The sequence below is a fragment of the Vibrio inusitatus genome, from assembly GCA_024346935.1.
Taxonomy (GTDB): Bacteria; Pseudomonadota; Gammaproteobacteria; order Enterobacterales; family Vibrionaceae; genus Vibrio; species Vibrio inusitatus.
This window is the reverse complement of the sequence record AP024878.1, coordinates 2,421,885-2,479,555: the sequence shown is the minus strand read 5'-3', so window position 1 is coordinate 2,479,555 and position 57,671 is coordinate 2,421,885. Positions and strand designations below refer to the sequence as shown.

The following is a 57,671-nucleotide window of genomic DNA, read 5'->3' as shown; positions in this document are numbered from 1 at the left end:
GAGCGTTGATAAAGCTCTTGGCTTAAGCCAATACCTGCAGTAAACGCATTATCTTCTGCACCGAAGTAGCTTTCACCGTAGTTGTAACCGGCAGTTAGGTTAATTTGAGGTAGCAAGGTACTGCGTGATGAAGTGACGGACTCGAAAGCCTCATCACGTTGAGCTGCAGAGCGTAAAAGCGTTGGATCGCTATTTTTGGCTTGATTGTAAACGTCAGCTAGATTCTCCGCCATGGCTGGTAAAGACAAGCCAGCTAGCGTAGCTGATACTAAAATGGACAGCGCTTTCTTCATTGTCGTAACTCTTCCTGCTACTTAAATTCGTGTTTAATAACTAGATTATAGTTCTGTGCTTTAATGTGATTTGATTTCACACAGTTCTGTATAGAGTACTACAAAAACGAGCAAAAACCCTATTGTTAGATGCCTTAGTTCAAAACTTTCATGTTCTTACATAAGCTTGCAGTAATCTTTCCAAAAACGAAGAAGTAATTTGATGGTCAACGCTGTCTACACTTGATAGGTTTGTTCAATCACTTACTACAGAGAACCTTTATGTCTAACGATGGCTCCTATCCCACTTTTCACAATGATGATGTTGAAATATTAACAACGGATACCTTGTTTAAAGGTTTTTTTAGCTTAGTTAAAGTGAAGTTTCGCCATCGGTTGTTTGCCGGTGGGTGGAGCGAAGAGATAGAGCGTGAGCTCTTTGAACGTGGACATGCGGTTGCTATGTTGCCCTACGACCCAGTGAGTGATCAGGTGGTAATGGTAGAGCAAATACGAGTTGGTGCATTGGGCGAGACAAGGCCTTGGCAGTTAGAGATCGTCGCAGGGATGTTAGACAAAGAGGGCGAAGACCCTATAGATGTAGCAAAACGCGAAGCGGTGGAAGAGGCCGGACTAGACGTGACTCAAATCGAACACATTAGTGGTTATTATCCATCGGCTGGCGGATGCTCGGAGCGATTGGAGTTGTTTGTTGGGCAAATTAAAGCGCCGACATCGGCAGGTTTGTTTGGTTTAGCGTCGGAAGGTGAAGATATTTGTGTTCACATTTTGACCAGAGAAGAAGCTTATGAGATGGTTGAGAGTGGTACAATTGAGAACGCAGCATCAATTATTGCTATTCAATGGCTGATGCTGAATCACCAACAATTGAGGACACAATGGGTAGTTCAAGGCTAGTGGGTTCAAATTATCATGTTGATTTTGCAGGACTCATGCGACTGTACGAGACTAATTATGCCAAATTAAACGCACTGCTTCCTCGTCAACCTGAAGTCGGAGACAAGAGAACCTATCAAGTTCAATTTCAGGTTTATCAGATAAATGTGTTAGAGATAACTCGCTACACGACCTTAGTTGACGTGTTTCAGTGTGATGAAGCTCCCACTTTTCCACTTCCGCACATGACTGTGCGCTTATATCACGATGCAAGGGTTGCAGAAGTGTGTGCAAGTGAAAAAATGAGGGTAACTCATGCAAGATATGATTACCCCAACAAAAGAATGATGCAGAAGGATGAAAAGCACCAGCTCAATCAATTTCTTGGAGACTGGCTGACATTCTGCCTAAAAATGGGTATCAGTAGAGAGCCCTTACTGTGAGCTCAGGCAAAAATAATATTGGAAAGACAGATTGTGGAACCACAGATAGTTGCGGCGGAAGAGACCGTCCAATTAGTACAGATTACAGATACGCATTTATTCGCTGATGACGAAGGATGTCTGCTAAGTGTTAATACAGGCCAGAGCTTCATTGCTGTGGTCAACGATATCGTTGAACGCAAAGTCGAGTTTGACGCTATTGTGGCGACTGGGGATATTTCCCAAGATCACTCAACTGCTTCCTATTCACGCTTTGCTGATGGGGTCAAACCTCTTGAAAAGCAATGCTATTGGTTGCCAGGAAATCACGATCAAAAGTCGAATATGATCAGTGTATTACCTTCACCTCAAATCCAAGAAGTCGGGCATGTATTAGCTGGAGAATACTGGCAAATAATCATGCTAGATAGCCAAGTTGAAGGTCTGCCACACGGCTACCTTGAGGCAAATCAACTAGAGTTACTCGATAATAAGCTGACTGAATTTCCAGAGCGGCATACCCTAGTATTGTTGCACCACAATACATTGCCTATTGGTAGTGCTTGGTTAGATCAGCACAAACTGCAACGTGCTCATCAATTTTGGGAAGTGCTAGGGCGACACCAAAATGTTCGTGCAGTATTGGGCGGACATGTGCATCAAGACTTTGAAAAAGAGCATCACGGTGTACAGGTTTTGGCCACGCCTTCAACATGTATCCAATTCAAAGCTAACAATGATGAATTCGCTCTCGATACCTTGTCTCCTGGTTGGCGTCATCTGCAGTTGCATAAAAACGGTCAATTAGACTCACAAGTTTATCGACTCGAAGAGGGATGCTTTATTCCTGATTTTGAGGCTGAAGGGTACTAAATGCCCATTCTGTCCAAGCCAGCTTTACTCCTTTATTTGCACGGCTTCAATAGCTCACCACAGTCTCTTAAGGCGCAGATTATGGCCGAGTTCTGTGCAGAATATCGTCCAGACATTCGCTTTGTAGCGCCGCAACTACCCGTTTATCCAGAGCCTTGTATTCAAATGCTTGAGCAACTTTGTGATGAACTGACATCTGATTATGAAGTGGGATTGGTGGGTAGTTCTATGGGGGGCTACTTGGCGACTTGGCTAAACAAAAAATACGGTTTTAAAGCGGTATTGGTCAACCCTGCGGTCAAACCTTATGAGCTGTTACAAGATTTTCTTGGACCACAGCTGAATCCATATACTCAAGAACAGTATCTGTTGGAGCCTCTGCATGTAGAGCAGCTTCGATCGATCGATGTGCCTGATATTAACGATAGATCTGATTTTTGGTTGCTACAGCAGCAAGATGATGAAGTGCTGAATTATCAGCAAGCGGTTGAAAAATACCTCGGGTGCAAACAGACTGTCGAAGAGGGAGGGAATCACAGTTTTGTCGGGTTTGAGCGTTATCCAAGCGCAATAGTAGAGTTTCTTCAACTCTAGGCTAAATCTACTCATTGCTGGTGAATTGCTTGAATAGCACACAATCATCATGCTTTTTAATCAGGAAGTCAGTGCAAACTTGACATAACCGCCACAGCGCCAGACTATGTAATGTAGCCAAGTTGTATCGCGGTTTGTGGAAGACGTACGAACTATCCAAACTCAATTCTTCTATATTCAACGCTAGACAGCTATTGGCACCCAAGTGGTGCTAGCCAGGGTTTCTGAGTTTCAATACACAGAAACACTCCAGCCAAGTAGGTTGCGACTTTTCTCATTGATGAGAAGCGATGTTTAACAACGCCAAGAGTAAATTTTCAAATTATGACTGAACAATATAACGCTGGGGCGATAGAGGTCTTAAATGGCCTAGAGCCAGTCCGCCGTCGCCCGGGCATGTATACCGACACTGTGCGTCCCAATCATCTTGGGCAAGAAGTTATCGATAACAGTGTCGATGAAGCGTTAGCGGGGCATGCGTCCAAAGTACAAGTTATTCTTCATTCCGATCAATCTCTAGAAGTCATTGATGATGGTCGTGGTATGCCGGTGGACATCCACCCAGAAGAAGGCGTGTCAGGTGTTGAGCTTATCCTATGTAAACTACATGCTGGTGGTAAGTTCTCTAACAAGAACTACCAGTTCTCAGGTGGTTTGCACGGAGTGGGTATTTCTGTTGTAAACGCACTGTCTAAGCGTGTGGAAGTTAATGTTCGTCGTGACGGTCAGATCTATCAAATTGCTTTTGAGCATGGCGATAAAGTACAAGACCTTACTGTAGTCGGTACTTGTGGCAAACGTAACAGTGGTACAAGTGTTCACTTCTGGCCTGACAGTAAATACTTCGATTCGGGCAATTTCTCCGCGACTCGATTGATCAACAATCTAAGAGCCAAAGCGGTTCTTTGTCCAGGTCTTGAAATCACTTTTAGCGATAAAGTGAACGGTAAGGATCATAAGTGGTATTACGAGAGTGGTCTTAAAGACTACTTAGCCGAAGGTGTTAAAGGTTACACGCTGTTACCAGAAACCCCATTCACTGGTCAGTTTTCTGCAGAAACAGAGGCGGCTGATTGGGCGATTATCTGGCAACCAGAAGGTGGTGAACTCATCACTGAAAGTTACGTTAACCTGATCCCTACCTCTCAAGGTGGTACTCATGTTAATGGTCTACGCCAGGGATTGCTGGATGCAATGCGCGAGTTTTGTGAATTCCGCAACTTACTTCCGCGTGGCGTGAAGTTAACTGGTGATGATGTCTTTGAACGCTGTTCTTATGTGCTATCGATTAAAATGCAAGACCCGCAGTTCGCAGGACAAACCAAAGAGCGTCTGTCTTCTCGTCAGTGTGCAGCGTTTGTTGCTGGAGTGGTGAAGGACGCATTTAGCCTTTGGCTGAATGAAACTCCGCACATTGCTGAGCAGTTAGCTGAAGCGTGCATTGCTAATGCGCACCGTCGTATGCGAGCAAGTAAAAAGGTAGTGCGTAAAAAGGTAGCCTCTGGCCCAGCACTACCCGGAAAATTGACTGATTGTTCAGTGCAAGATTTAGCTCGTACAGAGCTCTTCCTAGTGGAAGGTGACTCTGCGGGTGGCTCGGCCAAGCAGGCTCGTGATCGTGAGTTTCAAGCTATTATGCCATTGCGCGGTAAAATCCTTAATACATGGGAAGTCAGTGCTGATCAGGTACTAGCTTCACAAGAGGTTCATGATATTTCCGTTGCCCTTGGTATCGACCCTGATACTGAAAACCTTGATGGCTTACGTTACGGTAAGATTTGTATCTTAGCGGATGCAGACTCGGATGGACTGCATATCGCAACTCTGCTTTGTGCTCTGTTTACTCGTCATTTTGGCGCACTAGTGCGTGCTGGTCACGTATACGTTGCTATGCCACCATTGTTCAGGATTGACTGCGGTAAAGAGGTGTTTTACGCCCTTGATGAAGATGAAAAAGAAGGGGTGTTGGAGCGCTTAAGTAAGAAGCGAGCCAAGATCAATGTTCAGCGATTTAAAGGCTTGGGTGAAATGAACCCACTGCAACTTCGCGAAACGACTATGGATCCTAACACTCGACGTCTAGTGCAACTGACTATTGATGATAATGAGCAGACCATGGAAATGATGGATATGCTTTTGGGTAAGAAGCGAGCGGATGATCGCCGTCATTGGCTACAAAATAACGGCGATATGGCTGAGGTATAAGAATGTCGAACGAGATTACATATGATGGCGTAGAACAACTGCCAATGCGGAAGTTCACAGAAGACGCCTATCTAAACTATTCAATGTACGTAATTATGGATCGTGCATTGCCTTATATCGGGGATGGTTTAAAGCCCGTTCAGCGTCGTATTATCTACGCGATGTCAGAGTTAGGATTGTCAGCTTCTTCCAAATACAAAAAATCAGCTCGTACTGTGGGTGATGTACTAGGTAAGTACCACCCACACGGCGACTCAGCGTGTTACGAAGCTATGGTATTAATGGCGCAGCCATTTACCTACCGCTACCCACTAGTCGATGGACAGGGTAACTGGGGTGCTCCGGATGATCCCAAATCCTTTGCCGCGATGCGTTATACCGAATCTAAACTTTCTAAGTTTGCTGAGGTGTTACTTGGGGAGTTAGGTCAAGGTACCGTTGAATGGCAGCCAAACTTTGATGGCTCGATGAAAGAGCCTCAGATGCTGCCAGCACGTCTGCCACATATCCTGCTTAACGGCATTACGGGTATTGCAGTTGGTATGGCGACCGACATACCACCACACAATGTGCGTGAAGTGGCTGATGCTACTATGGCCTTGATTGATAATCCAAAAGCAGAGTTGCCGGATGTCATGCAGTTCGTGCAAGGGCCAGACTATCCAACAGAGGCTGAGATTATCTCGCCAAAAACGGATATTGAGAAGATCTACCGAACTGGGCGTGGCAGTATCAAGATGCGCGCGGTCTGGCACAAAGAGGCCGGTGACGTCGTCATCACCGCTCTGCCACATCAGGTTTCGGGCTCTAAACTACTTGAGCAAATTGCCAATCAAATGCGCGCGAAGAAGCTACCTATGGTGGATGATCTTCGTGACGAATCTGATCATGAGAACCCAACACGAATTGTTATTGTGCCACGTTCAAATCGTGTGGATTGTGATCAGCTAATGAATCACTTGTTCGCATCAACGGATTTAGAGAAGAACTACCGTGTTAATCTGAATATGATTGGCCTGGATAAGCGCCCGCAGGTGAAAGGTCTTGTTCAGATTCTAAAAGAGTGGATTGAATTTCGTCGTGCAACCGTGCGTCGTCGCTTACAGTATCGCCTTGATAAGATTATGGCGCGCTTACATATCCTTGAGGGTTTGCTGGTCGCCTATCTGAATATTGACGAGGTGATTGAGATTATCCGTACCCAGGATGATCCAAAAGCAGTATTGATGTCTCGTTTTGAACTTTCTGATATTCAAGCTGACGCAATCTTGGATACCAAGTTACGCCAATTGGCTAAGCTGGAAGAATTTAAGATTCGTGGCGAGCAAGACGAGCTAGAAAAAGAACGTAAACAGTTAGAGTTGTTGCTTGGCTCTGAGCGACGTATGAATACGCTGCTTAAGAAAGAACTAAAGGCTGATGCCGATAAATTTGGTGATGACCGCCGCTCTCCAATTATTGAGCGAGCCGAAGCACGAGCGCTGACAGAAAAAGACCTGCTACCGAGCGAGCCTATTACTGTGGTCTTATCTGAGAAGGGGTGGATTCGTCACGCCAAAGGGCATGAGGTAGATGGCTCCACTCTTAACTACAAGTCTGGTGATAAGTTCCTTACCTCAGCAAGAGGTAAGAGTAACCAGCAATCCGTGTTCCTTGGCTCTGATGGGCGAAGCTATTCATTAGAATCACATTCACTGCCTTCTGCAAGAAGTCAGGGCGAACCGATTACTGGGCGCTTGAATATCTCAACAGGAACCAGTATTCGACAGGTTCTGATGGGAGACGAAGAGCAGTTATGGCTAGTGGGGTCTGATGCCGGCTATGGATTTGTTTGCCGCGGTAGCGACTTACTGTCGAAGAACCGTAGTGGTAAGGCTCTGGTTAACCTACCGCAAGCGGCAGAGATCATGTCACCAAGTGCGATATCAGATCTTGAGAGTGATGAAATCTTAGCGATAACCAACCTAGGTCGCATGTTAATCTTTGCAATAAAAGATTTGCCACAACTTGGTAAAGGTAAGGGTAATAAGATAATTAATATCCCTTCTGCAAAAGCGAAGAGCAGAGAGGAGTTCGTTACTCAGCTAATTTCTATACCGGCTGATGCGACAGTTACTCTGTACGCAGGTAAACGTAAGCTTGGTCTGAAGCCTACTGACCTTGAAAACTTCAGGGGAGAAAGAGGGCGTCGCGGAGCAATGCTACCACGTGGTTTGCAGCGAGTCACCGAAATAGAAGTGCAAACCAAAGAGTAAGCGAGTCTGACTTTACTTAAATAAAAAAACCGCCACGGCGGTTTTTTTATTATTTATTGTTTGCTTTGCGGTGTGAAGTTTCTAGTGTCCTCACCAATTTCAACAGTTAACTCTTTTTGTTTTCCGTCTCTAACCACCACTACTTTTACTTCGGCACCAGGACGTGCATCAGTCACTGCATCCATTACATTTTGTCTATTGTCTGCAACCATATCACCAATTTTCACTATGATGTCTTGTGCTTTAATGCCAGCTTTATCGGCTGGACCTCCGGGTTCAACTCCAAGGACAATAATTCCGCCAGTGAAGTTTCCTGCGAGCAAGCGGTTGGTCATCGAGCTGATATCTTGTCCATCAACGCCAATATAACCACGGATGACCCGGCCATCAGCAATGATTTTATTCATAATCTTCGTAGCGAGTTTTTGCGGTATGGCAAATGAGATCCCGTAGGTTTCAAGATCGGTAGCTTGTTGGAAGGAAGCGGTGTTGATTCCAACGAGTTCGCCTTGAGAATTCACTAGAGCGCCACCTGAGTTGCCTTCATTGATGGCGGCATCGGTTTGAATGAAGGCTTGTCTTCCATCGGTGCTTATAGATGAGCGCCCAGTCGCTGAGATAATACCAAAGGTGGTGGTTTGACCAAGGTTATACGGATTACCTATTGCAAGCACAATATCGCCAACCTTCGCTAAGTAGTCTGAATTTAATGGTATAACAGGAAGGTCTGACATAGAGATTTGCAATACGGCAATATCGGTTCGTCTGTCTTGACCAATCAATTGAGCACTAGCTACTCGACCATCTTGTAAGGCAACGATTACCTGATCGGCACTGGCAACCACATGGTAATTGGTAATGATGTAACCTTTATCGTTGACTATGACGCCAGATCCCAGTCCCTGCGTTTTTAGCTTACTGCGGTTATCTTCTGAGTATTGACGACTATAAATATTGACTACTGCAGGGGCTGCACGTCTCACTGCTTGGTTGAATGAAATTGGACCGGACGCAACTAGCGCTTCATGAGGTTTGCTTGGGGCGGGTATGATTTTACTGCGCAGATCAGGTACCACAGCAATCACTAAGGCGGCGGCAACCAACCCAAGTAAAATAGAGCGCAATAAATATCTCAGCATGTTTCCCTCAAAAGTGCGTTGTATTATAGCAAAGCATAACACTCAATTTTGAGTAAAGAAAAGGGAAGCCGTTGGGCTTCCCTAATTAAGTCAATGGTTTGCTTTATCTAACAACAATAACGATCTTGCGATCACCGCGCTGAACATTAAGTGCGAGTACACCATCTTGCTTTTCTAGGACCTCTCGAAACTCACCGAGATTCGCAACGACTTGGCGATTGACTCCGACAATGATGTCTCCTTGCTCTATTTGATAGGAAGCAGCAGGAGAGCCATCTGCAACCGACGTCACTTTCACCCCTTTGTATCCATCAGAGTCTTTAGTGTTGCTGAGTGCTGCACCGGTCAATCCAGGATGAAGTTGTTCAGCCTTGGTTTGTTGAAGTGGAGATTCGCCAAGAGTGACATTAAACTCTTTTTTGTCACCATCACGAATCACACCAAGTTTTATTTCTTTACCTGCACCTAACGTTGCTACTTTAGCGCGAAGTTCACTAAAGGTATCAACGCGCTTACCGTCAATCGAGACAATGATGTCTCCCGCTTGCAGTCCAGCCTCATCAGCGGCGCTATCTGGCATTACTTGGTTTACAAAGGCACCTCGGCTTGACTCATATCCAAGAGCTTCAGCGAGTTCAGAGGTGATTTCACCGCCTTGTACGCCTAACATACCTCGTTTTACCTCACCAAATTCAATAATTTGGTCAGTAAGGTTACGCATCATATTAGAAGGAATAGCAAAACCAATACCAACATTGCCACCATTTGGCCCTAATATTGCGGTGTTTATACCAATCAACTCGCCATTGAGGTTGACTAGCGCACCGCCAGAATTACCACTATTAATGGCCGCATCGGTTTGAATAAAGTTTTCAAGGTTTTCAAGGTTAAGTCCACTACGACCCAGTGCCGATACAATACCAGACGTCACAGTTTGACCGAGCCCAAATGGGTTGCCAATAGCAACAGTGAAGTCGCCAACACGCAGCTTATCAGAGTCTGCTAGTTTTATTTCGGTGAGGCCTTTCGCTTTTTTCTCTAGCTTAAGTAAGGCCACGTCAGACATCTTGTCGCCACCGACAAGCTCTGCATCGTATTCTCGTCCATCAGTGAGTTGCACTTTGATGGTATCTGCACCATTGATGACGTGGTAGTTGGTGACAATATGGCCTTTATCCGCATCAATAATAACGCCAGAACCTAATCCTCTAAAAGGGCGCTCTTGAACTTGATCAGCTGGGAACTCGTCCCCAAAGAAGAAACGAAAGCTTTCCGGAATGCGTTGTTTGGAAACTTGAGTGCCTTCGACAGCAATGCTGACTACTGCAGGTGAAACGCGCTCTAGCATGGGTGCCAAACTCGGTAATTCGTTTCCTTCAACCTGAACGGGTAAGGCAGCACCGGCATAAAGCGGCGTAATAATAGAGCCCAAGCTTAAAGTTAAAACTGACAAGGCAAGCAAAGGTTTTTTCATCGGTAACTCCTTTATACAGTATGAAGCTTGAGACATAAGGAATCTGAGCAAGTTCCGTTTCTAGATAAAAATCTAGCCCGTGTAAGTAGCTTCGTATTCCTGAATAGACTGAGCTATGTTGCCTTGATTGCTTCAGGAGCTTTCAAAATTTCCTTCTGCTCTTCTTTTAGCATACCTGTTGCACCGTTCGCGTAGTCCTTTGGTGGTTCATCGCTAGAGGTAGTTGTCTCTGAACGACTATCATTGACTTCGATGCGCTCTGCAAAAGGGTTGTCTTGAGCTGGAAGGTTAGGTAGTAGTTCGTTGGATGTGTTCGCCATGTGCTCGTAGAGTTTGCGATATTCCTTACCAATGTTGTCGAGGATTTGAGCCGACGCAGAGAAGTGATCATTTAAATCTTGTCGTTGTTGCTCAAGCTCAAACTTAGAGGTTTCCAGTTCTTTTTGTAACTCTTTCTGTTTTTGATATTGCGGGGTGGTGACGCGAGAGATGATCACACCAATGATGATACCCACGAATAGGCTGACGATCGCATAAATCCAAGGCATAGCATTTCCTTTTGTTAATCTGTTAACAATCTAGTTACCGTGTTCTTACACTGCAACATACCTCATGTTACTATGAGAATCTTATCCAATAAAGAATCTAATGTAGTTCATCTCTAAAATGACACCCTTAGAAAAGTATCAATACGATATCGAACATCACAGTTTTCAATTTGACCCTCAGCAACATAAGGCTGTGCAGGCATTTGAAAATTTGTACGTTCGCCTTCAGCAATATGCTCAAATTCCTGTTCCCGAGCCGAAAAAAGGCTGGCGTCAATGGTTTGCTAAGCCTGAGCCAACTCAACAAGCAGCACCACAAGGACTTTATGTATGGGGTGGAGTCGGTCGCGGCAAAACCTACCTTATGGATAGCTTTTATGAGTTGTATCCAAGCGATAAGAAAATGCGTATGCACTTTCATCGCTTTATGTATCGAGTTCATGATGAATTGAAGCAGTTGCAACAACAATCTGATCCATTAGAGATTGTGGCTGATAAGTTCAAGAGTGAAGCAGATATTATCTGCTTTGATGAGTTTTTTGTCTCTGATATCACAGATGCCATGCTGCTCGGCACCTTATTTCAGGCATTATTTGCGCGAAACATTACTTTAGTGGCGACCTCTAACATTCCACCACACCTGCTTTATAGGAACGGTCTGCAACGGGCTCGTTTTTTGCCAGCAATCGAATTGATCGAAAAGAACTGTCAGGTCTTTGAGTTAAACAGTGACAATGACTTTCGGATGCGTACATTGGAGCAGGCTGAGCTCTATCATTATCCGTTAGATCTGAAGGCTCAGCATAACCTCGATGCTTATTTTGAAACCTTAAGTGCAATAAAAGTAGAAAGTGGGGAGTCTGAAACAACCATAGAAGTGAATCACAGGCAATTAGAAGTGCTCAATGCATACAATGGTGTGCTTATGGCAAGTTTTGCTCAGTTGTGTCAAACCGCTCGCAGTCAAAATGACTACATTGAGTTGTCGAAGGAGTACCATACGGTATTGCTCTCCGATGTACCTAAGCTGGATGCAGATAATGATGATGCAGCGAGGCGTTTTATAGCTCTAGTGGATGAGTTTTATGAAAGGCGAGTTTGCCTAATCATTGCAGCCGCTGTGCCATTGACCGAGTTATATGCAGGTGAACGACTTGGGTTTGAATTTCAGCGCTGTGAATCGCGACTCACTGAGATGCAGAGTAATGACTATTTAGCAGAGGAGCATCTTGCTTAGTTAAGCTCGGTAATTAAAGAGTAAGAGCAATACTAATGCTTTATGCTTGGCCTCTATATGCTAAGAAACGTTCAAAAAACTCTCAAATAGGATTGCGTTTTTAGTGGGCTTCGGTATAATCCGGCGACCCACCGTTACTGCAGGTGATTTTCTTTATAGAAACTTACCAAAGAGTGCCACCACTCGAAGGGGTGATGACTGGGCTCTTAGACAGTGGGAGCAATTGCTCCTTTTAGTTTAAATTCAAATTAACGGGTTATTATTAGCATGAAAACTTTCGTTGCTAAACCAGAAACAGTAAAACGTGACTGGTATGTTGTAGACGCTGAAGGCAAAACTCTTGGTCGTCTTGCAAGTGAAATCGCTTCTCGCCTACGCGGCAAGCATAAAGCTGAATACACTCCTCACTGTGACACTGGTGATTACATCATCGTTGTTAACGCTGAGAAAGTTGCTGTAACAGGTAACAAGGCTAAAGGTAAAGTGTATTACCGTCACACTGAATTCCCAGGTGGTCTTAAATCTATCACTTTTGAAAAGTTGATCGATAAGAAACCAGAAATGGTTATCGAACTAGCTGTTAAAGGTATGTTACCACGTGGTCCTCTAGGCCGCGCAATGTACCGTAAGCTAAAAGTATACGCTGGCGCTGAGCACAACCATGCTGCTCAACAACCACAAGTACTAGACATCTAATCGGGGAATTTGGAAATGGCAGAGAATCAATACTACGGCACTGGTCGCCGCAAGAGCTCAGCTGCTCGTGTTTTCATCAAACCGGGTGCTGGTAACATCGTAATCAACAAGCGTAGCCTTGATGTTTACTTTGGTCGTGAAACTTCTCGTATGGTTGTTCGTCAACCACTTGAGCTAGTTGAAATGTTAGACAAGCTAGACCTATACATCACTGTTTCTGGCGGTGGTATTTCTGGTCAAGCTGGCGCTATCCGCCACGGCATCACTCGCGCTCTTATGGAGTTCGATGAAACTCTACGCCCTGCTCTACGCGCAGCTGGATACGTTACACGTGACGCACGTCAAGTTGAACGTAAGAAAGTTGGTCTACGTAAAGCACGTCGTAAACCACAGTTCTCAAAGCGTTAATCTTTCTTTTCAGAAAGAGCAATGCTCCAGCCTTTTTGGTTGGGATTGTGTCAAAAAAGCTCGGTTTTATACCGGGCTTTTTGTTTTTTTATCTCTTCAAAAACTCCTTTCTACTTAGTATCTTCCGTAGTGAATGTTTCACTTTCACCTCTTTTGTGACCTATGCTCTGATTTGCTTCAGATATGTTGTAAAAAAGTAGCTTTATCTTGTCTTAAAGTAGCGTTTTCTTTATCATTTCCCTCATAAAAATAGAATCAAAGTTTGAATTTTTAAGCCGTGCTCTGTTGAAGGAGTAATTCTATCCAAAGGAGCAAATGGGAGAATGTTGGATGAGCAATGCGCCACTAAATAATGGACGTCGCAAGTTTCTAACCGCCACTACAGCAGTGGTTGGGGGATTAGGAGCAGCAGCTGTCGCTGTACCTTTTATCAAATCTTGGAATCCAAGTGCTAGAGCTAAATCAGCTGGCGCTCCAGTTGAATTCGATATTAGTAAGCTAGAAGAGGGGCAGATGGCCCGTGTAATCTGGCGTGGTCAACCTGTTTGGGTTGTAAAACGTGGGCAAGGTACTCTGGATGAGCTTGGGCAACTAGCTGACCAACTGCGAGACCCAGATTCAGTTGAGGAACAACAACCGTCTTACGCACAAAATCCTTATCGTTCCTTAAAGCCTGAAATCTTTATTGCAGTAGGCCTATGTACTCACTTAGGTTGTTCTCCAACGTATCTGCCGAACAGTTTTGGTGAGCAAGTTAGCGGAGTGAAGTCGGGATTCTTCTGCCCATGTCATGGCTCAAAATTTGATATGGCTGGACGCGTATTTCAGGGTGTTCCTGCACCTTACAACCTAGCCGTACCGCCACATATGTATCTGGATGATAACCTAATTTTAATCGGCGAAGACCAAGGAGAGGCGTAATGGAGGCTTTACTCGGCTGGATTGAAAAACGCATCCCGGCTATGAATACCTACCGTAAGCACATGTCGGAGTATCCACAGCCAAAGAACTCAAATTTTTGGTATATCTTTGGTGCGCTAGCAATGCTGGTTTTGGTCAACCAAATCGTTACTGGCATTTGGCTAACTATGAACTATGTACCGTCAGCAGAAGGGGCATTTGCTTCTGTTGAATACATCATGCGTGATGTGGAGTACGGTTGGCTTCTTCGTTATATGCACTCTACCGGCGCATCGTTCTTCTTTATTGTTGTTTATCTGCATATGTACCGCGGCCTCATCTACGGTTCATACCAAAAACCACGTGAACTCGTGTGGTTATTTGGTATGTTGTTGTTTGTGGTTCTGATGGCTGAGGCCTTCATGGGTTACATGCTACCTTGGGGACAAATGTCTTATTGGGGTGCACAGGTAATTATCGGCTTGTTTGGTGCTATCCCTGTTATTGGTGATGACCTAACACTATGGATTCGTGGCGATTACGTTATCTCAGGTGCTACTCTGAACCGTTTCTTCGCCCTGCACGTTATCGCTCTACCAATCGTACTCTTGCTACTTGTTGCTTTGCATATTTTGGCTCTGCATGAAGTCGGCTCTAATAACCCTGATGGTATTGATACTAAGCTACCAAAAGGCACTATGGGTGATGACTACGAGCCAGAATTCAAGTTCCATGAAGACTACAGCAAGAAATACGACATTATCGATTCAATGCCGTTCCATCCATACGGGACTGTAAAAGATCTGTTTTATGTTGGTATATTCTTATTGTTCTTTAGCTACGTGTTGTTTTATGCGCCAGCGATGGGAGGCTTCTTCCTTGAGCCGCCTAACTTTGAAGTTGCTAACCCACTGAAAACGCCTGAGCATATCGCGCCGGTTTGGTACTTCTCTCCGAACTATGCCATCTTGCGTGCGATTCCTGACAAGCTGATTGGCTTTATCTTCTTTGGTGGCTCTATTGTCGTGTTGTTCTTACTGCCATGGATTGACCGTTGTAATGTGCGTTCTTTCCGTTACAGAAGTAAGATCCACTTGATCAACTTGATTCAGTTTACGATTTCATTCATTGGTCTAGGTGTGCTGGGTACGCTTCCTGCTACTGAGTTGTACACGAACCTATCTCGTTTGTTCAGTCTGGGTTACTTCATGTTCTTTGTAGTGCTGTTTATCTACAGTAAGAACGAAAAGACTAAGACACTACCGACAAGGATCACCAAATAATGAAAAAGTTATTCGTATTGTTATTTGCGCTAGTGCCTGCTCTTGGATTCGCTGCCGGCGGTAACTTCGCTCTGGATAAAGCAAACAATGATATTCGTGACAAAGCGTCTTTGCAGCGTGGTGCACAGACGTTTATGAACTACTGCTTTGCTTGTCACTCTACTCAATACCAACGTTATGAGCGTGTTGCTACCGATCTAGATATTCCATTGGATCTGATGCGTGAAAATCTAATGTTTGATTCAGAGGCTGCGGTCGGTGAATTGATGGTTAACAATATGCCAGCAGAGGATGCGGCTAGATGGTTTGGTGTTGCACCACCTGATCTAACGCTAACGGCTCGAGTACGCGGTGTAGATTGGCTGTACACTTACTTGCGTTCTTTCTATGAAGATCCAAGCCGTCCATTTGGTGTGAACAACGTGATCTTCCCTAGTGTGGGTATGCCTCATGTACTGCAAGAGCTTCAAGGTGTGCCTCAACCTGTTGTTGAAACGCACATGGTTGGCGGTCAAGAGCAGCAAGTGGTTGTTGGTGTTAAAGCTGACGGTACGGGTGAGCTAAGTCAAAGTGAATATGATGATGCAGTACGCGACCTTGTGAACTTCCTAGAATATGCGGGTGACCCAGTTCAGGTAGAGCGTGAAAGCATGGGTATTTGGGTACTGTTATTTCTAGTGATTTTCACTGGTGTTGGCTATCTTCTATATAAAGAGTATTGGCGTGACATTCACTGATTGTGATATCATATCGTGCTGATTTCTGTAATGGAGGCGTGTTGCCTCCATTCTTCTATTTAAAATTACTATACCGGAGGGCTCATGGCTGTAGCTGCCAATAAACGTTCTGTGATGACTCTATTCTCAAGTGCTACTGATATGGCTAGCCATCAGGTACGTATCGTTTTGGCTGAGAAAGGCGTAGCCGTCGAAGTTGAGCTAGTTGACGAGGCGAACCTACCTGCTGAACTTGCAGAATTGAACCCATACAAATCTGTTCCAACTCTCGTTGATCGTGAACTGACACTGTACGATTCAAAGATCATTATGGAATACCTAGACGAGCGTTTCCCGCATCCGCCGCTAATGCCTGTATACCCAGTAGATCGTGGTAAGAACCGTCTAATGATGTACCGCATTCAGCGTAACTGGTACAGCGTTGCAGAGAAGATCATCTCTACAACAGGTGAAGAGCAAGAGAAAGCACGTCAAAAACTACGCAATGACCTACTAATGCTTGGTCCACTATTTGCGGAAAGCGAGTACTTCATGAGTGAAGACTTTAGCTTGATTGATTGTTACCTTGCACCACTACTTTGGCGCTTGCCAACGTTCGGTATCGAGCTTACAGGTCCTGGTTCAAAAGAGCTTAAGATTTACATGAACCGTGTATTTGAGCGTGATTCATTCCTAGCTTCTTTGACTGAAGCTGAACGTGAGATGCGTCTAGTTCGTTAATGGATATTTCTGCAATGACCCCTCGTCGACCATATCTGCTTCGTGCATTTTATGATTGGTTGGCGGAGAATGAACTGACTCCTCATTTAGTAGTTGATGCTACTATGCCAGGAGTACGCGTGCCGGAAGAGTATGTACAAGATGGACAAATCATCTTGAATGTTGCTCCTCGTGCTGTAGGCAACCTTGAGATTGGCAATGAAGCATTAACGTTTCATGCTCGTTTCGGTGGTCGTCCTCACTCAGTTATCGTTCCTATTTACGCTGTGCAGGCTATCTATGCTCGCGAAAATGGCGCAGGAACAATGTTTGAGCCTGAAGAGGCTTATGATGATAACTTAGAGATGGAAGAAGAGAATCATCTAGCTCCAGCAGAAGCTTTAACCGCGGTTGAAGATGTTGTTGAAGCTGAAGAAGATACCTCTCCAGACCCTGATGACGAACCGCCAAGACCTAAAGGTCGCCCTAGTCTTCGCGTGGTGAAATAACACCAAAGAAAATGAAAAGAGGAGCCCTTGGGCTCCTCTTTTATTTGTTAAGTTCAGCGCTAATTTTCAATAGACTCTTCAACGATATCTCCTGAATGATCAACAACCACATCACCTTCCATGATATCACTCTCATCGGTTAGGCTGTCTGCTAGCGGCGACTGTTCAAGTGCTACATCTTCTACGCTTGCCTCAACGACAGGAGCTTCTGCTACAGGTGCTTTAGCATCGCTGGTTGGTGCTGGGGCTGTTTTAGCTTCTATGGTTGCAAGGTCTGCAATTTCAAATCCACGAATAACTAGTTTTACACCACTGACGTTGCGAGCGGTATTGGTTGCTACATCGGCACTTTCAGGTGTGACGTAACCAAAAAGGAAAACCTCACTGTTCTCGGTGACTACTTTAATCGATACGCCTTTTAGTTCATTTTCTCTAACTAGAGCAGATTTAACCTTAGCAGTGATCCAGCTATCACGGCTCATCTGAGAAACATTAACAATCGGCTGTATTCGTAGTTGATTGTAAACTTTTTTCACGCCAGCGATCTTTTTAACATGCTCTTCGACTTGCGCGCTGAGTTCTTCTGTCGGTGCTTGACCAATTAAGACGACTTTGCCTCTAAAGGAGCTAGCGGCTACTCGCACCTTACCAGAGAATGGCGGCTTATTACCTAAGGCGGCTGCTTCAAACTCTATATTATTGTCACTCCAGATCTCTCGTGTCGAGCGATCATCGGTCACGATATCGGACGAATCGTTAACAAACATACCGGCGCAGCCAGAGAGCAGAAGACACGATAGTACTATCGTGACATATAAGGAGAGTTTACGAGTGTACAACATGGATCTAAATCCTCACTAGTAGCAAATTTTATTCAACGTGTTCTGGGAATAGTACCTGATCAATAAGGTCACATAAGCAGTGTAAAGTCAGCATATGAACTTCATGGATACGTGCTGTGCGATTGGATGGGATTCGAATTTCCACATCATGTTCGCCTAAAAGACCTGCCATCTCACCTCCATCCTTGCCCGTTAGAGCAATGATGGTCATGTCTCTTGTTACCGCAGCTTCCATCGCTTTGGTGATGTTTTTACTATTCCCGCTAGTTGAGATAGCCAGTAAAATATCACCTTGCTGGCCAATCGCTCTAACTTGCTTCGAAAATACTTCTTGGTAGTGATAATCGTTAGCGACCGCTGTTAATGTGGCTATATCTGAGGTTAGCGTCATTGCTGGTAGGCTAGGGCGTTCAGTCTCAAAACGGTTTAACAGGCAAGAAACGAATTGTTGCGAGTTTGCGCTTGAACCGCCATTACCACAGCAAAGAATCTTTTTGCCATTTAATAGCGTGCTTACCATTGCCTGAGCGGCATGGGTAATGGCATCAGGCAACTCTTCAGCGGCTGCGATTTGAATCTGTATACTCTCGGTAAAACTGGCTTTTATGCTATCGTGCATTTCTATCCTTCGACAATTGCGTTTTTTATCCATTCGATTTGGCTAGGCTCACAGCTCAAAGCCACAACATCGAATCGAAAATAGGTGTGATCAGGGGAGAGGTTGTTCTTACTCAACCACAACAAAGCGGTTTTCTTGAGTTTTGATTGCTTAGATCTGGTCACCGCTTCTGCTCCACTACCATAGTGATGCTGTTTTCGGTATTTCACCTCAACAAAAACAATCTCTCGTTGATCGCGCATTATGAGGTCAATTTCACCACATTTTGCGCGAAAGTTCTTTTCTAAAAATACGAGGCCTTGCGTGGCGAGATATCGCTGTGCTTTGGCCTCATATTTGTGCCCTATGGCAAGTCTACTTAGAAGACTCATACTCTGCCCAGCTAAGCTGGCGCTGCACTACACATTGCTCATCGATACTGAGCACCCCAGTTTGCCCTTGGAGTGAATGCCCAGGACTTACTTTCATGTTTGGCAAAGCATTGATGAGGCTGTAAGCGTCCATACCCAGCGCACGTAAGCGTTTTTGTTGATTGCTGGATTTCTCCCAGACGCTTTGCATCTGGTTGTCTAACTCTTCATTTGGCTCCACTAACATTGGGATATCACTGTAGATAACACCAGACAAATCTTGAGATGCACGCTTCACACCTGTATTGCTACGAGAGTTTGCGTATAGCTTAGGTGGTGTTGCTTCAGGATTGATTGCGACATTAATAAACGGCTTAATAAGGTTAAGTTCAGAGTCGCCTGCAATGATGTATACGGCATCAATATCCCTGCGAGAACGTTGTTCCGACTCCATTTCCATACCTATTAGCTTGTCCATCTGCGCGATGCGCTTTTGGCTATCTTGCAGCCCAAAAACAGTATTTATAGCAAACTGCAGTTGGTTTTTAGATCGGAAATATGAGACTGCACTCTTGGTTTCGCTGTTTTTGTTCCACTCGTCATTGAACGCATCAGCCATACGCTGACCATAGCTTCCTCGTGGGGCAATGATCAATGGATATTTAGCGCCAGTGTCCGCAAGGTGTCTTGCCGCTTCAGCAGCTTCTTGCTCTGGAGAGAGTGTTACATAGCAGAAGTCTGAGCCTTCCAAAATCTCTTTCGGGAAGTTAAGAGCAAGCATAGGAATTGGATTGTCGCTGTCTTGTTGAATATCTTGCAGTTCTTCAATTGTGTTACGCATTAAAGGACCCACGACAAAGTCGACATTCTGTTGTTCAAGTTGTTGTTGAATCTGAGCAGTGTCGTTTTTGTTGCTATCAATAACAACGTACTCTGCCTCTGGAAGTCGAGCTTCATCACTCATCATAGCAAAAACAAAGCCATCTCTGATAACTTCAGCTTGCTTGGCAAACTTGCCACTAAGAGGTAGAACTAGCGCAGTCTTGTTTGGTTGGACGATCTCTAAAGCAAGAATGTCTTTTATTTCCTGCGGTGTATAGAGCGCTGCAGGATGACTAAAGTTCTCGTCAATCCATGCTTGCAGTGATTTTTGCAGCTTAGGAAGATTATGGCTGTATGATTGATTGTCGATAGCCAATTCTTGCCATCCCTTCAACTCATGCTCATTTTCAGCAATTTGCATTGCTTTAAGTTCGTCGACGGTTACGCTGTTCATTAATGCCCAGATTTGGTCAACGTTCTCTTGTTGTTGCTCTTCCGATAGAAAGTCAGCGCGAAGTACTTGCTCTCTTGCCGCATCTAGCGGCTGGTATAGATCTTGATAGATCTCAGAGCGTAGCTCGTAGTAACGTTGCCATTGTGTACGTTCTAATCGCCATTCATTACGGAAATTAAGTTGCTTCAAGGCATCAGTTGGCTGTTCTTCATTGAGAAGCAGTTGAGCTCTAGCCAATTGCCATTCAGCTTGTTGCGTCTCGGACATATTTTGTTGTGCCAGACGCTGGATAATGCGATTAGCCAGATTTGCGTTATCTTCTTCAACCGCGGCTTTCAAAGATAAGATCAACCAATCAATTTGTTCGGAACCGTCAGAGGAATCTGCCTTGATCAGGTAATATTCTGAAGTTTGAGTGGGTTGATTGAGAATATTGGATTGTTGCGCAGCTTCTGGATCAGAAGAGGGACTTGAACAAGCCGCAAGAAGTACAGACAATGCAATGGGAGTAAGAATGCGTGATACACTGTATCCAGATCGATTTTTTTGCGCCATGAGTTCTTTAATAATTGTGGATTAATTACCTCTATATTAATCCCTCAAGTGACGGTAAACAAATGACAGATAACAATTCTTTTGATTCTTCGACAGCGACCCTCTATATCGTCCCTACTCCAATAGGGAATTTAGGCGATATTACGCAGCGTGCTATCGAGGTTTTGAACGGTGTAGACCTGATTGCAGCGGAAGATACGCGTCACACGGGACGACTGCTTTCACACTTAAATGTGGGAACACGCACCTTTGCCTTGCATGACCACAATGAGCAACAAAAAGCTCAAGTTCTAGTGGGAAAACTCCAAGAAGGTCAATCAATTGCATTAGTTTCTGATGCTGGAACCCCTCTAATCAGCGACCCTGGTTATCATTTGGTTAATCAGTGTCGTCAAGCTGGAGTTCGTGTGGTTCCCTTACCTGGGGCTTGCGCGGTAATTACTGCTCTAAGCGCGGCAGGCTTACCGTCGGATCGTTTTAGCTTTGAAGGTTTCTTACCTCCAAAGAGTAAAGGAAGAAAAGATCGCTTTCTTGAGTTATCTAAGGTCGAACGTACCTGTATTTTCTATGAATCGCCACACCGAATCATGGATTCTCTAGCTGACATGTTGCAGGTGTTAGGGCCAGATCGCCAAGTAGTGTTGGCGCGCGAGCTCACTAAAACGTTTGAAACAATTCAAGGTATGCCTTTAGGTGAGCTGATTCCATGGCTTGAAGAAGATGCCAATCGTATTCGAGGCGAGATGGTATTGCTGGTTCACGGTTATCGTGAAGAAAGCAGTGATGAATTGCCAGAGGAAGCGCGTCGGACTCTAACGATTTTGACCAAAGAATTGCCTTTGAAGAAAGCGGCTGCTTTAACTGCAGAGATCTATAGCCTTAAAAAGAACGCACTTTATAAGTGGGGACTTGAGCACATAGAGTAGCAGATAGATGGTTAAGCCCTTATTTGATTAGACATCTGTGATCTTTGTCAGTACAATCCGCTCCGGAGCTAACCAGATAGTCGCTGCTTCGTTGATGTCCTTAGGGAGACTGACGGAGGGGAGGAAAGTCCGGGCTTCATAGAGCAGGGTGCCAGGTAACGCCTGGGGGGCGCAAGCCCACGACAAGTGCAGCAGAGAGAAGACCGCCGATGACCTTCGGGTACAGGTAAGGGTGAAAGGGTGCGGTAAGAGCGCACCGTGCGGCTGGCAACAGTTCGTAGCAAGGTAAACTCCACCCGAAGCAAGACCAAATAGGCTCTCACATTGCGTTGCTCGCGTAAGGGAGCGGGTAGGTTGCTTGAGCCAGTGAGCGATTGCTGGCCTAGACGAATGGCTATCACCGCGCAAGCGGATACAGAACCCGGCTTATAGGTAAGCTCCACCTATTAAAAAAGCCCCGCCTTGGCGGGGCTTTTTGCTATCTAAAATCGACTAAATTGGCCTTTAGCTCAGTTTCTAGAGGTCTTTCTTTTCGAATGGAAAACATCAAAGATGCAACCCCTTGCACTGTTTAAGTAATTATTTAGTGATTTTACTCACTAACGCTGACTAAACCAGACTATTTCAGTACACTAAGCTAATAGTTATCTAATTTAAATCGAGCTTTTGTAATGAGCGAATCCTTTAAACACGTCTCCGTTTTACTCGACGAATCTGTTGATGGTCTAAACATCAAACCAGATGGTACTTATATCGATGGGACTTTTGGCCGTGGTGGTCACAGCCGAGTTATTTTGTCTAAACTTGGCGAGAATGGTCGACTGTTTAGTATCGACAGAGATCCGCAAGCCATTGCTGAAGCCGCGAAGATTGATGACCCTAGATTTACGATCATTCATGGTCCATTTTCTGGTATGGAAGGCTACGCACAAGAGCGAGATCTTGTTGGTAGCGTTGATGGTGTGCTGCTTGATCTCGGTGTTTCTTCTCCTCAGTTGGATGATGCAGAGCGCGGTTTCAGCTTTATGAAAGATGGTCCGCTCGATATGCGTATGGACCCAACGTCAGGGATCCCGGTATCGCAGTGGTTACAAGATGCCGATGTTGAAGATATTACTTGGGTGATTCGTGAGTTTGGTGAAGATAAGCATGCATGGCGAATTGCTAAGGCTATCGTTGCATATCGTGAAAATGAAGAGAACGAACCTCTTCTTCGTACCGGTCAATTAGCAAAGCTTATCTCAGATGCGGCTCCAAAAAGCTTTAAAGAGAAAAAGCACCCTGCGACTCGTTCATTTCAAGCATTTCGTATCTACATCAATAGTGAGTTAGATGAGATTGCCACAGCACTTAATGGTGCAAAGAACATTCTAGCTCCAGAGGGACGTTTGTCTGTGATTAGCTTTCACTCATTGGAAGATAGAATGGTGAAGCAGTTCATACGTAAGGAAAGTCGCGGTCCGCAAGTACCTCATGGCATCCCTATGACTGAAGAGCAGATTCGAGCGCTTGGCAGTGCTGCAATGAAAACGGTCAGTAAGGCAATTAAGCCATCAGTTTCAGAATTAGATATCAATATTAGAGCAAGAAGCTCAGTGTTAAGGATTGCCGAAAAACTATGAATGAATCAGGGAAGTTGATTCAAACTGAAGTGCCATTATTAGGGAAAATTATTATTCGCGACCTGTTTACAGTAGGTCGTGTACCACTTTTTTTGTTGATTATTCTCTTTTTTAGCGCAATAACCGTAGTGCTTACCACGCATATGACGCGACAAGCTATTTCACAAAAAGATGTCGCATTAGAAGAGCGTGAGCAACTGGATGATGAGTGGCGCAATCTTATTCTTGAAGAGAATGCTCTTTCCGAACACAGCCGTGTTCAGAAAATGGCAACCTCAGAACTCGAAATGAAGCGACCAGACTCTGATAAGGAAGTCATAGTTAAACTGTAATGAAACCGACTAAAAAGAAACCCGTCAAGATAGCCAAAAAACGCACTCCAAAAAAGGTAGAAGTAAGCAAAGTCGTTCCTGGTGACACCAGCATTATTAAGTGGCGTTATCAGACCGTACTAGCCTTTATCTTACTGCTGCTTGGTGCATTACTCGCTAGAGTTGCGTATATCCAAGTTATTGAACCTGATACATTAATTGAGCGTGGTGATATGCGTTCGGTTAGAGTCAAAGCTATGCCTTCTGCACGTGGGATCATTTCAGATCGCAATGGCGAACAGATAGCAGTTAGTGTCCCTGTAGAAGCAGTTTATGCCGATCCTCGAAATATCTTTACTAAGGGTGATGCCTTGCAAGACGTGGCACGCTGGCATGCTCTTGCTGACGTGCTGCAGCTTGATAGAGATGCTTTAATCGAGCGAATAGAGAAAAACAAGAACCGTCGTTTTATCTATCTGCAACGTCAAGTCAGCCCTGCAATGGCGAAATACATTAGAGAATTGAAGCTAAAAGGCATTGGTCTGCGAGACGAATCTCGCCGCTACTATCCCACAGGGGAAATTAGTGCTCATGTTGTTGGGGTTACAGGAATTGATAGCCATGGCTTAGAGGGGGTAGAGCGAAGCTATGACGAATATTTATCTGGTCAAGCCGGCTCGCGTAAGGTTCGTAAAGATCGCGACGGTAGAGTAGTAGAAAATATTTCTATGACGGAGAGTAAGCAGGGTAATCCATTGCAACTCACCATAGATCAACGCTTGCAAGCTATAGCCTATCGCGCAATTAAACAAGCTGTCGCGGATCATAGAGCAACCTCTGGCAGTGTGGTGCTATTAGATGTAAAAACAGGTGGAATACTGGCTATGGTCAACTCTCCATCTTATAACCCTAACACTCGTGATCAATTACAGTCTTTTCGTATGCGAAACCGAGCCATTACAGATTCTTTAGAACCAGGATCTTCTGTAAAACCATTTGTTGTATTAGCAGCATTAGATAATGGTACCGCAGATCTTGATACAGTAATTGATACTGGCAATGGAATTATGCGTATTGGTGGAAGTCGAGTTCGAGACAGCTCGAAGGTTGGTAAAGCTGGCCTGAAAACGATCTTGCAGAAGTCGAGTAATATTGGTGTTGCGACATTGGCTTTAGGTATGCCTTTAGATTCTTTGTTGGGTATGTATCAATCGGTTGGCTTTGGTTCTACTTCTGGAATTAATCTGGTGGGTGAGACAACAGGTTTGTTTCCTAACCGACGCCGCTGGTCACAATTTGAAATTGCGACTCTCTCATTTGGCTACGGCTTATCAGTAACTCCACTGCAGTTGGCGCATGCGTATGCGACATTAGGCAGTTATGGTAGCTTCAAACCTTTACACATTATTAAAGATACTAAAAATCTAGATGCTAAACAGGTTGCTAACCCAGAGAATGCCCGTGAAGTGCTTGAGATGCTTGAATCCGTTACTCAAAAAGGAGGCACTGCAACTCGAGCAGCAGTACCTGGTTATCGTGTTGGCGCTAAAACGGGAACATCTCGCAAAGCTAAGGCAGGTGGGTACAGTGATGAGTATGTGACGATTACTGCGGGCGTAGCACCGATCAGTAATCCTCGAGTCGCTTTAGTTGTGGTGGTGAATGAACCACAAGGTGATGATTATTACGGTGGCTCAGTAGCTGCCCCTGTTTTTTCCGAAGTTTTGAAGGGAGCACTGCAGATTTTGAATGTGCCGCCCGATGCTAATAAAAGTTAAGAAATAGTATGAATGTTCAATGCACATTACAGCATCTAGTTCAGCCTTGGCTGAATAACCTCAGTGACAAACTGGCTAAGATCTCGGTGTCAGATTTAGAGCTAGATAGCAGGCAAATTCAACCGGGCTCAACCTTTATAGCCATTAAAGGGCATACCGTTGACGGTAGGCGCTTTATTTCAAATGCGGTAAAAGCCGGAGCAACTTTAGTGATTGCTGAAAGTAATGAAGATTACCCTCATGGCAGTAGTGTTTGGATGGATGATACCCCGGTGTTGTATCTGGACAGCCTGAATCTCAATCTATCTGCGATAGCGAGCCGTCTATATCATTTTGATAATATGGATCTTATTGCTGTTACTGGTACAAATGGCAAAACGACGATTACACAAATTATCGCTCAGTGGCTAGATAGCGTAGGCAGGCAAGCTGCGGTTATGGGCACGACAGGTAACGGCTTTCTCTCTTCTCTTACAGAGGCAAAAAATACCACAGGTAGCGCAATTGAAGTGTGCAAAACACTCTCACAATTGAGTGAACTGGGCGCTGATATTACTGCTCTAGAAACTTCTTCCCATGGCTTAGTTCAGCATCGTATTAAAGCGTTAAAATTTGTGGCTGCTGTGTTTACCAACCTCAGCCGAGATCACCTTGATTATCATGGAAGCATGGCCGAATACGCGAAGGCAAAATTGAGTTTATTTACCGAGCATTCATGCAAACACAAGATAATCAATGCCGATGATTCTGTAGGTCAGGAGTGGTTAGAACTATTACCTGATGCGATAGCCGTATCTTTACTAGAAAAGCCTCAAGCTAAGCAGTATATGTACGCGAGCAATATCCGTTACTCCGAGCAGGGTATAGAGATTAACTTTGATAGTAGTTGGGGTACTGGAGTGCTAAAGGCTCCGCTCATTGGTGAGTTTAATGCAAGTAACCTACTACTGGCCTTTACCACTCTTCTTAGTTTAGGTTTTAATATCAGAACCTTACAAGAGGCAGCAACACAGCTGGAGCCTGTCATTGGTCGTATGGAACTCTTTCAAACGGCTGACAAAGCTAAAGTAGTGGTGGACTATGCTCATACTCCAGATGCATTGGAAAAAGCACTGTGCGCCTTGCGAGTACATTGTGAAGGTCAGCTGTGGGCAATCTTTGGTTGTGGTGGCGATAGAGACAGTGGCAAGCGACCAATGATGGCACAGGTTGGTGAACGGTTTGCCGACCGCATTATCTTTGCTGACGACAATCCGCGTAGTGAGGATCCAGCTATTATCATCCAAGACATGTTAAAAGGCGTTTCAAATCAACAATCTGTGACTGTTGAACATGATAGATTCAAAGCCTTGTCCTATGCTATTGAACAGGCAACACCTAAAGACATCATTTTACTTGCCGGTAAAGGGCATGAGGATTATCAAATCTTAGGAGATGACACTATTCATTACTCTGATCGTGAGTCGGCAATGACCTTGTTGGAGCTAGTTTAATGATAAGCACTCAATTATCGGATATAGCCACCGCGATAGATGGACATTTGCTTGGAAGTAATTTACTGATTGAGTCAGTTTCCACTGATAGTCGTAACATTGGCAGCAACGGGTTGTTTGTGGCTTTGGTTGGAGAGCGCTTTGATGCTCATGATTTTTGCAAGCAAGCGGTAGAGCAGGGCGCTGTTGCTTTATTGGTAGAGAAAGAACTTCCATTGTCTGTTCCACAACTTATTGTCGAAGATAGTAAGTTGGCCTTGGGAAAAATAGGTGCTTGGAATTTTGCTAAAACCGATATGCCCAAAGTAGCGATTACCGGAAGCTGTGGCAAAACTACAGTCAAAGAGATGCTTGCCTCTATTTTATCTTTAAGAGGTCAGGTTTTAGCTACTGCTGGTAACTTCAACAACGATATCGGGGCTCCACTTACTTTACTACGCGCCACAAAGCAGCACGATTTTTCTGTGATTGAACTTGGTGCAAACCATGAGCACGAAATTGAATATACAGTGAACTTAGTTCAGCCTGATATTGCTTTAGTGAATAATGTCGCGGCAGCTCATCTTGAGGGGTTTGGCTCGATGCAGGGTGTTATGCGAGCCAAGGGAGAGATATTTTCTACCTTAGATGACGGTGGCCTTGCTTTGTATAACTTAGAGAGCCAAGGCGGAGAGTTCTGGCAAACCTTGCTTGAAAATAAGCGAGTACAAACCTTCTCTTTAGATAACTCGCTGGCAGAGTATTATGCTGGCAATATATCTATAGATAGCAATGGGTTAGCGAGTTTTCATTTGCATACTCCATTTGGTATGGCTGAAGTGAAACTTGGGGTAGTTGGACGTCACAATGTGGCGAATGCTGTCGCGGCAGCAGCGATTGCCTTGAATATGGGAACAGAACTGCCAACAGTGGTTCGTGGGCTCGAATCTGTTGCTCAAGTTAAAGGCAGAGTTGCAGTAGAACAACTGACTGACAAAATCCGTCTTATTGATGATAGTTATAATGCTAGCGTACCTGCGATGAAGGCTGCGGCTGACTTGCTTGGCACGTTCGAAGGAAGCCGTTGGCTGATCTTGGGATTTATGGCTGAATTAGGTAAAGAAAGTCTTGAACTTCATCGGCAAGTCGGTGAATATGCAGCAAAATTTGGGTTTGAGCACGTGCTGACTTATGGGGATGACACTAAGATAATTAGTGATGTTACTCATGGACGTCATTTTGATGATCATCAAAGTCTAATGGCTTTTATTGAACAGCAACTCTCTACTCAACCACACACTCAACATACTTTGCTCGTTAAGGGCGCAAATAGTGCGCAGATGAGCAAGATTGCCGCTGCTTTGAAGGAGAAGCTTAAATGATTATCTGGCTAGCGGATTTACTACAGCCTTACTTTTCGTTCTTTCGTCTTTTTGATTATCTTTCTTTTCGTTCGATACTCAGCATTATAACTGCATTAAGTCTATCCCTATGGATGGGACCTAAGCTGATCCGACGCTTGCAACTATTGCAAATCGGTCAGGTAGTACGTCATGACGGCCCTGAGTCACACCTAAGCAAGCATGGTACACCTACCATGGGCGGTGTGATGATTCTCGCCGCTATTACAATTACGGTATTGCTGTGGGCGAATCTTTCTAACCCCTACGTATGGGCCGTGCTTGCAGTATTACTTGGCTATGGAGCGGTAGGTTTTGTGGATGATTACCGTAAGGTGGTTCGCAAAAATACGGATGGCTTGATAGCTCGTTGGAAATATTTCTGGCAGTCAGCTATCGCCATTGTTGTTGCTTTTGCGCTTTATGCCCATGGTAAAGATACCGCTGCCACTCAGTTAGTTGTGCCATTTTTCAAAGACATCATGCCTCAATTAGGTCTGCTTTATATTGTTCTTACTTACTTTGTTATTGTTGGTACGAGTAATGCGGTAAACCTAACCGATGGCTTGGATGGTCTAGCGATTATGCCAACCATTTTAGTTGCAGCAGGTTTTGCTGTTATTGCGTATGCGACGGGCAACGTCAATTTCGCGCAATACCTGCATATTCCTTATATTCCCTACACCAGTGAACTAGTGATCTTTTGTACCGCTATTGTCGGTGCAGGCCTTGGATTCTTGTGGTTTAACACCTACCCAGCCCAAGTATTTATGGGCGATGTGGGCTCTCTTGCACTAGGTGGTGCCTTGGGCACAATCGCAGTTTTGGTACGCCAAGAGTTCGTATTGGTCATTATGGGTGGTGTCTTTGTAATGGAGACCCTATCAGTAATCCTTCAGGTTGGTTCTTACAAACTGCGTGGGCAACGAGTGTTTCGCATGGCGCCAATTCACCATCACTATGAATTAAAAGGCTGGCCTGAGCCTCGCGTTATTGTTCGTTTTTGGATTATCTCTATCGTGCTAGTACTGATTGGTCTGGCTACCCTGAAGGTGCGTTAATCCATGGTTCAATGGCAAAGTATTCGTGATGTCGTTGTCGTAGGGCTTGGGATCACTGGTTTGTCTGTGGTTAGGCATTTGCAAAAGATTTCTGAGCAACTGGACGCGCCACTGAACATTCGAGTCATTGATACTCGACCTGTGGCGCCCGGTGCCGAGCAATTGTCTGATGATGTTTCACTGCATAGTGGTGGCTGGAATCAACAATGGCTCAATGAGACGGATCTTATCGTAGCAAGTCCAGGTATTGCACTTGCTACGCCACAATTGACTCAAGCTATGAGCTTAGGTGTACCGGTTGTTGGCGATATTGAGTTATTTGCTTGGGCAGTGGATAAGCCTGTGTTAGCGATTACTGGCTCTAATGGCAAAAGTACTGTTACTGATCTTACGGGCGTTATGGCTAACGCAGCTGGTGTGAAAACAGCGGTTGGTGGCAATATCGGCGTACCTGCACTTGAATTGCTCAATAACGATGCTGACTTATATGTACTTGAATTATCAAGCTTCCAACTTGAAACAACTTCTAGCCTAAAACTGCGGGCAGCAGCGTTTCTCAATCTATCCGAAGACCACATGGATAGATATGAGGGCATGCATGACTATCGAAAAGCTAAGTTACGTATTTTTGAACATGCAGAGATTAAGATCGTTAACGCTGATGATAAGGCAACCTATCCAGAGGATATCGACGGACTGATAGAGTTTGGTGTTGCCACTGGTGAATATAAGCTTTCTGAATATCAAGGTCAGACATGGTTAACTAGCCATGCACAGCGTCTTCTAGCAGCGAATGATCTCTCTATAGTCGGTCAGCACAATATGCTCAATGCAATTGTTGCTATTGCACTACTGGAGTCTGCGGGTATCAAGATTGAATCTTCACTCGATGCGTTAAGATGTTACACCGGCCTGACACACCGCTGTCAGGTGGTCAGTCGTGAAAACGGTATTATTTGGGTCAATGACTCTAAAGCGACCAATGTCGCCAGCACATTAGCCGCTTTAAAAGGGCTAAAAATTGCTGGACGTTTGTATTTACTTGTTGGTGGTGATGGTAAAGGCGCTGATTTTAGTGAACTTAAACCGGCTCTTGCCTCCCTAGATGTTGAGCTTTGCTGTTTTGGTGCTGATGGTAAACAGTTGATTTCATTATCTGAAAACAGTGTTTACTTTGATAGCATGCAAGAAGCGGTCACTGCCATTCGACACAAAGCTAAAACAGGTGATATGGTGATGCTATCTCCAGCCTGTGCCAGTTTTGACCAGTTTGCCAATTTTATGCAGCGCGGAGATGTGTTTACTCAACTCGCTCAAACGCAGGATGCTTAGCATCCGCTATGCGTAGCAGGATGCAAATCAATCTAGAGATTAGGATAAAGTGAGAAATATGCGTTGGCTCTCTCGTTTCCATGGAAAGGAATCGACTCCCACATTAAGCTCTGAGCAAGATTCCTCTGAAGAGTCGCTAGACGGCGCTCAGCAATACCCAACATTGCCAGTGCTATTTGATAGGCAACTAGTGTGGCTATCACTAATTCTTATGTTGATAGGGTTGGTGATGGTGACGTCTGCTTCGCTACCTGTCAGTTACTCTCATTATGGTTATCCTTTCCATTATGCGATTCGACATGCCTTTTATTTGTGCCTTGCATTAGGTGTGATGGGCGTTGTCATACACATACCAACACATTACTGGCTAACGCATAGCTCTAAATTATTGTTTACTTGTATGTTTTTGCTATTGCTGGTGCTGTTTGCTGGCAAGTCGGTAAATGGTGCGTCACGCTGGATCCCTCTTGGTCCTATCAACTTTCAGCCTGCTGAACTGGCCAAGCTAGCACTGTTTATCTTTATGGCGAGCTATCTATATCGTAAACAGCAAGAAGTAAGAGCGAGCTTTAAGAGTGGTTTCTTCAAGCCATTTGTAGTCTTTGCCTTGTTGGCGGTCTTACTCCTTGGGCAACCCGATTTAGGTACAGTGGTTGTGATGTTGGTAACGGTCTTCGGTATGTTGTTCATTGCGGGGGCCAAGCTTTGGCAGTTTCTTGCGCTTGTATTTGCAGGGATTATGGGCATCGGTGTTTTGATCTTAATCGAGCCATACCGAATGAAGCGTGTGACCTCCTTCTTAGATCCATGGGAAGACCCTTTCGGTAGTGGCTACCAATTAACCCAATCATTGATGGCATTTGGCCGAGGCGAGTGGTTTGGTCAAGGGTTAGGGAACTCAATTCAAAAGCTTGCCTATCTACCGGAAGCACATACTGATTTCGTATTTGCCGTGATGGGGGAAGAGTTAGGCTTTATTGGTGTGACAGGTATTCTGCTATTGATCTTTGCACTAGTGTTTAAGACGGTATTTATAGGTAAACGAGCGTTTGATGCAGGTGATGTGTTTAGCGGTTATCTCGCGTTAGGTTTTGGTATCTGGTTTGCCTTTCAGACCGTAGTCAACGTTGGCGCAGCTGCGGGTATGGTGCCAACCAAAGGTTTGACCCTGCCATTAATTAGCTATGGTGGCTCGAGCCTTATCATAATGTCCATCGCAGTAGCTATCGTAATTCGAATCGATCATGAGCATCGAGTTCAAGATTATAAAGAGTCGTTACAACCAGACGACGTGAAGCAAGATGAAGTGAAACAAGGCGTAGCCCAATAATGACGAATAATAAAAAGCGACTCTTAGTGATGGCTGGTGGTACTGGCGGGCACGTTTTTCCGGGACTTGCAGTGGCGAAATACCTGCAGCAACAAGGATGGGAAATCCGCTGGTTGGGTACTGCAGATCGTATGGAAGCCGACCTTGTACCAAAGCATGGTATTGAGATTGATTTCATTAAGGTTAAAGGATTGAGAGGGCAAGGCTTAGGTAAGTTAATCAAGGCACCGTTTCAGATTATTAGTGCTATTGGCCAAGCCAAAGCACACATTAAACGTTATAAGCCTGATGTGGTTTTAGGAATGGGTGGCTATGTTAGCGGGCCTGGTGGCATTGCTGCACGTCAGTGCGGTATACCATTGGTTTTGCATGAACAAAATGCAGTTGCTGGCCTAACCAATGGTTGGCTGGCAAAGGTGGCAAGCAAGGTGTTCCAAGCTTTTCCAGGTGCATTCCCGAATGCAGAAGTCGTTGGTAACCCGGTTAGAACTGATGTGGTAGCGCTTGAATCACCAAAGACAAGATTAGCTTCAAGAGAAGGTGATATTCGAATTTTAGTAATGGGTGGCAGTCAAGGTGCTCGCATTTTGAATCACACATTGCCACAAACCATTGCAGATCTAGGCTGTGGTTATACAGTTTGGCACCAAGTGGGAAAAGATAACTTTGAAGATGTAGACTCTCGCTACAATCAAGCGGGCGTTCAGCAAGTAAAAGTCACCGAATTTATTGATGATGTGGCGGCCGCATACGAGTGGGCTGATCTTATTGTATGTCGCTCTGGGGCGTTGACCGTTTCTGAGGTTTCAGCTGCGGGTTTGGCCGCAATTTTTATTCCGTACCCGCACAAAGATAGACAACAAGCGCTCAATGGAGACTACCTAGTCGACGCTGACGCTGCAAAAATGATTGAGCAGCAGAACCTTTCTGTCGCCAAGTTAACACAAACAATTCAGGGGCTAGATAGAGCCTCATTGCTCGAGATGGCAATTAAATCACGCCAAGCAGCCAAGCTTGATGCTGATAAAGTGGTTGCAGAGGCAATAGTTGCTCTGAGCAACCACAGTGATAAATAATCTCGAATAATACTGAGCAAGAGAACAATTATGGTAATCGAACACAAACAAGATTTGGCGCACATCCGAGCTATGATCCCTGAGATGAGACGCGTGAAAAGCATTCACTTCGTCGGTATAGGCGGTGCGGGTATGAGCGGTATCGCAGAGGTATTGCTGAACGAAGGTTACACCATCTCCGGCTCAGACATTAGTCAAAATGCAGTGACAGATCGACTACAGAGTAAGGGTGCGACCATTTTCATTGGTCACGACCAGAGCAACGTCGAGAACGCCAGCGTGGTTGTTGTATCTACGGCTATAGATCAGGGTAACCCAGAACTTGTTGCTGCTAAGTCTTTGCGTATTCCGGTTGTGCGTCGTGCAGAGATGCTTGCTGAGATTATGCGCTACCGTCACGGTATTGCAGTAGCGGGGACTCATGGTAAAACAACAACTACTGCTTTGGTGACTCAGATTTATTCTGAGGCCGGTTTAGATCCTACGTTTGTTAACGGTGGTCTAGTGAAGAGTGCAGGAACCAATGCTCGCTTAGGTTCAAGCCGTATTCTTATTGCTGAAGCTGACGAGAGTGATGCATCCTTCTTGCACCTACAGCCTATGGTAGCGATCGTCACTAACATTGAAGCCGACCATATGGATACTTACGGTGGTGACTTTGAAGTACTGAAGCAAACCTTTGTCGACTTTCTACATAAATTGCCATTCTATGGGCAAGCAATAATGTGCATTGATGACCCAGTTATTCGTGAGATGTTGCCAACTATCAGCCGTCAGATCATTACCTATGGTTTTGCTGATGATGCAGACGTTAAGATCGTGAATTATCGTCAGCAAGGGCAACAGAGCTTCTTTACGGTAGAACGTGAAGGTAGAAATGACCTTGAGATCACGCTAAACATGCCAGGTAAGCACAATGCGCTGAATGCGTCAGCTGCGATTGCAGTTGCGACCGAAGATGATATCTCTGATGAAGCAATTCTTTCCGCTTTATTAGCAACTCAAGGTACGGGGCGTCGATTTGAGCATTTAGGCGAATTTGCAACGGGTAATGGTACTGCCATGCTGGTGGATGATTACGGTCATCACCCTAGTGAGGTTGATGTCACCATTGATGCTGCGCGTGCTGGCTGGCCGGATAAGCGCTTGGTAATGGTATTTCAACCACACCGTTACAGCCGTACTCGCGATCTTTACGATGATTTTGCCAATGTTTTGGATAAAGTTGACGTACTGCTGATGCTCGACGTTTATTCTGCTGGGGAAGGACCTATTGCAGGGGCTGACGGACGTTCTTTATGTCGCACTATTCGAAGCCGAGGGCGTATCGAACCTATCTTTGTTAAAGAACAGGATGAACTACCGAAAGTGCTAGCCAACTTGTTGCAAGAAGGTGATCTTGTTCTCACTCAGGGCGCTGGTGATGTAGGAAAGGTTGCTAAAAGGTTGGAAAAGTTAGAACTTAACATCAGAGCAATGCAAAAAAGCTAGTTTCCTGATCGAAATATCCGTTATTGCTATGGAAAGATAATGTCGGGCAAGTATAATCAGTCAATAGTTATACTTGCCTGTAAAGGGTTATGTGCCGTTAATTAGGAAGTCGACGACATTACAAAAATGGAATCTACATTAGACGTCGAAACCGAATATAAACAAAGGCCTAGGTTCAAATTTTCTTGGGTTGATGCGAGTTTTTTAATGTTCGTAGTCGCTTTGATTGTGTTTGGTATTTTTTCCACAGTTGCATGGATGCGAGACAGTGGACGACTCCCCCTTTCTCAATTTGTCCTTGAAGGTGAACTTGAATATGTGCACAGCACTGATGTGCAGGGTGTGTTATCGCATATTCATCCATTCGGCACATTTATGACTCAGGATGTTAATCAATTGCAAACAGCTGTTGAATCTCTGCCTTGGGTTGCGAGTGCCGCCATTCGTAAGCAATGGCCAAACACCATTAAGGTGTTTTTGATGGAGCACCACCCAGCAGCAATTTGGAATGGTAATGCGCTTCTAAACAGTAACGGTCAGATATTTTATGCCGATGTTGGGCAGTTGCACCAACAAGACCAAGAAATCGTTAAGCTTTATGGCCCTGAGACCGAAAGTGAAAAGGTGCTAGACACTTGGCGAGAAATTAAGCCGCAATTTACTAGTCTCGGCTTACAGATCACTTCAGTAGTGCTGAATGATAGACATGCTTGGCAGTTGATATTAGACAATGGCATCCGCCTTGAATTAGGTAAAGATGCATTAGAAGAAAGAATTCAGAGGTTTGTTGACCTATATCACCACATGGATGAGAGAGTTCAACAGATCAGTTATATAGATTTAAGATATGACACCGGAGCCGCCATTGGCTGGCTAACGGAAGACCAAAGGCAAGAGAGTAGTAATGACCAAGGGAACGGATGACAACCTGATTGTTGGTCTGGATATCGGTACAGCGACTGTTTCAGCGCTAGTAGGCGAAATTCTTCCAGACGGACAAATCAACATTATTGGCGCTGGTAGCAGTCCATCCCGTGGAATGGATAAAGGTGGGGTGAATGACCTCGACTCTGTGATCAAATCAGTTGAACGAGCAGTGAATCAAGCTGAACTGATGGCTGAGCATAAAATCACCAACGTGTATCTATCCATCTCAGGTCAGCATATTACCAGCCGCATTGAAAAAGGCATGGGCACTATCTCTGATGAAGAGGTATCTCAAGAAGATATGGATCGTGCTATTCATACTGCTCGTTCTATCAAAATTGGTGAAGAAGAACGCATCCTGCATGTTATTCCACAAGAGTTTAAAATCGATCACCTTGGTGGGATCAAAAATCCACTAGGGCTTTCAGGTGTACGTATGGAAGTGAGCGTGCACATGATCTCTTGTCATAACGATATGGCACGCAATGTTATCAAGGCAGTAGAGCGTTGTGGGCTTACGGTTGAGCAATTAGTCTTCTCGGGTCTTGCGGCAAGTGATGCAGTTATTACTGAAGATGAAAAAGAACTGGGTGTATGTGTCGTAGATATCGGCGCAGGTACCATGGATGTAGCGCTTTGGACTGGTGGTGCATTGCGTCACACAGAAGTGTTTTCTTACGCAGGTAATTCTGTAACGAGTGATATCGCGTTTGCCTTTGGTACTCCGATTAACGATGCCGAAGAAATCAAGGTCAAATATGGCTGTGCTATGAGTGAACTGGTGAGCAAAGATGACACAGTTAACGTTCCTAGCGTTGGCGGTCGTCCATCTCGCAGTTTACAAAGACAAACCTTATCTGAAGTGATAGAACCGCGTTATACTGAGCTTATGGGTTTAATAAACCAAGCGATTGAAAACGCTCAAAACAAAATGCGAGAAAATGGTGTCAAACACCATCACATCGCCGCTGGTATCGTGTTAACCGGTGGCGCATCGCAGATAGAAGGTTTAGCTGAATGTGCAGAGCGCGTATTTGGCAATCAAGTTAGAATCGGTAAGCCTACAGAAGTAAAAGGCTTAACAGATTACGTAAAAGAGCCGTACCACTCTACGGCAGTTGGTTTATTGCATTATGGCAAAGACAGCAGTTTTAATGATGAAGGCGAGTATTCGGAACCGAAACAGTCCTCTCTAACTGGCCTGTTCAGCAAAATGCGTAATTGGATACAAAAAGAATTTTAACCTGGATAAACAGGAAAACGGAGAAAGCACATGTTTGAACCGATGACGGAAATGAATGACGAAGCCGTAATTAAGGTCGTTGGTGTTGGCGGTGGCGGCGGTAATGCCGTAGAACATATGGTGCGCGAGTCCATTGAGGGCGTAGAATTCATCAGTGTTAATACCGATGCACAGGCGTTACGTAAAACTAGCGTGAGTTCTGTTATTCAAATTGGTACAGATATCACTAAAGGTCTAGGTGCGGGTGCGAACCCTCAGGTAGGTCGTGATTCAGCACTTGAAGACCGTGAAGCAATCAAAGAAATACTAACGGGTGCCGACATGGTATTTATCGCAGCAGGTATGGGCGGTGGTACAGGTACAGGCGCAGCTCCTGTTATTGCAGAAATTGCTAAAGAGCTTGGTGTTCTTACAGTAGCTGTCGTGACTAAGCCATTTGGTTTTGAAGGCAAAAAACGTCTATCATTTGCAGAGCAAGGAATCGAAGAGCTTTCAAAGCATGTTGATTCGTTGATTACTATTCCAAATGAGAAGCTACTTAAGGTGTACGGACGTAATGTGACCCTTTTGGAAGCATTTGGTTATGCAAATGACGTTCTTAAAGATGCGGTACAAGGTATTGCAGAATTGATTACTCGTCCTGGTATGATCAACGTCGATTTCGCGGATGTTCGCACCGTAATGTCTGAGATGGGTCAAGCTATGATGGGCAGTGGCATATCTACTGGTGAAGATCGTGCAGAAGAAGCAGCAGAAGCCGCTATTTCTCACTCTCTACTAGAAGATATCGATTTAGCTGGCGCACGTGGTGTACTTGTTAATATTACTGCGGGCATGGATATGCGTCTGGATGAGTTCGAGATTGTGGGTAACACAGTTAAGGCATTCGCGTCAGACAATGCTACAGTTGTTATTGGTACTTCTTTAGATCCTGACATGTCTGACGAATTCCGTGTGACTGTTGTTGCAACAGGTATCGGCAACGAGAAGAAACCTGAGATTACTTTGGTTGGTGCAGCGTCTAAACCTAAAGCGGTTACGACTCCTGAGCCCCGCGTTGCAGTAGCAACGAAGGCAGAACCAGAAATGAAGATTCAACCAGCAGCGGTTAAGCCAAAAACTGAACCAACGGTGTCTCGTCCAGCAAGTGGTGCGGGACAGCAGGCAGTAAACTCAGGTCAAACTGAGAGTGCATACCTTGATATACCGGCGTTTTTGCGCAACCAAGCCGACTAATTGTTCAATTTTTTGACAATTGTCAAAAAACTGGTAGGATGTGCGACCAAGCTGATAAACAGCTAGCAAATTTGCTTTAATGAGAGGTATTGCATGATTAGGCAGCGTACTTTAAAAGAGATTGTCAAAACAACTGGAGTGGGACTGCACTCTGGGCGCAAAGTGACATTAACGCTTCGCCCTGCAGCAACTAATACAGGTGTTATTTACCGTAGAACAGATCTAGAACCTGCAGTGGACTTCCCTGCGGATGCTAACTCTGTACGCGATACAATGCTTTGTACAGCTCTTGTTAACGATGAAGGCGTGCGCATTTCTACCGTTGAACACTTGAATGCCGCGCTTGCTGGTATGGGTATCGATAATATTATTATCGAGGTAGATGCACCTGAAATCCCTATTATGGATGGCAGTGCTAGCCCATTCGTATACTTGCTGCAATCAGCGGGTATCCAGGTACAAAATGCAGCTAAGCGTTTCATTCGAATCAAAAAACCAGTTCGTGTAGAAGATGGTGATAAGTGGGCAGAACTTGTTCCTTATGACGGTTTCCGCCTGGATTTTGAGATCGAATTTGAGCACCCAGCGATCGATTCAGATGAGCAACACATGTTGTTCGATTTCTCTTCGAAATCATTCGTCAAAGAGATCTCTCGCGCTCGTACTTTTGGTTTTATGCGTGATATTGAGTACCTTCAGTCTCAAAACCTATGTCTAGGCGGTAGCTTTGACTGTGCAATCGTATTGGACGAATACCGAATTCTTAACGAAGACGGCTTACGTTTCTCTAATGAGTTTGTAACTCACAAAGTACTTGATGCTATTGGTGATATGTACATGTGTGGTTCTCCTATCGTAGGTGAATTACGTGCATTCAAATCGGGTCATGGCCTGAATAACCAACTTCTTCGTGCCGTTCTTGCTGACCAAGAAGCATGGGAATGGGCTACCTTCGAAGAAGAAGCTGGCTCACCAGTGGCATTTGCTGAACCAAATATGGTTCTAGCGTAATTGCTACCTAGAAAGTATTCTAATAAAAAAGCAGCCAATGGCTGCTTTTTTTGTATCTGATTTTCTTAACTGATAGCTGATAGCCTGACTTTCGAGGCTTCGTCGTGCCCGAGTGCTCTTATCGGGCATCTGTTTCTATAAGAGGTCCCCGATAGAAGTGCTCGAGGACGACGGTTTGTTTGGCGTATGTATTTCAATGCCTACTAGAATGTCATATCCGAGGTGTGTATCAAGGTTAGGCTGAAAGCTAATATCCTACTTCTCTGCGAGCTTCGCTATATTCTGTAATCGTTGTTTGATCTTGTCTGGAGCCATTTCGGCTAGCATATTCAAATTATCTGCTGTGCTTTGTGATAGCGGAGGACGAGAAGGGGCTTGTTTCTCTGCAACGAACAATTGATCGCTTTTATAGAGGTCGGGACATACCTTTACTTCTATATTAATAAGACGGGCAAAGCCTTGCTGTCTCAATTGGGATAGTAAGTACAAGCGGTCATAGTTAAGCTTCATCATGATCGAGGCATTTGCGACCTCTAGAATTAACTGACTACCACGACAGTTAGCTACACGACAATAACGCCTGATCTCTTTTGGAAGTAAATCAAGAACGGTGTTATTCAATTTATTGATGGTAGCAGCATGCTCTTGGATTGAACCAAGTTTGGTGTTCTTGATAACGTCTTCAGTGAGTGTCGGTCTATGGTCTCGCACAGCTATGCCTTAATGAAGGGTAACAGGGTAATTTTATCACGCCTCGGCCTTTGATTCGCTTTATCTTTAGTCAATACGCAGGAAAAAGTAGAAGCTTGTTCAAACTAAACCAGTTTCTAATGGTGGACAACATCAAAATTTCATACACTAGAGCGCATTAAATCTAGCTTGAAGCTTGAAATTGCTTGCTTTGAACTCAATATAATTAGCACTCGCTTAATAGATAGACAAGCTGAACAAGTATTTTGGATCTCAGCGATCCACAACAAGAGAAACGATAACAATGATAACTAAGCTACTGACAAAGGTAATTGGCAGTCGAAACGACCGTACTCTTCGCCGTCTTCGTAAGATCGTTAAAGAGATCAATAGCTACGAACCAGATTACGAAAAGCTAAGTGACGAAGAACTAAAAGCTAAAACGGTTGAGTTCCGTCAGCGTCTAGAGCAAGGAGAAACTCTAGAGCAACTACTACCTCATGCATTTGCAACCGTACGTGAAGCGTCAAAGCGTGTATACGGCATGCGTCACTTCGACGTGCAGCTTATTGGTGGTATGGTACTAAATGATAGCCAGATCGCTGAGATGCGTACGGGTGAGGGTAAGACCCTAACTGCAACACTACCGGCATACCTAAACGCTCTAACAGGCAAAGGCGTTCACATCGTTACTGTGAACGACTACTTGGCAAGCCGTGATGCCGAGACTAACCGTCCACTATTTGAATTCCTTGGAATGACAGTCGGTGTGAACGTGCCAAACATGGCGCCTCCAGCGAAGAAAGAAGCGTATCAAGCAGATATTCTGTATGGAACAAACAACGAGTTCGGTTTCGATTACCTACGTGACAACATGGCATTTCGTGGCGAAGACCGCGTGCAACGTGAGCGTTTCTTTGCAGTCGTCGATGAGGTTGACTCAATTCTAATCGATGAGGCTCGAACTCCACTTATTATTTCGGGTCCTGCAGAAGATAGCTCTGATCTTTACACCCGCATTAATACGCTAATTCCACATCTTGAGAAACAAGATAAAGAGGATAGCGAAGAGTACCGTGGTGATGGTCACTACACTTTAGATGAGAAGTCTAAGCAAGTTTATCTAACTGAGACGGGCCAAGAGTTCGTTGAAGAACTTATGGTTAAGAACGGTCTGATGGAAGAGGGTGATACACTTTACTCTCCAACCAACATCAGTCTACTTCATCATGTGAATGCTGCACTTCGAGCACATGTATTGTTTGAGCGCAATGTTGATTACATTGTGAACGAAGAAGGCGAAGTGGTTATCGTTGATGAGCACACTGGTCGTACTATGCCAGGTCGTCGTTGGTCTGAAGGTCTTCATCAAGCTGTTGAAGCGAAAGAAGGCGTTAAGATCCAAAACGAAAACCAGACGCTGGCATCGATTACCTTCCAGAACTACTTCCGTCTATACGACAAACTATCAGGTATGACAGGTACTGCAGATACTGAAGCATTTGAGTTCCAGTCTATCTATGGCCTAGAAACAGTGGTTATCCCAACCAACAAGCCTATGGTTCGTAACGATATGCCTGATGTGGTTTATCGTACTGAGGCAGAGAAATTTGCCGCTATTATTGAAGATATCAAAGAGCGTGTAGTCGCGGGACAACCATCATTAGTGGGTACCGTATCTATCGAGAAATCAGAGCTTCTATCGAATGCTTTGAAAGAAGCGAAAATCAAGCATAACGTTCTGAATGCAAAATTCCATGAACGTGAAGCTGAGATTGTTGCCGGTGCAGGTATGCCAGGTGCGGTCACTATCGCAACGAACATGGCTGGTCGTGGTACCGATATCGTATTGGGTGGTAACTGGAAAGCGGAAATTGAAGCGCTAGACAACCCATCTGAAGAGCAAGTCGAGAAGATCAAACAAGAGTGGAAACAAGTTCATGACGCTGTATTAGAGTCTGGTGGTTTGCACATCATTGGTACTGAGCGCCATGAATCTCGCCGTATCGATAACCAGCTACGTGGTCGTTCTGGTCGTCAGGGTGACGCAGGTTCGTCTCGCTTCTACCTATCGATGGAAGATTCATTGTTACGTATCTTTACATCAGAGCGCATGGCAGGCTTGATTCAGTCTGGAATGGATGAAGGTGAAGCGATTGAGAGTAAGATGCTTTCTCGCTCTATTGAAAAGGCACAACGTAAAGTTGAAGGCCGCAACTTTGATATTCGTAAGCAGCTCCTTGAGTACGATGACGTTGCCAACGATCAGCGTAAAGTGGTTTACGAATTGCGCGATGAGTTGATGGAAGTTGACGACATCAGCGAGATGATTGAGCAAAACCGTGAAGACGTAGTTCATAGCACAATCAATGAATACATTTTGCCTCAATCTTTAGAAGAGATGTGGGACATCGAAGGCCTTGAAAAACGAATGAAGTCAGATTTCGATCTAGACCTACCAATTCAAACTTGGCTAGACGAAGACGACAAACTTTACGAAGAAGCATTGCGTGAGAAGATCCAGAATACTGCGGTTGAAGTGTACAAGCAGAAAGAAGAGGTTGTTGGTGCATCAGTGCTACGTAACTTTGAAAAGTCTGTCATGCTGCAGTCTCTAGACGGGCTTTGGAAAGAACACTTGGCGGCAATGGATCACCTACGTCAAGGTATTCACTTGCGTGGCTATGCACAGAAAAACCCGAAACAAGAATATAAGCGTGAATCATTTGAGCTGTTTGAGGGTCTATTAGAAACTCTTAAGACAGACGTGATTACTATCCTTAGTAAGGTTCGCGTACAACAGCAAGAAGAAGTTGAACGCATGGAAGCTCAGCGTCAAGCTCAAGCGGAAGCTGCTGCGCGTATGGCGCAAGCTCAACATCAAACAGCTGAAAGCCAGTTAGCAGATGACGAACAATCTGAAGCGGCGACTCAAACACCTGTTCGTAATGAGCAAAAGGTTGGTCGTAATGAACCTTGCCCATGTGGTTCTGGTAAGAAGTACAAACAGTGCCATGGTAAAATTGCTTAATTATTCATTTAGGTAATTGTGGATATACTAAGAAGAGTCGCTTTAGCGGCTCTTTTTTTGCCTGAAAAGGAGAGCAAATGAAGAGAGTACATATTGTTGCTGGAATTATCTTTAATCCAGAAAAGACACAGGTATATATAACAAAACGCCCTGATAGTGCCCACAAAGGTGGCTTCTGGGAGTTTCCTGGAGGAAAAGTAGAAGATAATGAATCTATTAGTGATGCTATAGAAAGAGAGCTATTCGAAGAGATTGGTATTCAGGGTTTACACAGTGAGTCATTCCAGCATTTTGATTTTGACTATACCGATAAGTCGCTGAGCTTTGATTTCTTGTTAATTCATAGTTTTGAAGGTAAGCCTTACGGTAAAGAAGGGCAACTAGGGCAGTGGGTCACCGTACCTGAATTAGCTAGCTATGCCTTTCCTGAAGCTAACGTTCCAGTAGTGAAAGCGGTGATCCAACATTTTTGCGATTGATACCAATCGTACCAAATAACTGATTATTCTAGCTGGCCAAAATACTCGACAACTGCTTTAGGATTTTTGATTGTAGAATAACTACTTATCGAAAAATTCTGCCTTGTTCTCGAGTGTTTTTTCTGCGCTATTTATGAACACTTACTTAGTGTGATTGGTATAGATGTGAATTGGCTGGATTCCAAAGTGTGATTCAGATACATTAAGTTACCCTCAGCTTTATATAATGGAGACTAGCGTAGTGGTGCGAATAGCAGTTGCCGGAGCGGCAGGCCGTATGGGCCGTAACTTAGTTAAAGCAACAAATATCATGGAACAAGCAACCCTTGGTGCAGCCAATGAACGTCCACAATCTTCTTTGATTGGTGTTGATGTTGGTGAGTTGAGTGGTGAAGGAAAGCTTGACGTCGCATTAGTTGACGGTTTCAGCAAAGTTGTCGATAAATTTGATGTAATTGTTGATTTTACTGCACCAGAGAATACGTTAGCGAACTTAGAGTTGTGTAAAGAACACGGTAAGGCCATTGTCATTGGAACGACAGGCTTTAGTGAGTCTCAAAAGCAACAGATTAGCGAATATGCTAAAGACGTTTCTATTGTTATGGCGCCAAACTTTAGTGTGGGCGTTAATCTAGTATTTAAGCTTCTTGAAAAAGCAGCCAAGGTAATGGGTGATTACACTGACATTGAAATTGTCGAAGCGCATCACCGTCATAAGGTAGATGCTCCATCTGGCACAGCGATTGGTATGGGCGAAGCCATTGCTAATGCTATGGGAAATGAACTTTCGGATGTTGCAGTCTATGCACGCGAAGGCATCACTGGCGAAAGAAGTCGTGATGAAATTGGCTTTGCCACTATCCGAGCTGGCGATATTGTCGGTGAACATACCGCAATGTTTGCGGATGTAGGTGAGCGTGTGGAGATTACCCATAAAGCAACCGATAGAATGACATTTGCCAATGGTGCAATCAGAGCCGCTTTATGGTTAGGAAGCAAGCCAGCGGGGTTATATAGCATGACCGATGTGCTCGATTTGAATAATATCTAAATAAACGCCAGCATTTGCTGGCGTTTTTTTTTGCTTCAAATTTTGTAACGGTCTAAAAGCAAATTTTAGTAAACTTTAATGTTGTTTTCTGTGGTTTGGTCTTGGATTTGCATAAAATTGATTGTTTTTAATGGTTAACTATTCGGGTTAACGTTTGCTATTTTTTTTGGATCGTATTTCTGTGATAGTAGAGGGGAAATCAGTGCCTTTGATAGGGTTTCTGCGGTTTTCACACTAAGAAAGTAAGGTTAAGTCTGGGTTTTACGGGTTTCATAATGTAAACAATAGATGATGGTTAAAAAGTTTAGTTTTTATCTGCCGTTTATTTGACAATAGTGTGGTGCCTCATTAGAATACCGCCAATTTGTCTGAGTTCAGCAAATGTGATCTATCTCATATAGAGATAGGTACTTGAAATTTAATTTATTAATTTCGCATATTTATTTGTTTGGAGGTTGTCTTGAATAAGCCAGCAATATTAGTCCTTGAAGATGGGACTGTGTTCCGCGGTGTAGCGATTGGAGCTGTAGGCTCTGCTGTTGGAGAAGTTGTTTTTAATACCTCGATGACGGGGTACCAAGAAATTCTTACTGATCCTTCCTACTCTCAACAGATCGTTACTCTTACTTACCCTCACATAGGCAACACCGGAACCAATTCCGAAGATGAAGAATCTACTTCAATTCATGCTCAAGGCCTTGTGATTCGCGATCTCCCTCTTATCGCTTCTAACTTCCGTAACGAACAAACCCTTTCTGATTACCTTAAGTCTCAAAACATTGTCGGCATTGCAGACATAGATACGCGTAAACTAACTCGTATTCTACGTGAGAAAGGTGCGCAGAACGGTTGCGTTGTGGCTGGTAACAACCTTGACGAAGCTCTAGCTCTTGCTAAAGCAAAAGAATTCCCTGGCCTAAAAGGAATGGATCTTGCGAAAGAGGTTACAACAAAAGAAGCGTATCAATGGAAACAAGGTTCGTGGACGCTCACGGGTGGTCTTCCTGAAGCGAAAGATGACTCAGAACTGCCATATCACGTTGTTGCCTACGACTTCGGTGCAAAGCGCAACATCCTACGCATGCTTGTTGACCGTGGTTGCCGCCTAACAGTAGTTCCTGCGGAAACCTCTGCGGAAGAAGTACTCGCTATGAACCCTGACGGCGTGTTCCTTTCGAATGGTCCTGGTGACCCAGCTCCATGTACTTATGCAATTGAAGCAACACAGACTTTCTTGGACAAAGGCTTACCTATTTTCGGTATCTGTCTTGGTCACCAAATCCTAGCTTTGGCCTCTGGTGCTAAAACAGTGAAGATGAAGTTTGGTCACCACGGTGCCAATCATCCTGTTAAAGACCTAGATCGTGATGTAGTGATGATTACTTCTCAGAACCACGGCTTTGCTGCTGATGAAGAAACACTACCAGCTAACTTACGCGCAACGCATAAATCACTATTTGATGGCTCTTTGCAAGGTATTCACCGCACCGATAAGCCAGCGTTTAGCTTCCAAGGTCACCCAGAAGCGAGTCCTGGTCCACATGACGCAGCGCCGCTATTTGACCATTTCATTGACCTGATTAAAGAACACAAAGCGTAAGTTGGAGTAGAGAAAAATGCCAAAACGTAATGACATTAAAAGCATTCTAATTTTAGGTGCTGGCCCGATCGTAATCGGTCAGGCGTGTGAGTTTGACTACTCTGGCGCACAAGCGTGTAAAGCACTTCGTGAAGAAGGCTACCGAGTAATTCTAGTCAACTCAAACCCTGCAACTATCATGACTGATCCAGAGATGGCTGATGCAACATACATCGAGCCAATCCAGTGGGAAGTAGTACGTAACATCATTGCTAAAGAGAAGCCTGATGCAGTTCTACCTACTATGGGTGGTCAGACTGCACTTAACTGTGCCCTAGATCTTGAAAAGCACGGTGTTCTTAAAGAGTTCGGTGTCGAAATGATTGGTGCAACGGCAGATGCTATCGATAAAGCAGAAGACCGTTCACGCTTCGATAAAGCGATGAAATCAATTGGACTTGAGTGTCCAACTGCTGATACAGCGAAAACAATGGAAGAAGCTTACAAAGTTTTAGACATGGTTGGCTTCCCTTGTATCATTCGTCCATCGTTCACCATGGGTGGTACAGGTGGCGGTATCGCTTATAACAAAGAAGAATTTGAAGAAATCTGTCGTCGTGGTTTGGATCTATCTCCAACCAACGAGCTTCTAATCGATGAATCTCTTATCGGTTGGAAAGAGTACGAGATGGAAGTGGTTCGTGACAAAAACGACAACTGTATCATCGTATGTGCGATTGAAAACTTTGACCCAATGGGCATCCATACTGGTGATTCAATCACTGTGGCTCCAGCTCAAACGCTGACTGATAAAGAATACCAATTGATGCGTAATGCCTCTCTTGCGGTACTTCGTGAAATCGGTGTAGAAACAGGTGGCTCAAACGTACAGTTTGGTATCAATCCGAAAGATGGCCGTATGGTTATCATCGAGATGAACCCACGTGTATCTCGTTCTTCAGCTCTAGCTTCGAAAGCAACAGGTTTCCCAATCGCTAAGATTGCAGCGAAACTGGCTGTAGGCTTTACACTAGATGAGTTGATGAACGACATCACTGGCGGCGCAACTCCTGCATCATTCGAACCAACTATCGACTACGTAGTTACTAAAATTCCTCGCTTTAACTTTGAGAAATTTGCTGGTGCTAACGACCGTCTAACCACACAGATGAAATCTGTTGGTGAGGTTATGGCGATTGGTCGTAACCAACAAGAATCTCTACAAAAAGCACTGCGTGGCCTAGAAGTTGGCGCAACGGGCTTTGACGAGATGGTTGACCTAGATGCACCAGACGCACTGACTAAGATTCGTCACGAGCTTAAAGAAGCTGGCGCCGAGCGTATTTGGTACATTGCGGATGCATTCCGCGCTGGTATGTCTGTAGATGGCGTATTTAACCTGACGCAAATCGACCGTTGGTTCCTAGTTCAAATTGAAGACCTAGTGAAACTAGAGCAACAAGTTAAAGCAAACGGCTTTGCAGGTTTGAACAAAGACGTTCTAAATCAACTGAAGCGCAAAGGCTTCGCTGATGCTCGTCTATCTAAGATTTTAGGTGTAGCGGAAAGCGAAATTCGTCGCCTACGCGACCAGTATGATATCCACCCTGTTTATAAACGTGTTGATACTTGTGCTGCTGAGTTCTCATCTGATACTGCTTACATGTACTCATCTTACGATGAAGAGTGTGAAGCAAACCCAACTGATAAAGACAAGATCATGATTCTTGGTGGCGGTCCAAACCGTATCGGCCAAGGTATTGAATTTGACTACTGCTGTGTTCACGCATCACTAGCATTACGTGAAGATGGTTACGAAACTATCATGGTTAACTGTAACCCTGAGACAGTTTCAACGGACTACGATACCTCTGATCGTCTGTATTTCGAACCAGTGACACTGGAAGATGTATTAGCAATTGCTCGTGTTGAGAAGCCTAAAGGCGTTATCGTTCAGTACGGTGGTCAAACGCCACTGAAACTGGCTCGTGCTCTTGAAGCTGCTGGCGTACCTATTATCGGTACTAGCCCTGACGCAATCGACCGTGCAGAAGACCGTGAGCGTTTCCAAGTAGCTGTTGACCGTCTTGGTCTACTACAGCCTCAGAACGCAACTGTAACGACGATGGAACAAGCGATTGAAAAGTCACGCGAAATTGGCTTTCCGCTGGTTGTTCGTCCTTCTTACGTTCTTGGTGGCCGTGCGATGGAAATCGTATACGACGAGCAAGATCTACGCCGTTACTTTAACGAAGCAGTAAGCGTTTCTAACGAATCTCCAGTACTTCTTGATAGCTTCCTAGACGATGCTGTAGAAGTAGATGTAGATGCAATTTGTGATGGTGAACGCGTTGTTATCGGCGGTATCATGGAGCACATAGAGCAAGCGGGCGTTCACTCAGGTGACTCTGCATGTTCACTTCCGGCTTACACGCTAAGCCAGGAAATCCAAGATGTAATGCGTGAACAAGTTGAAAAGCTAGCGTTTGAACTAGGTGTTCGTGGCTTAATGAACACGCAGTTCGCTGTTAAGAACAACGAAGTGTACCTAATCGAGGTTAACCCTCGTGCAGCACGTACCGTACCGTTTGTCTCTAAAGCGACTGGCGCTCCAATTGCTAAAATTGCAGCACGTGTAATGGCAGGACAATCTTTAGAAGCTCAAGGCTTTACCAAAGAGATCATCCCACCATACTACTCAGTTAAAGAAGTAGTACTTCCGTTTAACAAGTTCCCTGGTGTTGACCCATTATTGGGCCCAGAAATGCGTTCTACTGGTGAAGTAATGGGTGTGGGTGCAACGTTCGCAGAGGCTTACGCTAAAGCTGAGCTAGGTTGTGGTAATGTTTACCCTGAAGGTGGTCGTGCACTTCTTTCTGTTCGTGAAGGCGACAAAGAGCGCGTAGTTGACCTAGCATCTAAGCTAACTAAACTTGGCTATCAACTAGATGCTACTCACGGTACAGCAGTAATCCTTGGTGAAGCTGGTATTAACCCGCGTCTAGTAAACAAGGTACACGAAGGCCGTCCTCATATTCTTGACCGTATCAAGAACAATGAGTACACCTACATTGTGAATACTGCTGCTGGCCGTCAAGCGATTGAAGATTCTAAAGTACTTCGTCGTGGCGCTCTAGCTGAGAAGGTGAACTACACCACAACACTAAATGCGGCATTTGCGACTTGTATGGGTCACACTGCGGACGCTAAGACTAGCGTAACTTCAGTACAAGAGCTGCATGCAAAGGTTAAAGCTAGCCTAGCGTAAAAACGATTTAAAAATAATAAATAGGCGGGGGTATAGCCTCCGCCATGACAACCTCATTTGCCCGCTTTATGCGGGCTTTTTTCTGCGTGTTATTTTTGTTTTCACATTGATGAATTTTAGGAATGAGTTGCTTGCGTAGAATTCGCTATTGTGACCTCAGTCACAATGATAATGTATTGCTCTAACATTATTAAATGGCCCCTTCATACATGGAAGTCAGCTTCGAAGTTCTTACATTTTTATTTTTTGTTGCCGGCTTAGCAGGGTTTATCGATGCTATGGCTGGTGGTGGTGGGCTTCTGACACTTCCTGCTTTATTGGCAGCAGGTGTGCCTCCAACGCAAGCGCTTGCGACGAATAAGCTTCAGAGCTCATTTGGCAGTTTCTCTGCTAGCTTTTATTTTGTTCGTAATGGCTTGGTTAACCTGAAAGAAATGCGTCTTGCGATTGTTTGTACTTTTATTGGTGCAGCAATAGGCGCTGAAGCGGTACAGTTTGTTGATGCCAGCCTTCTAACCAGTCTTATTCCTGCGCTACTGATTTTGATTTCTCTGTATTTTTTATTGGCACCACAGACTCGTGAATCTGCTGGTAAACAAACAATGTCTGAGGCGATGTTTGCCTTGATGATCGGTGGTGGTGTTGGATTTTATGATGGTTTCTTTGGACCAGGAACGGGCTCAATCTTTACGGTTTGTTTTGTAGCTATCGGACATTTTTCACTGGTGGAGGCTACCGCCAGAACTAAGGTGTTGAACTTTACATCGAATATTGCCGCGCTGACTTTTTTTATTATTGCAGGTTTGCCTATATGGAAAATTGGTCTCGTCATGGCTGTTGGCGGATTTATTGGTGCTCGATTTGGCGCTAAGGTCGTGGTATCCAAGGGGCAAAAATGGATTCGTCCATTGGTCATCTTTATGTCAATGACGATGGCTCTAAAGCTGCTTTGGGAACAACATCAGCAATGGTTTCAATCAGTATTTTCACTCTTTCATTTTTAAGTGATTTAGCGCGAACACAAAGATGAACAGGACGCACTAACGGCCGCAATTCTTTAAATTCGAATATGTGTTGCGGTGCTATGTTGAGTGTCTTGATGATTGATAGAGGGATCAAAGCAGGAGCAAATCCGCCCAGAGCAAGTCTAGCCGCAGCGGTATATGAGTCCATTTCCATCAAAGGTGATACCCCTAGCGTACTTAAAAACTCTAACTGATAGGTATTGGCTGGGTTGGTCAGGTCATTACAAATAAGGCCTGATGGTAGCTTTGTTAGATTGCTGCCATTGACGACAAAGAAAGACTCATCAAACAGATGGAAGGTTTTCAAACCATGACGTTTAGGCAGGTACCCTGCACACAAGCCTAATGTTGCTCTGCCTGACTGCACATTCTCTACGATTCTTGGCGTATGGTTAGTCGTAATGGATAGAGCTCTATCTACTGCACGAAAGCACTCTACTTTTTTAGATAGATAACCTGACAGCAAGGTTTCTGAGCAGTCCATTTTGATGATAGCTTCGGATGATAGGCTTTGTTCGTCACTAATTAGACCTTGCAGTTCGATAAAGGTCGGGCCGACATTGCGAATTAATGCTTCAGCTGCTGGTGTTAAGCGAATGAGTCTGCCGTCGGGTTCGACCAGTTTTTTGTCTAACTTTTTTTCAAGATTCGCGATGCGTTTGCTTACGGCTGATTGGCTAATATAAAGCTGAGAACCAGTGCGACTCATGGTTTTTTCTTTATTTAGCACCAGCAGTGTTTCGATACCTTCGAGTAGCATGATTAAGTAGTGAATATTTGGAATAGATAGCTGACAGTGTAGTGTTGTCAGCGTTAAGCTTCAACTTGTTAGCGATTGAGGGCAAAGGTCGGTAAGGATAGATGCCAACGAATAGCGGCCAAGCGTATTGATAGAGTGACTGCAATACCGCCTAGCATAGAGTTAGTATTGCTTAGTCCGAACATCAGCAGCCCAACGTGCATGCTTCCTCCAGCCATACATGCAGTAGCATAGACTTCGTTTCGAAGTACCATAGGGATTTCTCGAGCGAGAATGTCACGCAAGATACCACCGCCACATCCCGTTAATACGCCCATCATCACCGCAATTAAGTGAGAGTCTTGGTAAGTCAGCGCTTTTTCAACGCCGATACCGACGAAAGCAGCTAACCCTATCGCATCGCACACTGGTAGTAGATACCAAGCTACACGCTTAGGGCGTCGCACAATCAGCATGGTGATTAAGCTGGTAATAATAATTACCCAGATATAGCTGGTATCACCGATCCAAAAGACCGGAGTTGCACCAAGCATCATATCGCGGATAGTACCGCCACCGATGGCAGTCACCGATGCCAGTACCATCACCCCAAAAGGGTCCATTCTTAATCGACCTGCTAACAGTACCCCAGAAATCGCAAAGATAGCGGTACCAAACAGATCGATAAAGTACAGCAGACTCATTATGCAGTTTTAACCAATGACAACATGTTAAGCACCATTTCAGAAGAGCTTTCTGCTGCTAGAGGCAAGAACTCTTCAAAGCTCATTGGAGACTCTTTGTCTGCAACATCAGAAATAGCGCGAACCACAACAAATGGTACATCAAATTGATGACAGGTCTGAGCAATAGCAGAGGCTTCCATTTCAACGGCAATAACTGAAGGGAAGTTAGTGCGAATTCTTTGCTGGGCTTCAGCTGTGCATACGAAGGTGTCACCAGTACAGATTAAGCCATGAACTGCGTGCTTGTTGCTCATTTTGTCTAGTGCAGATTGCGCTAGATTGATCAGGCTCTCATCCGCTTTAAATGCCGCTGGTTGGCTAGCCATTTGGCCAATTTCGTAACCAAATGCAGTTACATCAGCATCGTGATGACGAATCTCTGTCGAGATGATGACATCACCTAGGTTTAGCGTCGAATCGAAGCCGCCCGCAGAACCCGTGTTAATGATAACGTCAGGCTGGTAGTCACTGATCAGCAGCGTCGTACCTACCGATGCCGCGACCTTACCAATACCTGATTGAAGTAGAACGACTTCAACACCATCGATATCGCCAGAAAAGAAGGTGCAGCCACCTTTTTTCTCTTCTTTCATTTGGTTGATAGATTGTTTTAGGATGGCAACTTCTTGTTCCATCGCGCCGATAATGCCGACTTTCATGAAAATCTCGCTCTGATCAATATAGCTATGTAGATAGAGCGAGATTGTAGCATAGGAGTTTTAGGGAGGAGAGATTTAGATTAGTCCTGCTTGCTTTAGGGCATCTCGTAGTGCGTCAGCTCGCTTTCGGTTTACCCCAAAGTCAGAGTGACCAGTACGAGATTCTGAGCGAACGATTAAGCTGTTCCCTTCGATACGAAGCTCAAGATCATCGACAAAACGAAATACACGACTGGTGTATTCGATTCTTAAGTAATTCTGATCTTTGTTTGCCGTTTTTGCTTGCCCTAAGCTTAATGCAGCTTTTTCAATTTCATCTAAGCTAGCATTTTCCGTTAAGGTAAAAGGGGCCAGAGTAAACTTTTCACGACTATCTTGAGTTGAAACGCAATTGGGCTTGTCACCACAAGGTTGTGTACTTCGATCTTGCATCGTTATCTCTCCATTACTGCAGCCGAGTAGCGTTGCGGCTACTGCGGCTAATGTGATTATTTTGTACATCTTGTCTCTCTATATAGAATCTATACATCCAATTTATACATCTAAGAAGTCGAGTATGCCCTCGGCGGCCTTGCGACCTTCGTCAATCGCAGTCACCACTAAATCAGAACCTCTTACGGCATCACCGCCTGAGAAGATCCTCTTGTTAGAGGTCTGAAAAGCAAACTCTTGATTGATAGGTGCTTTAATTCTTCCCCATTGGTCCAAATCAACACCATGAGGTGTTAACCAATCCATAGCATGAGGTTGAAACCCAAAGGCCATAATCACAGCATCTGCAGCTAACACATGCTCACTGCCATCGACCTCAACAGGACGGCGACGGCCTGCTTCATCAGGTTCGCCAAGAGTGGTTTTTACGACTTTTACCCCTGTAACATTGCCATTGTCATCAACTTCGATTCCAAGCGGTTGTAAGTTAAACTGAAAATCAACACCCTCTTCACGAGCGTTCTTTACTTCACGCCTGGAGCCCGGCATGTTCTTTTCATCACGGCGATAGGCACAAATAACGTTGCTGGCATTTTGACGAATAGAGGTGCGCACACAGTCCATCGCGGTATCGCCACCACCAAGCACAACGACTCGTTTATCTTGCATACTGACAAGAGGGTGCTTGTCTTTAAATTCCATGACATCGTAGGTATTTGAAACTAAAAATGGCAGGGCATCATAGACTCCATTTGCGTCCTCGTTGTCCAAACCAGCTCGGATATTCTTGTAGGTCCCTACGCCTAAAAAGACGGCATCATGCTTATTGATGAGCTCATCCATAGAGATGTCTTTACCTACTTCTATATTGAGTTGAAACTCCACACCCATCTCAGTGAATATCTTGCGTCGGTTTTGCATCACTTCTTTTTCTAGCTTAAAAGAAGGGATGCCGAAGGTAAGGAGTCCGCCGATTTCGGGGTAGCGATCATATACAACAGCCTTTACTCCATTACGAACTAGAATATCTGCGGCCGCTAGGCCGGCCGGACCTGCGCCTATAATGGCAACAGTTTTGTCTGTCCATTCGACATTTGACATGTCGGGTTTCCAACCCATTTCAAAGGCTTTATCTGTAATGTATTTTTCAATATTGCCTATAGTGACAGCACCAAATTCGTCATTTAGGGTACATGAACCCTCGCAAAGCCTATCTTGAGGGCAAACTCGTCCACAAACCTCTGGCAAGGAGTTAGTTTGATGGGATAACTCTGCAGCCTCAATAATTCGTCCTTCGTTAGCCAGTTTTAGCCATTGTGGAATGTAGTTATGAACGGGACATTTCCACTCACAATAGGGGTTACCACAGTCTAGGCATCGATCTGCCTGTGCGCTCGCTTGCTGCTTGGTAAAAGGCTCATAAATTTCCACAAATTCTATCTTGCGGATCTTTAGTGGTTTCTTTGCCGGATCGACACGACTTACATCGATGAATTGATAAACATTCTGACTCATAACTCAGTATCCTTACTTCGAGCTCATTACTGAGCTTGAACCCTTAATTCAGCGGCGCTACGGCTTTGATGCCCTAGCAAAGTGTTCAAATCTGCAGCTTTTGGTTTGATCAGATAGAACCTTGGTATCCATTTGTCGAAATTAGCCAAGATAGCCTCTGCATGAGAAGAAGCAGTTTCTTCAAGGTGTTCGGCAATTAAGCCTCGTAAGTGTTCTTGGTGAATAACCAAAGATTCAAGTGAGATCGCTTCTACTGACTCTCGATTCACTCGACCTTGGAAGTCTTGGTTGTGGTCAAATACATAAGCAAAGCCCCCGGTCATACCTGCGCCAAAGTTCACGCCAGTAGCCCCCAAGATAGCAACAATACCACCTGTCATATACTCACAGGCATTGTCACCTGCACCTTCAACTACGGCTATGGTACCTGAGTTACGTACGGCAAATCGCTCTCCGGCTCGGCCCGCAGCAAATAATTTACCGCCCGTTGCGCCATACAAACAGGTATTACCAATAATCGCTGCTTGCTGGCTTTCAAAGGCTGAACCTAAATGAGGTCGAATGGAGATCTTGCCTCCAGCCATACCTTTACCAACATAGTCGTTGGCATCACCAGTGAGTTTAATGTGTACACCGCCAGCGTTCCAAACACCAAGAGACTGTCCTGCTGTACCGTTTAGGTTTAAGCCGATAGGCGAACCTGCGACGCCTGCATTACCATATCGCTTGGCGATCTCACCAGAGAGGCGCGCGCCGATAGAGCGGTCGGTATTTTTTACGTCATAATAAAGATTAAGTGGTGATCTAGCTTCGACTGCAGTTAGCGCCTCTTCAACAATAGTTTGGTTGAGAAAGGCCTGATCAAACGGTTTATTGGGTTCAGACCAGAATACCGGTGCCTCGGTAGGAGATACGGGAGCCTCGAGGATATCGCTAAGATCAAGCTTGCTTTGTTTAGCGGTAAACCCTTCGACAACCTCAAGCAAATCGGTACGACCAATTAAATCTGTCAGTTTTTCTACACCCAGTTCCGCCAGATAACCTCGAACCTCTTCGGCAAGACCCGTAAAATAGTTAATGACCATTTCAGGTAAGCCTTTAAAGTATTCCTTACGCAGGGTTTCATCTTGAGTTGCAACCCCAGTAGCACAGTTATTAAGGTGGCAAATTCTTAAGAATTTACAGCCCATTGCGACCATTGGCGCTGTTCCAAAACCAAAACTCTCAGCGCCTAAAATGGCACCTTTAATAACGTCGAGCCCTGTTTTTAGACCACCATCCACTTGTAGGCGAATCTTATGGCGAAGCCCATTTGCTACTAGTGCTTGTTGAGTTTCGGCAAGCCCCAACTCCCACGGGCTACCGGCATATTTTACCGATGTAAGTGGACTGGCCGCTGTGCCTCCGTCGTATCCTGAGATGGTAATAAGGTCTGCATAAGCCTTAGCAACACCTGTTGCAATGGTGCCAACACCAGGTTCTGAAACTAACTTAACTGATATTAAGGCATTAGGATTGACCTGTTTTAGGTCAAAGATCAATTGCGCCAGATCCTCAATAGAGTAAATATCATGATGAGGGGGAGGGGAGATCAAGGTCACCCCTTGTACGGAATGCCTTAGCTTGGCTATCTCAGCGGTAACCTTATGGCCAGGCAACTGCCCCCCTTCACCGGGCTTAGCGCCTTGCGCTACTTTGATTTGCAGAACGTCAGCATTGGTGAGGTAGTGAGGTGTGACACCAAAGCGCCCAGATGCCACTTGCTTAATACGGGAGTTACGGTTGGTGCCAAAACGTGTTGGATCTTCGCCACCTTCTCCTGAGTTGGAGTAGCCCCCAAGATGGTTCATGGCTTGAGCGAGTGCTTGGTGAGCCTCAGGACTAAGAGCTCCAATGGACATAGCCGCTGAGTCGAAGCGCTTGAACAGCTCTTTAGCGGGTTCTACTTGTTCATTAGCCAATGGTTGCGGTGCTTTCTTCAGCTGCATCAGGTCACGCAGAGTCGAAACTGGACGTTGATTTACCTGGTTTGCGTAAGTTTGATAATCTTGGTTTTCCCCTGTTTTTACAGCCGTTTGCAGTTGGCTAACGACATCAGGGTTGTAGGTATGATATTCGCCACCGTGAACGTATTTGAGTAAACCGCCATGTTCGATATCTTTACGTTTCGTCCACGCCTTTCGCGATAAGTTAAACAGATCTTGCTGGAAATCATCGAAGTGAGCACCTTGAATACGGCTACTGACACCCTTAAAGCACAGCTCGATAATATCTTGATGCAGACCAACTGCTTCAAACAGCTGTGAGCAACGATAAGAAGCAATGGTTGAGATGCCCATCTTGGACATGATCTTAAATAGCCCCTTATCTATGCCCTTACGGTAGTTAAGCATGACTTCAGCATAAGGCTTATTGATGCCACCATTATCTATTTGTTCAGCAAGTATTTCGTAAGCAAGATAGGGGTAAACAGCTGTTGCCCCAAAGCCAAATAAAACCGCAAATTGATGAGGGTCGCGAGCGGTAGCGGTTTTGACAATGATATTGGTATCACAGCGTAATTGCGCTTCCACCAGTCTGTTTTGCACAGCACCCACTGCCATAGCTGCGGGAATAGGGAGCTTGCCTTTTTCTAGGTTTCTATCGGACAGTACAAGTAGCACTGCGCCATCTCGCACCGCTTGTTCTGACGCGTCACACAGAGATCTAATGGCTTGTTCTAAAGACAGTTCATCGGGTGAATAGCACAGGTTAAAATACTGATGTTGATAGTGTTTTTGATTTAACTCTAGCAGTTGCTGCATGTCAGAATAGAGCAACACAGGCGAATCAAAGGTGACCCGATACGCATGCCCATCAGTCTCGTTAAAGACATTCATCTCCTTGCCGACACTTGTGGCAAGAGACATGACGTGTTTTTCACGTAACGGGTCTATTGGTGGATTGGTGACCTGGGCAAATTTCTGTCTAAAATAATCGGTGACTAAGCGCTCACGGGATGAAAGCACCGCCATCGGAGTATCATCACCCATAGAACCAACCGCTTCTTGGCCGATTTCACCGAGCACCTTAAGCACTTGTTCTCGCTCTTCTCGGCTAAAGGCGAATTGTTTTTGATAGGTTTTCAGCTCATCATCGTTCAGGCTACGTTGCCCAATTTCATCACTGCTCAGCTCTGAAAATGGGGTAAGTTTATGAACATTATTTTCCATCCATTCACGATAAGGGTGACGACTCTTTAGGTCGTTATCGATTTCTTCGGAATGCCACAATTTTCCTTCCTTAGTATCGATGACCAGAAGCTCGCCGGGACCCACACGCCCTTTTTCAGAAACCTCGTCTGGAGCGTAATCCCAGATTCCTACCTCTGACGCAAGGGTGATCAACTTGTCTTTAGTGATGACATAGCGTGCGGGACGCAAGCCATTGCGGTCTAAGTTACAGGCAGCGT

Annotated in this window: 50 protein-coding genes and 1 other RNA gene (2 of these 51 cut by a window edge); 36 read left to right on the top strand and 15 right to left on the bottom strand. The window is 44.8% G+C overall.

What is annotated here, in order from left to right:
• On the bottom strand, positions 1 to 293 hold the beginning of the coding sequence (gene tolC, locus OCU48_RS11365; RefSeq protein WP_141344918.1) for an outer membrane channel protein TolC. The gene continues 1,024 nt to the left of window position 1, outside the view; only the first 293 of its 1,317 coding nucleotides appear in the window; its start codon is at positions 291 to 293; the stop codon falls past the left edge of the window.
• Positions 294 to 554: 261 nt separating this feature from the next.
• Between tolC and nudF the strand changes: the two genes are divergently transcribed.
• The 6 genes from nudF to parC all read left to right on the top strand — a co-directional run bounded on the left by nudF (position 555) and on the right by parC (position 7,518).
• On the top strand, positions 555 to 1,190 hold the full coding sequence (nudF, locus tag OCU48_RS11360) for an ADP-ribose diphosphatase (protein WP_141344919.1): 636 nt from the start codon (positions 555 to 557) through the stop codon (positions 1,188 to 1,190).
• Positions 1,172 to 1,612 carry a DUF1249 family protein gene (locus OCU48_RS11355; RefSeq protein ID WP_141344920.1) on the top strand — a complete coding sequence of 147 codons (441 nt, stop codon included), beginning with the start codon at positions 1,172 to 1,174 and terminating at the stop codon, positions 1,610 to 1,612. Before nudF ends, OCU48_RS11355 begins: the two co-directional genes overlap by 19 nt.
• Before the next feature lie 33 nt (positions 1,613 to 1,645).
• Positions 1,646 to 2,464 carry a 3',5'-cyclic-AMP phosphodiesterase gene (gene cpdA / locus OCU48_RS11350; RefSeq protein ID WP_141344921.1) on the top strand — a complete coding sequence of 273 codons (819 nt, stop codon included), beginning with the start codon at positions 1,646 to 1,648 and terminating at the stop codon, positions 2,462 to 2,464.
• Positions 2,465 to 3,058, top strand: coding sequence for an esterase YqiA (gene yqiA, locus OCU48_RS11345; protein WP_141344922.1), 594 nt, complete (start codon positions 2,465 to 2,467; stop codon positions 3,056 to 3,058).
• A 324-nt stretch (positions 3,059 to 3,382) separates the two neighbouring features.
• Positions 3,383 to 5,263 (top strand): DNA topoisomerase IV subunit B, encoded by a 1,881-nt coding sequence (parE, locus tag OCU48_RS11340; protein ID WP_141344923.1) that lies wholly within the window; start codon positions 3,383 to 3,385, stop codon positions 5,261 to 5,263.
• Positions 5,264 to 5,265: 2 nt separating this feature from the next.
• Positions 5,266 to 7,518 carry a DNA topoisomerase IV subunit A gene (gene parC / locus OCU48_RS11335; RefSeq protein ID WP_141344924.1) on the top strand — a complete coding sequence of 751 codons (2,253 nt, stop codon included), beginning with the start codon at positions 5,266 to 5,268 and terminating at the stop codon, positions 7,516 to 7,518.
• A gap of 53 nt (positions 7,519 to 7,571) precedes the next feature.
• On the opposite strand, the gene degS is transcribed toward parC, so the two are convergent.
• The 3 genes from degS to zapG form a co-directional block, all read right to left on the bottom strand.
• Complete coding sequence (degS, locus tag OCU48_RS11330; RefSeq protein ID WP_141344925.1) at positions 7,572 to 8,657, bottom strand: outer membrane-stress sensor serine endopeptidase DegS; 1,086 nt, start codon at positions 8,655 to 8,657, stop codon at positions 7,572 to 7,574.
• Positions 8,658 to 8,760: 103 nt separating this feature from the next.
• On the bottom strand, positions 8,761 to 10,131 hold the full coding sequence (locus OCU48_RS11325) for a Do family serine endopeptidase (RefSeq protein WP_141344926.1): 1,371 nt from the start codon (positions 10,129 to 10,131) through the stop codon (positions 8,761 to 8,763).
• 113 nt (positions 10,132 to 10,244) lie between these two features.
• Complete coding sequence (zapG, locus tag OCU48_RS11320) at positions 10,245 to 10,679, bottom strand: Z-ring associated protein ZapG (RefSeq protein WP_141344927.1); 435 nt, start codon at positions 10,677 to 10,679, stop codon at positions 10,245 to 10,247.
• A 118-nt stretch (positions 10,680 to 10,797) separates the two neighbouring features.
• On the opposite strand from zapG, the gene zapE reads away from it, so the two are divergent.
• From zapE to sspB, 8 genes are all read left to right on the top strand, one after another.
• On the top strand, positions 10,798 to 11,916 hold the full coding sequence (zapE, locus tag OCU48_RS11315) for a cell division protein ZapE (protein WP_141344928.1): 1,119 nt from the start codon (positions 10,798 to 10,800) through the stop codon (positions 11,914 to 11,916).
• A gap of 267 nt (positions 11,917 to 12,183) precedes the next feature.
• On the top strand, positions 12,184 to 12,612 hold the full coding sequence (rplM, locus tag OCU48_RS11310; RefSeq protein WP_141344929.1) for a 50S ribosomal protein L13: 429 nt from the start codon (positions 12,184 to 12,186) through the stop codon (positions 12,610 to 12,612).
• Between the two features lie 15 nt (positions 12,613 to 12,627).
• Positions 12,628 to 13,020, top strand: coding sequence for a 30S ribosomal protein S9 (gene rpsI, locus OCU48_RS11305; RefSeq protein WP_141344930.1), 393 nt, complete (start codon positions 12,628 to 12,630; stop codon positions 13,018 to 13,020).
• Between the two features lie 330 nt (positions 13,021 to 13,350).
• Positions 13,351 to 13,941: a ubiquinol-cytochrome c reductase iron-sulfur subunit gene (gene petA, locus OCU48_RS11300; protein WP_017026826.1), complete on the top strand. Its 591-nt coding sequence runs from the start codon at positions 13,351 to 13,353 to the stop codon at positions 13,939 to 13,941.
• Positions 13,941 to 15,203 (top strand): cytochrome b, encoded by a 1,263-nt coding sequence (locus tag OCU48_RS11295; RefSeq protein WP_141344931.1) that lies wholly within the window; start codon positions 13,941 to 13,943, stop codon positions 15,201 to 15,203. Before petA ends, OCU48_RS11295 begins: the two co-directional genes overlap by 1 nt.
• A complete protein-coding gene (locus tag OCU48_RS11290) occupies positions 15,203 to 15,940 on the top strand; it encodes a cytochrome c1 (protein WP_141344932.1) in 738 nt (245 codons plus the stop codon). Before OCU48_RS11295 ends, OCU48_RS11290 begins: the two co-directional genes overlap by 1 nt.
• An 84-nt stretch (positions 15,941 to 16,024) precedes the next feature.
• Positions 16,025 to 16,660 (top strand): stringent starvation protein SspA, encoded by a 636-nt coding sequence (sspA, locus tag OCU48_RS11285; protein ID WP_141270780.1) that lies wholly within the window; start codon positions 16,025 to 16,027, stop codon positions 16,658 to 16,660.
• Entirely contained in the window at positions 16,660 to 17,148 is a 489-nt protein-coding gene (gene sspB, locus OCU48_RS11280; protein ID WP_208727110.1) for a ClpXP protease specificity-enhancing factor, read from the top strand. The genes sspA and sspB overlap by 1 nt, the downstream gene beginning before the upstream one ends.
• A 59-nt stretch (positions 17,149 to 17,207) precedes the next feature.
• Here the strand turns inward: sspB and OCU48_RS11275 are convergent, their stop codons facing one another.
• Genes OCU48_RS11275 through OCU48_RS11260 form a run of 4 tightly spaced genes read right to left on the bottom strand, consistent with a single transcriptional unit; the run spans position 17,208 to position 20,790 of the window.
• Positions 17,208 to 17,990, bottom strand: coding sequence for a BON domain-containing protein (locus tag OCU48_RS11275; protein ID WP_141344934.1), 783 nt, complete (start codon positions 17,988 to 17,990; stop codon positions 17,208 to 17,210).
• Positions 17,991 to 18,018: 28 nt separating this feature from the next.
• A complete protein-coding gene (locus tag OCU48_RS11270) occupies positions 18,019 to 18,609 on the bottom strand; it encodes a phosphoheptose isomerase (RefSeq protein WP_141344935.1) in 591 nt (196 codons plus the stop codon).
• 2 nt (positions 18,610 to 18,611) lie between these two features.
• A complete protein-coding gene (locus OCU48_RS11265) occupies positions 18,612 to 18,980 on the bottom strand; it encodes a YraN family protein (protein WP_141344936.1) in 369 nt (122 codons plus the stop codon).
• Entirely contained in the window at positions 18,964 to 20,790 is a 1,827-nt protein-coding gene (locus OCU48_RS11260) for a penicillin-binding protein activator (protein WP_141344937.1), read from the bottom strand. The genes OCU48_RS11265 and OCU48_RS11260 overlap by 17 nt, the downstream gene beginning before the upstream one ends.
• A gap of 62 nt (positions 20,791 to 20,852) precedes the next feature.
• Between OCU48_RS11260 and rsmI the strand changes: the two genes are divergently transcribed.
• The 16 genes from rsmI (at position 20,853) to lpxC (ending at position 39,006) form a co-directional block, all read left to right on the top strand.
• Positions 20,853 to 21,716, top strand: a complete 864-nt coding sequence (rsmI, locus tag OCU48_RS11255) for a 16S rRNA (cytidine(1402)-2'-O)-methyltransferase (protein WP_141344938.1) — start codon at positions 20,853 to 20,855, stop codon at positions 21,714 to 21,716.
• Between the two features lie 64 nt (positions 21,717 to 21,780).
• Positions 21,781 to 22,161, top strand: an RNA gene (gene rnpB / locus OCU48_RS11250) — RNase P RNA component class A.
• Positions 22,162 to 22,387: 226 nt separating this feature from the next.
• Entirely contained in the window at positions 22,388 to 23,338 is a 951-nt protein-coding gene (rsmH, locus tag OCU48_RS11245; protein ID WP_141344939.1) for a 16S rRNA (cytosine(1402)-N(4))-methyltransferase RsmH, read from the top strand.
• Positions 23,335 to 23,670, top strand: a complete 336-nt coding sequence (ftsL, locus tag OCU48_RS11240; protein ID WP_141344940.1) for a cell division protein FtsL — start codon at positions 23,335 to 23,337, stop codon at positions 23,668 to 23,670. Before rsmH ends, ftsL begins: the two co-directional genes overlap by 4 nt.
• Positions 23,670 to 25,427 (top strand): penicillin-binding transpeptidase domain-containing protein, encoded by a 1,758-nt coding sequence (locus OCU48_RS11235; protein ID WP_141344941.1) that lies wholly within the window; start codon positions 23,670 to 23,672, stop codon positions 25,425 to 25,427. The genes ftsL and OCU48_RS11235 overlap by 1 nt, the downstream gene beginning before the upstream one ends.
• Before the next feature lie 8 nt (positions 25,428 to 25,435).
• The gene (gene murE, locus OCU48_RS11230; RefSeq protein ID WP_141344942.1) at positions 25,436 to 26,920 is read left to right on the top strand and encodes a UDP-N-acetylmuramoyl-L-alanyl-D-glutamate--2,6-diaminopimelate ligase; all 1,485 of its coding nucleotides are present in this window, start codon (positions 25,436 to 25,438) and stop codon (positions 26,918 to 26,920) included.
• Positions 26,920 to 28,281 carry a UDP-N-acetylmuramoyl-tripeptide--D-alanyl-D-alanine ligase gene (locus OCU48_RS11225; RefSeq protein ID WP_141344943.1) on the top strand — a complete coding sequence of 454 codons (1,362 nt, stop codon included), beginning with the start codon at positions 26,920 to 26,922 and terminating at the stop codon, positions 28,279 to 28,281. The genes murE and OCU48_RS11225 overlap by 1 nt, the downstream gene beginning before the upstream one ends.
• On the top strand, positions 28,278 to 29,360 hold the full coding sequence (gene mraY, locus OCU48_RS11220) for a phospho-N-acetylmuramoyl-pentapeptide-transferase (protein ID WP_141344944.1): 1,083 nt from the start codon (positions 28,278 to 28,280) through the stop codon (positions 29,358 to 29,360). The genes OCU48_RS11225 and mraY overlap by 4 nt, the downstream gene beginning before the upstream one ends.
• Before the next feature lie 3 nt (positions 29,361 to 29,363).
• Positions 29,364 to 30,692 carry a UDP-N-acetylmuramoyl-L-alanine--D-glutamate ligase gene (murD, locus tag OCU48_RS11215; RefSeq protein WP_141344945.1) on the top strand — a complete coding sequence of 443 codons (1,329 nt, stop codon included), beginning with the start codon at positions 29,364 to 29,366 and terminating at the stop codon, positions 30,690 to 30,692.
• Between the two features lie 58 nt (positions 30,693 to 30,750).
• A complete protein-coding gene (gene ftsW / locus OCU48_RS11210; protein ID WP_141344946.1) occupies positions 30,751 to 32,022 on the top strand; it encodes a cell division protein FtsW in 1,272 nt (423 codons plus the stop codon).
• A complete protein-coding gene (murG, locus tag OCU48_RS11205; RefSeq protein WP_141344947.1) occupies positions 32,022 to 33,098 on the top strand; it encodes an undecaprenyldiphospho-muramoylpentapeptide beta-N-acetylglucosaminyltransferase in 1,077 nt (358 codons plus the stop codon). Before ftsW ends, murG begins: the two co-directional genes overlap by 1 nt.
• A gap of 30 nt (positions 33,099 to 33,128) precedes the next feature.
• Complete coding sequence (gene murC, locus OCU48_RS11200; protein ID WP_141344948.1) at positions 33,129 to 34,589, top strand: UDP-N-acetylmuramate--L-alanine ligase; 1,461 nt, start codon at positions 33,129 to 33,131, stop codon at positions 34,587 to 34,589.
• Positions 34,590 to 34,715: 126 nt separating this feature from the next.
• Positions 34,716 to 35,513, top strand: a complete 798-nt coding sequence (locus tag OCU48_RS11195) for a cell division protein FtsQ/DivIB (RefSeq protein ID WP_141344949.1) — start codon at positions 34,716 to 34,718, stop codon at positions 35,511 to 35,513.
• Positions 35,494 to 36,759: a cell division protein FtsA gene (gene ftsA, locus OCU48_RS11190; RefSeq protein ID WP_119009693.1), complete on the top strand. Its 1,266-nt coding sequence runs from the start codon at positions 35,494 to 35,496 to the stop codon at positions 36,757 to 36,759. The genes OCU48_RS11195 and ftsA overlap by 20 nt, the downstream gene beginning before the upstream one ends.
• Before the next feature lie 30 nt (positions 36,760 to 36,789).
• Positions 36,790 to 37,995, top strand: a complete 1,206-nt coding sequence (gene ftsZ / locus OCU48_RS11185; protein ID WP_141344950.1) for a cell division protein FtsZ — start codon at positions 36,790 to 36,792, stop codon at positions 37,993 to 37,995.
• 93 nt (positions 37,996 to 38,088) lie between these two features.
• The gene (gene lpxC / locus OCU48_RS11180; protein WP_141344951.1) at positions 38,089 to 39,006 is read left to right on the top strand and encodes a UDP-3-O-acyl-N-acetylglucosamine deacetylase; all 918 of its coding nucleotides are present in this window, start codon (positions 38,089 to 38,091) and stop codon (positions 39,004 to 39,006) included.
• Positions 39,007 to 39,261: 255 nt separating this feature from the next.
• Here lpxC and OCU48_RS11175 read toward each other — a convergent pair whose 3' ends face one another.
• A complete protein-coding gene (locus tag OCU48_RS11175; protein WP_141344952.1) occupies positions 39,262 to 39,717 on the bottom strand; it encodes a DUF721 domain-containing protein in 456 nt (151 codons plus the stop codon).
• A gap of 283 nt (positions 39,718 to 40,000) precedes the next feature.
• Here OCU48_RS11175 and secA point away from each other — a divergent pair, with 283 nt between their 5' ends.
• From secA to OCU48_RS11145, 6 genes are all read left to right on the top strand, one after another.
• Positions 40,001 to 42,727 carry a preprotein translocase subunit SecA gene (gene secA / locus OCU48_RS11170; protein ID WP_141344953.1) on the top strand — a complete coding sequence of 909 codons (2,727 nt, stop codon included), beginning with the start codon at positions 40,001 to 40,003 and terminating at the stop codon, positions 42,725 to 42,727.
• Positions 42,728 to 42,804: 77 nt separating this feature from the next.
• Positions 42,805 to 43,206, top strand: a complete 402-nt coding sequence (mutT, locus tag OCU48_RS11165; RefSeq protein WP_141344954.1) for an 8-oxo-dGTP diphosphatase MutT — start codon at positions 42,805 to 42,807, stop codon at positions 43,204 to 43,206.
• Positions 43,207 to 43,432: 226 nt separating this feature from the next.
• Positions 43,433 to 44,257 carry a 4-hydroxy-tetrahydrodipicolinate reductase gene (dapB, locus tag OCU48_RS11160; protein ID WP_208727111.1) on the top strand — a complete coding sequence of 275 codons (825 nt, stop codon included), beginning with the start codon at positions 43,433 to 43,435 and terminating at the stop codon, positions 44,255 to 44,257.
• Positions 44,258 to 44,717: 460 nt separating this feature from the next.
• Positions 44,718 to 45,857: a glutamine-hydrolyzing carbamoyl-phosphate synthase small subunit gene (carA, locus tag OCU48_RS11155; protein WP_141344956.1), complete on the top strand. Its 1,140-nt coding sequence runs from the start codon at positions 44,718 to 44,720 to the stop codon at positions 45,855 to 45,857.
• 16 nt (positions 45,858 to 45,873) lie between these two features.
• The gene (carB, locus tag OCU48_RS11150; RefSeq protein ID WP_141344957.1) at positions 45,874 to 49,104 is read left to right on the top strand and encodes a carbamoyl-phosphate synthase large subunit; all 3,231 of its coding nucleotides are present in this window, start codon (positions 45,874 to 45,876) and stop codon (positions 49,102 to 49,104) included.
• Positions 49,105 to 49,313: 209 nt separating this feature from the next.
• The gene (locus tag OCU48_RS11145) at positions 49,314 to 50,108 is read left to right on the top strand and encodes a TSUP family transporter (protein WP_141344958.1); all 795 of its coding nucleotides are present in this window, start codon (positions 49,314 to 49,316) and stop codon (positions 50,106 to 50,108) included.
• Here OCU48_RS11145 and OCU48_RS11140 read toward each other — a convergent pair.
• From OCU48_RS11140 to gltB, 6 genes are all read right to left on the bottom strand, one after another.
• Entirely contained in the window at positions 50,023 to 50,889 is an 867-nt protein-coding gene (locus OCU48_RS11140) for a LysR family transcriptional regulator (RefSeq protein WP_141344959.1), read from the bottom strand. The two genes, OCU48_RS11145 and OCU48_RS11140, sit on opposite strands and share 86 nt — an antisense overlap.
• 68 nt (positions 50,890 to 50,957) lie before the next feature.
• Positions 50,958 to 51,572 carry a trimeric intracellular cation channel family protein gene (locus OCU48_RS11135; RefSeq protein ID WP_141344960.1) on the bottom strand — a complete coding sequence of 205 codons (615 nt, stop codon included), beginning with the start codon at positions 51,570 to 51,572 and terminating at the stop codon, positions 50,958 to 50,960.
• Entirely contained in the window at positions 51,572 to 52,273 is a 702-nt protein-coding gene (gene mtnN, locus OCU48_RS11130) for a 5'-methylthioadenosine/S-adenosylhomocysteine nucleosidase (RefSeq protein WP_141344961.1), read from the bottom strand. The genes OCU48_RS11135 and mtnN overlap by 1 nt, the downstream gene beginning before the upstream one ends.
• Positions 52,274 to 52,348: 75 nt before the next feature.
• Positions 52,349 to 52,774 carry a DUF1499 domain-containing protein gene (locus OCU48_RS11125; protein WP_141344962.1) on the bottom strand — a complete coding sequence of 142 codons (426 nt, stop codon included), beginning with the start codon at positions 52,772 to 52,774 and terminating at the stop codon, positions 52,349 to 52,351.
• 33 nt (positions 52,775 to 52,807) lie between these two features.
• The gene (locus tag OCU48_RS11120) at positions 52,808 to 54,220 is read right to left on the bottom strand and encodes an FAD-dependent oxidoreductase (RefSeq protein ID WP_141344963.1); all 1,413 of its coding nucleotides are present in this window, start codon (positions 54,218 to 54,220) and stop codon (positions 52,808 to 52,810) included.
• 26 nt (positions 54,221 to 54,246) lie between these two features.
• Positions 54,247 to 57,671 carry the 3' portion of a glutamate synthase large subunit gene (gene gltB, locus OCU48_RS11115; protein ID WP_141344964.1) on the bottom strand. Its footprint extends 1,039 nt past the window's final position, so the window shows 3,425 of its 4,464 coding nt (coding positions 1,040-4,464); the start codon falls outside the window, past its right edge; the stop codon is at positions 54,247 to 54,249.

Bases quoted from the DNA above. Each gene is read 5' to 3' on its own strand.
- OCU48_RS11325 (WP_141344926.1), bottom strand. From the start codon at position 10,131: ATGAAAAAACCTTTGCTTGCCTTGTCAGTTTTAACTTTAAGCTTGGGC.
- OCU48_RS11140 (WP_141344959.1), bottom strand. From the start codon at position 50,889: ATGCTACTCGAAGGTATCGAAACACTGCTGGTGCTAAATAAAGAAAAA.
- OCU48_RS11125 (WP_141344962.1), bottom strand. From the start codon at position 52,774: ATGTACAAAATAATCACATTAGCCGCAGTAGCCGCAACGCTACTCGGC.
- parC (WP_141344924.1), top strand. From the start codon at position 5,266: ATGTCGAACGAGATTACATATGATGGCGTAGAACAACTGCCAATGCGG.
- ftsA (WP_119009693.1), top strand. From the start codon at position 35,494: ATGACCAAGGGAACGGATGACAACCTGATTGTTGGTCTGGATATCGGT.
- murE (WP_141344942.1), top strand. From the start codon at position 25,436: ATGAATGTTCAATGCACATTACAGCATCTAGTTCAGCCTTGGCTGAAT.
- lpxC (WP_141344951.1), top strand. From the start codon at position 38,089: ATGATTAGGCAGCGTACTTTAAAAGAGATTGTCAAAACAACTGGAGTG.
- OCU48_RS11120 (WP_141344963.1), bottom strand. From the start codon at position 54,220: ATGAGTCAGAATGTTTATCAATTCATCGATGTAAGTCGTGTCGATCCG.
- OCU48_RS11135 (WP_141344960.1), bottom strand. From the start codon at position 51,572: ATGAGTCTGCTGTACTTTATCGATCTGTTTGGTACCGCTATCTTTGCG.
- OCU48_RS11290 (WP_141344932.1), top strand. From the start codon at position 15,203: ATGAAAAAGTTATTCGTATTGTTATTTGCGCTAGTGCCTGCTCTTGGA.
- secA (WP_141344953.1), top strand. From the start codon at position 40,001: ATGATAACTAAGCTACTGACAAAGGTAATTGGCAGTCGAAACGACCGT.
- mtnN (WP_141344961.1), bottom strand. From the start codon at position 52,273: ATGAAAGTCGGCATTATCGGCGCGATGGAACAAGAAGTTGCCATCCTA.
- OCU48_RS11265 (WP_141344936.1), bottom strand. From the start codon at position 18,980: ATGAGTCTTCTAAGTAGACTTGCCATAGGGCACAAATATGAGGCCAAA.
- ftsW (WP_141344946.1), top strand. From the start codon at position 30,751: ATGCGTTGGCTCTCTCGTTTCCATGGAAAGGAATCGACTCCCACATTA.
- mraY (WP_141344944.1), top strand. From the start codon at position 28,278: ATGATTATCTGGCTAGCGGATTTACTACAGCCTTACTTTTCGTTCTTT.
- murG (WP_141344947.1), top strand. From the start codon at position 32,022: ATGACGAATAATAAAAAGCGACTCTTAGTGATGGCTGGTGGTACTGGC.
- murD (WP_141344945.1), top strand. From the start codon at position 29,364: ATGGTTCAATGGCAAAGTATTCGTGATGTCGTTGTCGTAGGGCTTGGG.
- sspA (WP_141270780.1), top strand. From the start codon at position 16,025: ATGGCTGTAGCTGCCAATAAACGTTCTGTGATGACTCTATTCTCAAGT.
- mutT (WP_141344954.1), top strand. From the start codon at position 42,805: ATGAAGAGAGTACATATTGTTGCTGGAATTATCTTTAATCCAGAAAAG.
- OCU48_RS11275 (WP_141344934.1), bottom strand. From the start codon at position 17,990: ATGTTGTACACTCGTAAACTCTCCTTATATGTCACGATAGTACTATCG.
- rsmI (WP_141344938.1), top strand. From the start codon at position 20,853: ATGACAGATAACAATTCTTTTGATTCTTCGACAGCGACCCTCTATATC.
- OCU48_RS11225 (WP_141344943.1), top strand. From the start codon at position 26,920: ATGATAAGCACTCAATTATCGGATATAGCCACCGCGATAGATGGACAT.
- ftsZ (WP_141344950.1), top strand. From the start codon at position 36,790: ATGTTTGAACCGATGACGGAAATGAATGACGAAGCCGTAATTAAGGTC.
- OCU48_RS11195 (WP_141344949.1), top strand. From the start codon at position 34,716: ATGGAATCTACATTAGACGTCGAAACCGAATATAAACAAAGGCCTAGG.
- rplM (WP_141344929.1), top strand. From the start codon at position 12,184: ATGAAAACTTTCGTTGCTAAACCAGAAACAGTAAAACGTGACTGGTAT.
- carB (WP_141344957.1), top strand. From the start codon at position 45,874: ATGCCAAAACGTAATGACATTAAAAGCATTCTAATTTTAGGTGCTGGC.
- degS (WP_141344925.1), bottom strand. From the start codon at position 8,657: ATGCTGAGATATTTATTGCGCTCTATTTTACTTGGGTTGGTTGCCGCC.
- rpsI (WP_141344930.1), top strand. From the start codon at position 12,628: ATGGCAGAGAATCAATACTACGGCACTGGTCGCCGCAAGAGCTCAGCT.
- dapB (WP_208727111.1), top strand. From the start codon at position 43,433: ATGGAGACTAGCGTAGTGGTGCGAATAGCAGTTGCCGGAGCGGCAGGC.
- OCU48_RS11295 (WP_141344931.1), top strand. From the start codon at position 13,941: ATGGAGGCTTTACTCGGCTGGATTGAAAAACGCATCCCGGCTATGAAT.
- OCU48_RS11355 (WP_141344920.1), top strand. From the start codon at position 1,172: ATGGGTAGTTCAAGGCTAGTGGGTTCAAATTATCATGTTGATTTTGCA.
- zapE (WP_141344928.1), top strand. From the start codon at position 10,798: ATGACACCCTTAGAAAAGTATCAATACGATATCGAACATCACAGTTTT.
- OCU48_RS11260 (WP_141344937.1), bottom strand. From the start codon at position 20,790: ATGGCGCAAAAAAATCGATCTGGATACAGTGTATCACGCATTCTTACT.
- OCU48_RS11235 (WP_141344941.1), top strand. From the start codon at position 23,670: ATGAAACCGACTAAAAAGAAACCCGTCAAGATAGCCAAAAAACGCACT.
- OCU48_RS11270 (WP_141344935.1), bottom strand. From the start codon at position 18,609: ATGCACGATAGCATAAAAGCCAGTTTTACCGAGAGTATACAGATTCAA.
- murC (WP_141344948.1), top strand. From the start codon at position 33,129: ATGGTAATCGAACACAAACAAGATTTGGCGCACATCCGAGCTATGATC.
- petA (WP_017026826.1), top strand. From the start codon at position 13,351: ATGAGCAATGCGCCACTAAATAATGGACGTCGCAAGTTTCTAACCGCC.
- yqiA (WP_141344922.1), top strand. From the start codon at position 2,465: ATGCCCATTCTGTCCAAGCCAGCTTTACTCCTTTATTTGCACGGCTTC.
- OCU48_RS11145 (WP_141344958.1), top strand. From the start codon at position 49,314: ATGGAAGTCAGCTTCGAAGTTCTTACATTTTTATTTTTTGTTGCCGGC.
- ftsL (WP_141344940.1), top strand. From the start codon at position 23,335: ATGAATGAATCAGGGAAGTTGATTCAAACTGAAGTGCCATTATTAGGG.
- parE (WP_141344923.1), top strand. From the start codon at position 3,383: ATGACTGAACAATATAACGCTGGGGCGATAGAGGTCTTAAATGGCCTA.
- zapG (WP_141344927.1), bottom strand. From the start codon at position 10,679: ATGCCTTGGATTTATGCGATCGTCAGCCTATTCGTGGGTATCATCATT.
- nudF (WP_141344919.1), top strand. From the start codon at position 555: ATGTCTAACGATGGCTCCTATCCCACTTTTCACAATGATGATGTTGAA.
- rsmH (WP_141344939.1), top strand. From the start codon at position 22,388: ATGAGCGAATCCTTTAAACACGTCTCCGTTTTACTCGACGAATCTGTT.
- sspB (WP_208727110.1), top strand. From the start codon at position 16,660: ATGGATATTTCTGCAATGACCCCTCGTCGACCATATCTGCTTCGTGCA.